The 57,671-nt window shown below is 39.5% G+C and carries 54 protein-coding genes, 2 pseudogenes and 1 riboswitch (2 of these 57 only partly in view); of the genes and pseudogenes, 45 read left to right on the top strand and 11 right to left on the bottom strand.

What is annotated here, in order from left to right; all coding sequences use genetic code 11:
- Both cax and BS1321_RS09430 read left to right on the top strand, forming a co-directional pair.
- Positions 1-360: the 3' portion of a calcium/proton exchanger gene (cax, locus tag BS1321_RS09435; RefSeq protein WP_063234847.1), read on the top strand. It extends 699 nt beyond the left edge of the window; the window shows 360 of its 1,059 coding nt (coding positions 700-1,059); the start codon falls outside the window, past its left edge; the stop codon is at positions 358-360.
- Positions 361-830: 470 nt separating this feature from the next.
- Positions 831-1,643: a YfkD famly protein gene (locus BS1321_RS09430; protein WP_063234707.1), complete on the top strand. Its 813-nt coding sequence runs from the start codon at positions 831-833 to the stop codon at positions 1,641-1,643.
- 33 nt (positions 1,644-1,676) lie between these two features.
- Here the strand turns inward: BS1321_RS09430 and yfkAB are convergent, their stop codons facing one another.
- On the bottom strand, positions 1,677-2,804 hold the full coding sequence (gene yfkAB, locus BS1321_RS09425) for a radical SAM/CxCxxxxC motif protein YfkAB (protein ID WP_063234708.1): 1,128 nt from the start codon (positions 2,802-2,804) through the stop codon (positions 1,677-1,679).
- Positions 2,805-2,954: 150 nt separating this feature from the next.
- On the opposite strand from yfkAB, the gene BS1321_RS09420 reads away from it, so the two are divergent.
- Both BS1321_RS09420 and BS1321_RS09415 read left to right on the top strand, forming a co-directional pair.
- Entirely contained in the window at positions 2,955-3,140 is a 186-nt protein-coding gene (locus tag BS1321_RS09420; protein WP_034305661.1) for an SE1561 family protein, read from the top strand.
- A 309-nt stretch (positions 3,141-3,449) separates the two neighbouring features.
- Positions 3,450-5,018 carry a fumarate hydratase gene (locus BS1321_RS09415; RefSeq protein ID WP_063234709.1) on the top strand — a complete coding sequence of 523 codons (1,569 nt, stop codon included), beginning with the start codon at positions 3,450-3,452 and terminating at the stop codon, positions 5,016-5,018.
- Positions 5,019-5,067: 49 nt separating this feature from the next.
- Here the strand turns inward: BS1321_RS09415 and BS1321_RS27835 are convergent, their stop codons facing one another.
- Complete coding sequence (locus BS1321_RS27835) at positions 5,068-5,205, bottom strand: hypothetical protein (RefSeq protein WP_169803983.1); 138 nt, start codon at positions 5,203-5,205, stop codon at positions 5,068-5,070.
- A gap of 111 nt (positions 5,206-5,316) precedes the next feature.
- On the opposite strand from BS1321_RS27835, the gene BS1321_RS09410 reads away from it, so the two are divergent.
- The 5 genes from BS1321_RS09410 to BS1321_RS09390 all read left to right on the top strand — a co-directional run bounded on the left by BS1321_RS09410 (position 5,317) and on the right by BS1321_RS09390 (position 9,511).
- Entirely contained in the window at positions 5,317-5,502 is a 186-nt protein-coding gene (locus BS1321_RS09410) for a hypothetical protein (protein ID WP_063234710.1), read from the top strand.
- A gap of 198 nt (positions 5,503-5,700) precedes the next feature.
- Positions 5,701-6,486 (top strand): delta-lactam-biosynthetic de-N-acetylase, encoded by a 786-nt coding sequence (pdaA, locus tag BS1321_RS09405; protein ID WP_063234711.1) that lies wholly within the window; start codon positions 5,701-5,703, stop codon positions 6,484-6,486.
- Between the two features lie 122 nt (positions 6,487-6,608).
- Complete coding sequence (locus BS1321_RS09400) at positions 6,609-7,493, top strand: DNA-3-methyladenine glycosylase family protein (protein ID WP_063234712.1); 885 nt, start codon at positions 6,609-6,611, stop codon at positions 7,491-7,493.
- Complete coding sequence (gene rlmD, locus BS1321_RS09395) at positions 7,490-8,875, top strand: 23S rRNA (uracil(1939)-C(5))-methyltransferase RlmD (protein WP_063234713.1); 1,386 nt, start codon at positions 7,490-7,492, stop codon at positions 8,873-8,875. Before BS1321_RS09400 ends, rlmD begins: the two co-directional genes overlap by 4 nt.
- 114 nt (positions 8,876-8,989) lie before the next feature.
- The gene (locus BS1321_RS09390) at positions 8,990-9,511 is read left to right on the top strand and encodes a YehS family protein (RefSeq protein WP_063234714.1); all 522 of its coding nucleotides are present in this window, start codon (positions 8,990-8,992) and stop codon (positions 9,509-9,511) included.
- 186 nt (positions 9,512-9,697) lie between these two features.
- On the opposite strand, the pseudogene BS1321_RS28120 reads toward BS1321_RS09390, so the two are convergent.
- Positions 9,698-9,877: pseudogene (locus BS1321_RS28120) on the bottom strand (3-hydroxyacyl-CoA dehydrogenase); the annotation flags it as partial.
- 1 nt (position 9,878) lies between these two features.
- Here BS1321_RS28120 and BS1321_RS09380 point away from each other — a divergent pair.
- Positions 9,879-10,247: a hypothetical protein gene (locus tag BS1321_RS09380; RefSeq protein ID WP_063234715.1), complete on the top strand. Its 369-nt coding sequence runs from the start codon at positions 9,879-9,881 to the stop codon at positions 10,245-10,247.
- 278 nt (positions 10,248-10,525) lie between these two features.
- Here the strand turns inward: BS1321_RS09380 and BS1321_RS28505 are convergent, their stop codons facing one another.
- Positions 10,526-10,657: a hypothetical protein gene (locus BS1321_RS28505; protein ID WP_257790335.1), complete on the bottom strand. Its 132-nt coding sequence runs from the start codon at positions 10,655-10,657 to the stop codon at positions 10,526-10,528.
- Between the two features lie 374 nt (positions 10,658-11,031).
- On the opposite strand from BS1321_RS28505, the gene BS1321_RS09375 reads away from it, so the two are divergent.
- The 7 genes from BS1321_RS09375 (at position 11,032) to BS1321_RS09345 (ending at position 19,281) form a co-directional block, all read left to right on the top strand.
- The gene (locus BS1321_RS09375; protein ID WP_063234716.1) at positions 11,032-12,222 is read left to right on the top strand and encodes a glycine C-acetyltransferase; all 1,191 of its coding nucleotides are present in this window, start codon (positions 11,032-11,034) and stop codon (positions 12,220-12,222) included.
- A 44-nt stretch (positions 12,223-12,266) separates the two neighbouring features.
- Entirely contained in the window at positions 12,267-13,226 is a 960-nt protein-coding gene (locus tag BS1321_RS09370) for an L-threonine 3-dehydrogenase (RefSeq protein WP_063234717.1), read from the top strand.
- A gap of 329 nt (positions 13,227-13,555) precedes the next feature.
- Complete coding sequence (locus tag BS1321_RS09365) at positions 13,556-14,953, top strand: amino acid permease (RefSeq protein ID WP_063234718.1); 1,398 nt, start codon at positions 13,556-13,558, stop codon at positions 14,951-14,953.
- 137 nt (positions 14,954-15,090) lie between these two features.
- Positions 15,091-15,603 carry a hypothetical protein gene (locus tag BS1321_RS09360; protein ID WP_063234719.1) on the top strand — a complete coding sequence of 171 codons (513 nt, stop codon included), beginning with the start codon at positions 15,091-15,093 and terminating at the stop codon, positions 15,601-15,603.
- Between the two features lie 160 nt (positions 15,604-15,763).
- Complete coding sequence (locus BS1321_RS09355; protein WP_063234720.1) at positions 15,764-16,057, top strand: RNA polymerase alpha subunit C-terminal domain-containing protein; 294 nt, start codon at positions 15,764-15,766, stop codon at positions 16,055-16,057.
- Positions 16,058-16,233: 176 nt separating this feature from the next.
- Positions 16,234-17,154 carry a type I pantothenate kinase gene (gene coaA, locus BS1321_RS09350; protein ID WP_063234721.1) on the top strand — a complete coding sequence of 307 codons (921 nt, stop codon included), beginning with the start codon at positions 16,234-16,236 and terminating at the stop codon, positions 17,152-17,154.
- Positions 17,155-17,775: 621 nt separating this feature from the next.
- Positions 17,776-19,281, top strand: coding sequence for a malate:quinone oxidoreductase (locus BS1321_RS09345; protein WP_063234722.1), 1,506 nt, complete (start codon positions 17,776-17,778; stop codon positions 19,279-19,281).
- 205 nt (positions 19,282-19,486) lie between these two features.
- On the opposite strand, the gene BS1321_RS09340 is transcribed toward BS1321_RS09345, so the two are convergent.
- The gene (locus BS1321_RS09340; RefSeq protein ID WP_232522780.1) at positions 19,487-20,074 is read right to left on the bottom strand and encodes an NAD-binding protein; all 588 of its coding nucleotides are present in this window, start codon (positions 20,072-20,074) and stop codon (positions 19,487-19,489) included.
- A gap of 74 nt (positions 20,075-20,148) precedes the next feature.
- Positions 20,149-20,517 carry a potassium channel family protein gene (locus BS1321_RS09335; RefSeq protein WP_063234724.1) on the bottom strand — a complete coding sequence of 123 codons (369 nt, stop codon included), beginning with the start codon at positions 20,515-20,517 and terminating at the stop codon, positions 20,149-20,151.
- A gap of 501 nt (positions 20,518-21,018) precedes the next feature.
- On the opposite strand from BS1321_RS09335, the pseudogene BS1321_RS09330 reads away from it, so the two are divergent.
- The 10 genes and pseudogenes from BS1321_RS09330 to BS1321_RS09285 form a co-directional block, all read left to right on the top strand.
- Positions 21,019-21,214: pseudogene (locus BS1321_RS09330) on the top strand (urocanate hydratase); the annotation flags it as partial.
- 71 nt (positions 21,215-21,285) lie between these two features.
- Complete coding sequence (locus BS1321_RS09325; RefSeq protein WP_063234725.1) at positions 21,286-22,623, top strand: YjiH family protein; 1,338 nt, start codon at positions 21,286-21,288, stop codon at positions 22,621-22,623.
- Positions 22,624-22,966: 343 nt separating this feature from the next.
- Positions 22,967-24,592, top strand: a complete 1,626-nt coding sequence (gene nikA, locus BS1321_RS09320; protein WP_063234726.1) for a nickel ABC transporter substrate-binding protein — start codon at positions 22,967-22,969, stop codon at positions 24,590-24,592.
- A gap of 17 nt (positions 24,593-24,609) precedes the next feature.
- On the top strand, positions 24,610-25,554 hold the full coding sequence (gene nikB, locus BS1321_RS09315; RefSeq protein ID WP_063234727.1) for a nickel ABC transporter permease subunit NikB: 945 nt from the start codon (positions 24,610-24,612) through the stop codon (positions 25,552-25,554).
- A complete protein-coding gene (gene nikC / locus BS1321_RS09310) occupies positions 25,551-26,381 on the top strand; it encodes a nickel ABC transporter permease subunit NikC (RefSeq protein ID WP_063234728.1) in 831 nt (276 codons plus the stop codon). Before nikB ends, nikC begins: the two co-directional genes overlap by 4 nt.
- An 18-nt stretch (positions 26,382-26,399) precedes the next feature.
- Positions 26,400-27,227 (top strand): nickel import ATP-binding protein NikD, encoded by an 828-nt coding sequence (gene nikD, locus BS1321_RS09305; RefSeq protein WP_063234729.1) that lies wholly within the window; start codon positions 26,400-26,402, stop codon positions 27,225-27,227.
- Between the two features lie 33 nt (positions 27,228-27,260).
- On the top strand, positions 27,261-28,076 hold the full coding sequence (gene nikE, locus BS1321_RS09300; RefSeq protein ID WP_063234730.1) for a nickel import ATP-binding protein NikE: 816 nt from the start codon (positions 27,261-27,263) through the stop codon (positions 28,074-28,076).
- A gap of 433 nt (positions 28,077-28,509) precedes the next feature.
- Positions 28,510-29,286, top strand: a complete 777-nt coding sequence (locus tag BS1321_RS09295; protein WP_063234731.1) for a transporter substrate-binding domain-containing protein — start codon at positions 28,510-28,512, stop codon at positions 29,284-29,286.
- 57 nt (positions 29,287-29,343) lie between these two features.
- A complete protein-coding gene (locus tag BS1321_RS09290; RefSeq protein ID WP_063234732.1) occupies positions 29,344-29,988 on the top strand; it encodes an amino acid ABC transporter permease in 645 nt (214 codons plus the stop codon).
- Positions 29,985-30,719, top strand: a complete 735-nt coding sequence (locus BS1321_RS09285) for an amino acid ABC transporter ATP-binding protein (protein ID WP_063234733.1) — start codon at positions 29,985-29,987, stop codon at positions 30,717-30,719. The genes BS1321_RS09290 and BS1321_RS09285 overlap by 4 nt, the downstream gene beginning before the upstream one ends.
- Before the next feature lie 278 nt (positions 30,720-30,997).
- On the opposite strand, the gene BS1321_RS09280 is transcribed toward BS1321_RS09285, so the two are convergent.
- Entirely contained in the window at positions 30,998-33,505 is a 2,508-nt protein-coding gene (locus BS1321_RS09280; RefSeq protein ID WP_063234734.1) for an NEW3 domain-containing protein, read from the bottom strand.
- 269 nt (positions 33,506-33,774) lie between these two features.
- On the opposite strand from BS1321_RS09280, the gene BS1321_RS09275 reads away from it, so the two are divergent.
- The 5 genes from BS1321_RS09275 to argH are packed head-to-tail and all read left to right on the top strand — an operon-like array spanning position 33,775 to position 40,405.
- Complete coding sequence (locus tag BS1321_RS09275; RefSeq protein ID WP_063234735.1) at positions 33,775-35,001, top strand: ROK family transcriptional regulator; 1,227 nt, start codon at positions 33,775-33,777, stop codon at positions 34,999-35,001.
- Positions 35,001-36,092, top strand: coding sequence for an extracellular solute-binding protein (locus tag BS1321_RS09270; RefSeq protein ID WP_063234736.1), 1,092 nt, complete (start codon positions 35,001-35,003; stop codon positions 36,090-36,092). The genes BS1321_RS09275 and BS1321_RS09270 overlap by 1 nt, the downstream gene beginning before the upstream one ends.
- A gap of 15 nt (positions 36,093-36,107) precedes the next feature.
- A complete protein-coding gene (locus BS1321_RS09265) occupies positions 36,108-37,220 on the top strand; it encodes an ABC transporter ATP-binding protein (RefSeq protein ID WP_063234737.1) in 1,113 nt (370 codons plus the stop codon).
- Positions 37,217-38,905: an ABC transporter permease gene (locus tag BS1321_RS09260; protein ID WP_063234738.1), complete on the top strand. Its 1,689-nt coding sequence runs from the start codon at positions 37,217-37,219 to the stop codon at positions 38,903-38,905. Before BS1321_RS09265 ends, BS1321_RS09260 begins: the two co-directional genes overlap by 4 nt.
- A gap of 15 nt (positions 38,906-38,920) precedes the next feature.
- Positions 38,921-40,405 (top strand): argininosuccinate lyase, encoded by a 1,485-nt coding sequence (gene argH / locus BS1321_RS09255; protein WP_063234739.1) that lies wholly within the window; start codon positions 38,921-38,923, stop codon positions 40,403-40,405.
- Positions 40,406-41,000: 595 nt separating this feature from the next.
- Here the strand turns inward: argH and BS1321_RS09245 are convergent.
- The 3 genes from BS1321_RS09245 to BS1321_RS09235 all read right to left on the bottom strand — a co-directional run bounded on the left by BS1321_RS09245 (position 41,001) and on the right by BS1321_RS09235 (position 44,311).
- Positions 41,001-42,479: a sodium:solute symporter family protein gene (locus tag BS1321_RS09245; RefSeq protein ID WP_063234741.1), complete on the bottom strand. Its 1,479-nt coding sequence runs from the start codon at positions 42,477-42,479 to the stop codon at positions 41,001-41,003.
- Complete coding sequence (locus tag BS1321_RS09240) at positions 42,476-42,676, bottom strand: DUF3311 domain-containing protein (protein ID WP_063234742.1); 201 nt, start codon at positions 42,674-42,676, stop codon at positions 42,476-42,478. The genes BS1321_RS09245 and BS1321_RS09240 overlap by 4 nt, the downstream gene beginning before the upstream one ends.
- 294 nt (positions 42,677-42,970) lie before the next feature.
- On the bottom strand, positions 42,971-44,311 hold the full coding sequence (locus tag BS1321_RS09235) for an amino acid permease (protein WP_063234743.1): 1,341 nt from the start codon (positions 44,309-44,311) through the stop codon (positions 42,971-42,973).
- A 205-nt stretch (positions 44,312-44,516) separates the two neighbouring features.
- Positions 44,517-44,595, bottom strand: a riboswitch (glycine riboswitch).
- Between the two features lie 525 nt (positions 44,596-45,120).
- On the opposite strand from BS1321_RS09235, the gene BS1321_RS09230 reads away from it, so the two are divergent.
- Together BS1321_RS09230 and BS1321_RS09225 are read left to right on the top strand one after the other, a co-directional pair.
- The gene (locus BS1321_RS09230; RefSeq protein WP_063234744.1) at positions 45,121-46,509 is read left to right on the top strand and encodes an amino acid permease; all 1,389 of its coding nucleotides are present in this window, start codon (positions 45,121-45,123) and stop codon (positions 46,507-46,509) included.
- Between the two features lie 272 nt (positions 46,510-46,781).
- Positions 46,782-48,125 (top strand): FAD-binding oxidoreductase, encoded by a 1,344-nt coding sequence (locus BS1321_RS09225; protein ID WP_063234848.1) that lies wholly within the window; start codon positions 46,782-46,784, stop codon positions 48,123-48,125.
- A 95-nt stretch (positions 48,126-48,220) separates the two neighbouring features.
- On the opposite strand, the gene BS1321_RS09220 is transcribed toward BS1321_RS09225, so the two are convergent.
- Complete coding sequence (locus BS1321_RS09220) at positions 48,221-48,433, bottom strand: hypothetical protein (RefSeq protein ID WP_063234745.1); 213 nt, start codon at positions 48,431-48,433, stop codon at positions 48,221-48,223.
- A gap of 495 nt (positions 48,434-48,928) precedes the next feature.
- Here BS1321_RS09220 and BS1321_RS09215 point away from each other — a divergent pair, with 495 nt between their 5' ends.
- From BS1321_RS09215 to BS1321_RS09165, 11 genes are all read left to right on the top strand, one after another.
- Positions 48,929-49,840 (top strand): LysR family transcriptional regulator, encoded by a 912-nt coding sequence (locus BS1321_RS09215; protein WP_063234849.1) that lies wholly within the window; start codon positions 48,929-48,931, stop codon positions 49,838-49,840.
- A gap of 133 nt (positions 49,841-49,973) precedes the next feature.
- Positions 49,974-50,996 carry an LLM class flavin-dependent oxidoreductase gene (locus tag BS1321_RS09210; protein ID WP_063234746.1) on the top strand — a complete coding sequence of 341 codons (1,023 nt, stop codon included), beginning with the start codon at positions 49,974-49,976 and terminating at the stop codon, positions 50,994-50,996.
- Between the two features lie 74 nt (positions 50,997-51,070).
- Positions 51,071-52,405: an LLM class flavin-dependent oxidoreductase gene (locus BS1321_RS09205; protein ID WP_063234747.1), complete on the top strand. Its 1,335-nt coding sequence runs from the start codon at positions 51,071-51,073 to the stop codon at positions 52,403-52,405.
- A 34-nt stretch (positions 52,406-52,439) separates the two neighbouring features.
- Complete coding sequence (locus BS1321_RS09200) at positions 52,440-52,700, top strand: glutaredoxin family protein (protein ID WP_063234748.1); 261 nt, start codon at positions 52,440-52,442, stop codon at positions 52,698-52,700.
- Positions 52,701-52,836: 136 nt separating this feature from the next.
- A complete protein-coding gene (locus BS1321_RS09195; RefSeq protein WP_063234749.1) occupies positions 52,837-53,370 on the top strand; it encodes a GNAT family N-acetyltransferase in 534 nt (177 codons plus the stop codon).
- Between the two features lie 20 nt (positions 53,371-53,390).
- The gene (locus BS1321_RS09190; RefSeq protein WP_063234750.1) at positions 53,391-54,215 is read left to right on the top strand and encodes an amino acid ABC transporter substrate-binding protein; all 825 of its coding nucleotides are present in this window, start codon (positions 53,391-53,393) and stop codon (positions 54,213-54,215) included.
- Between the two features lie 32 nt (positions 54,216-54,247).
- A complete protein-coding gene (locus BS1321_RS09185) occupies positions 54,248-54,955 on the top strand; it encodes an amino acid ABC transporter permease (RefSeq protein ID WP_053344404.1) in 708 nt (235 codons plus the stop codon).
- A gap of 20 nt (positions 54,956-54,975) precedes the next feature.
- Positions 54,976-55,686, top strand: coding sequence for an amino acid ABC transporter permease (locus tag BS1321_RS09180; RefSeq protein ID WP_063234751.1), 711 nt, complete (start codon positions 54,976-54,978; stop codon positions 55,684-55,686).
- Positions 55,683-56,453 (top strand): amino acid ABC transporter ATP-binding protein, encoded by a 771-nt coding sequence (locus BS1321_RS09175; RefSeq protein WP_063234752.1) that lies wholly within the window; start codon positions 55,683-55,685, stop codon positions 56,451-56,453. Before BS1321_RS09180 ends, BS1321_RS09175 begins: the two co-directional genes overlap by 4 nt.
- Positions 56,454-56,476: 23 nt before the next feature.
- Positions 56,477-56,986, top strand: coding sequence for a GNAT family N-acetyltransferase (locus BS1321_RS09170; RefSeq protein ID WP_063234753.1), 510 nt, complete (start codon positions 56,477-56,479; stop codon positions 56,984-56,986).
- A gap of 14 nt (positions 56,987-57,000) precedes the next feature.
- Positions 57,001-57,671: the 5' portion of a M20 peptidase aminoacylase family protein gene (locus BS1321_RS09165; protein WP_063234754.1), read on the top strand. The gene runs 472 nt beyond the window's last position; the window shows 671 of its 1,143 coding nt (coding positions 1-671); the start codon lies at positions 57,001-57,003; its stop codon lies off the right edge, out of view.

The raw sequence follows: 57,671 nt of genomic DNA, 5'->3' as shown, positions 1-57,671 counted from the left end.
GAAACCTTCGGATGGTCGGAGTTATTCATCGGTGTCATTATCGTTGCAATCGTAGGTAACGCGGCAGAGCATGCGTCCGCCGTCATAATGGCCTATAAAAATAAAATGGATGTCGCAGTGGAGATTGCCGTTGGTTCGACGCTTCAAGTAGCGATGTTCGTAGCTCCTGTACTCGTACTTATTTCGTTAATGTATCCAACTCATATGCCGCTTGTTTTCACAATGCCAGAACTGATATCAATGGTTACAGCAGTCTTTCTGATGATCATGATTTCAAATGACGGGGAAACGAACTGGTTTGAAGGCCTTACCTTATTGGCCGCTTACTTCATTATGGGAATTGGATTTTACTTATTATAAGAATGCAGGCCTTCCGATGTGGGAGGTCTTTCTTTTTATAAAATTAAAACATAAAAATGACTCTGCTCAGGTTAGATTTAGCAGAGTCATTTCTATATTAATAAATTACCATTCATAAGTTATTCCAAAATTTTTCATCATGCTTTTGTAAAAGTTGAGAAAATATTCTAGAGTGTCACACCATCCTTTTACATCAGATTTAAGTATAGGCGAATTCGTTTTCTGTCATCCTTTAAAAGGGTGTCATGGATTGTTCGATAAGCATACCTCCTGAAGGTTTAATAGGTATGAACGATTTCGCCTCCTTTTTATAATGTAAAATAAGTATAACCGATTTGAAAAGAAAAGTAAATATTCTGAACTTTACAAATTTATTACAAAATCGAAATCGGATTGAAATGTATAGAATGTTGGCTAAAAACAAAATCTATAAACAAAATGATTGAACCCCTCAAAAGGAGTGCGACAGCATGAGAAGAACTATTCTTATTACGATGATTGGCCTAATTGCCTTCATACAGGCGAATGTAAGTTTTGCAGCTGATATACCAGGAGACAAAGCAAGTCGGAATAAGGTGAATATCCCACCTTCCGTATTGAATATTACAAAGGAGAATACGTATCCGAACCCGACCCAGGATCTTCCGATGCTGCAGCCGAGTAAGTTTGCCGAACAATTGATCGATTCGTCGGATATCAAGATTGAAAATCCAGAACTCATCCATATGTTGAATGAATCGGCAATTGCAAAAGCTCCACTTGCTTTTGGTTACAGGGCGACCATTTACCTTGGCCATTGGGCATTGAATTATGAGTCTTCGGAATCGGCACCAAACTGGGAATACCAAAAGATCAATACGAATTACTATGATAATCGCGGGGGTGAAGTTCCATACAAGATCCGTTATGTCCAGGAAAGTCAGAAGGCAGTGAGTGGCGGTCTGACAGCGAAAATCCCTAAGGCAGAGGATGTTCAAAAGATGATGCTGTTAAAAGCCACTGAGAAAACGAATTTGCCATTGGCTTTTGAAACGATCATCGGAGCTGGTACGAAAAAAGATGAAGTATACAATGTTGCTTCAAATAGGATTGGTTACTTATCCAGTTATGCTTCCGCCGTCAATGAAAAAGGCAAGGTCACATATGGGGAAGTGTATTTGAACCTAAAAGGAAATAAAAGAACCATTACGATAAAGAATATCACTTCACAAGGCATCGGTGCGTGGATACCGGTTCAGGACCATGTTTCCTTCAGCTTTACAGTCTCGCAGCAACCCAGGTAAATTGAAAAACTCGCCGGATTGGCGAGTTTTTCTTCATATGGTTGACTTCCTGATCCTGAAGTCTTCCTTCGGGTAGTATGCATTTTTGACGAGAACATTTGGGCCTAGACATTTGACTGCCGGGCAGTGGCAATTCAATTCATTGGCCAGTTTCGAATTCATCCAAATGTCATAGGATTCGGTCAAGGGCTGGTCTTTGATATTTCCTAATGTAGGCGCGTCCCCGAAATCGGTCACGATCACTTCCCCGGTGAAAATATTGATGTTCAACCGGGAACGTCCATCAGGGTCATTTCGAACAGTCACTTTATGTGAACCATAAAGGCGTTGAAGCAGCTTTATATCCTCTTTACTATTATTGCAAGGATAAAATGGCAGGGTACCGAAAAGCATCCAAACATTTTCATCACGGATATCAAGCAAATGATGAATCGCTTCACGCATATTGTCCAATGATAAAGTTTCAAGTGCCGAAGCGAAATCGCTTGGATACATCGGATGAATTTCATGCCTTTGACATCCCATTTCATCGACGATCTGTCTGTGAATATGCTCAAGATGAGGTAATGTCCGTTTATTAAGCATCGTTTCTGCAGATACCAGCACACCAGCTTTTGTCAGGGCACGGGAATTTTCGATCATTTTATCAAATAGTTTCTTTCGCTGTTCCCGAGATGGTTTTCGGTCCATCATGGCAAAGCCGATATCAATGAATTCGTCAATCGTTCCCCAGTTATGGGAAATATGCAGAACATCCAAATAAGGAATGATTTCCTCATACCGTTCCAAGTCAAGGGTCAAATTGGAATTGATTTGTGTTCGGACCCCGCGGCTACGGGCATATTTCAATAGAGGCAAAACATAATTCCTCACTTGTTTTCTTGAAAGCATCGGTTCCCCGCCAGTGATGCTGAGCGAGCGAAGCAAAGGGATCTCATCAAGGCGCTGAATCAGTAATTCCAGCGGCAGTGCATCCGGGTCCTTGGGCTGAAGTGTGTAACCGACGGCACAATGCTCACAACGCATATTGCAAAGGGTGGTGGTGGTGAACTCCACGTTGGTGAGGCTGAGTTTTCCATATTGTTCAACGTCCATATATGCTTCCCAAGGATCATACTTGGGTGTAATTGGTGTTAAAAGATCTTGCTTGATTATTGACATATTTAAAACTCCTTACGTAATAATGCACTAACCCATTATGAACAATGGGGACAAAAATTGTCAAATGGCTGAGAGCTGTATTTATAGCTTGGCATTGCACTTTCAAGCAGATTTCGTTACGATGAAAGAAGAACGGAAGGAGAGTGCCTTATGGGAAAATCCATTACAGGTAAAAACGAACAATTAACATACTTAAAAGAACGCCTCACGATGTTCATGGAAGTTCTTGATCATATCGAACCGGAAAATACGGAGTTGGAAGATATAGACCGTTTAATCGGCATGATAGATGATTTGGAAGGCAAAGTGGAACAATTCAAAACCCGGGAAGACTAATATCTGTTTCGATAGTATGATTTTTTCAATGTTAATATTCATGAAGGGATGACGAGAAACCTGCGTCATCCCTTTTTAATATCAAATCTTCATCTTGGAAATGATTGGTGATGAAATTTGACTCATGGGCTATTTAAGGCGCTTTGATCATTTCTCTCCAAATTGCTGTTCATTAAGAAAAATAATTACTTGTTTTCGAAAGATTATGTTAGATGTATAATAAAACGGGTGTTGAATCATTCGCTATTTATAGAGAAGCAGGGAAATGATTAAATCTAATCTAGGGGAAATAAGAGGGGGAAGAGAAATTTGGATATTCAAAAATTCCAAGAAAGTATGTACAGTCTTATCGTTGAAACTTCAACGAATCTTCCAAAGGATGTTCGTCGTGCGGTCAAAAGTGCAAAAGAACGTGAAAATGCAGGTACTCGTTCTGCATTGAGCTTGGCCACCATCACGAACAATATTACAATGGCTGACGACAATGTATCACCGATTTGTCAGGATACTGGTCTGCCGACTTTCAAAATAAAAACTCCAGTTGGCGTGAACCAACTTGAAATAAAAGAAGCAATTCGAAATGCGATCATTTTAGCGACAAAAGGCGGAAAACTTCGTCCAAACGCGGTCGACTCTTTATCGGGTGAAAATAGCGGGGATAACCTTGGGGAAGGTCTTCCTGTCATTAAATTCGATCAATGGGAAAAAGACTATATTGATGTTCGTCTCATCTTAAAAGGGGGCGGCTGTGAAAATAAAAACATCCAATACAGTCTGCCTATGGAGCTTGAAGGATTGGGGAAAGCGGGCCGTGATTTGGACGGAATCCGTAAATGTGTCCTTCACTCTGTTTACCAAGCACAAGGACAAGGCTGCAGTGCCGGCTTCATCGGCGTTGGTATCGGAGGGGACCGTTCATCCGGATATGATCTGGCTAAGGCTCAACTTTTCCGCAGTAATGAAGATGTGAATCCGAATGAAGACCTTCGTAAACTTGAAGATTACATCATGAATACAGCTAATGAATTGGGAATCGGCACGATGGGCTTTGGCGGCGAAACTACACTGCTTGGATGTAAAATCGGTGTCATGCACCGTATTCCGGCAAGCTTTTTCGTATCCGTTGCTTACAACTGCTGGGCGTTCCGCCGTTTAGGAGTGAAAGTCAATCCTGAAACAGGCGAAATCAATGAGTGGTTATATCAAGAAGGCGAGAAAATCGACTTTGCTCTCGAAGCAGAAAAAGCAGCGAAGGATGAAGTGGCAGCCGCTGCAGAATCGGACGTTGAAGCTTCCCGTGAAATAACCCTGCAAGCACCAATCACGGAAGAACAAATCCGTGAATTAAAAGTTGGTGACGTAGTTCATATCAACGGCAGAATGTATACAGGCCGTGATGCCATCCACAAGCACTTATCTGAAAATCCTGCACCCATCGACCTAGATGGACAAATCATCTATCACTGTGGACCAGTTATGCTGAAGGACGAAGAAGGCAAATGGCATGTGAAGGCTGCCGGACCAACAACAAGTATTCGTGAAGAACCATACCAAGGCGATATCATGAAACGATTCGGCATCCGTGCAGTTATCGGTAAAGGCGGAATGGGACCAAAAACACTAGAAGCACTTAGTGAACACGGCGGCGTTTATCTAAATGCAATCGGCGGGGCTGCTCAATATTATGCTGACTGCATCAAATCCGTCGAAGGTGTGAACTTCACCGAATTTGGTATTCCAGAAGCGATGTGGCATCTGAATGTTGAAGGATTTACTGCCGTGGTTACCATGGATTCACATGGAAACAGCCTGCATAAAGACGTTCAGCAATCTTCATTGGAAAAATTGGCACAATTCAAAGAACCAGTATTTAAATAATTGTATGGAAAAAGACGCTCACCAAACGGTTGAGCGTCTTTTGCATATCTTACTCTTCGATTTCCGGCAGTGGATCGATCCTTGTTGCATCCTCTAAATTCAATCCACTTTTCACAAAATGAACAAACACTCCACCACTTAAACCAAGACAACCAATAAAGCCTATTGTGATAACCCATTCCAGCATTTTATTCCCCCCTTGCTAAATGTATATGAAAAAAAAGGCGAAAATTACCTCCGAAAAGTACAATCTTTTGGAATGGTCGCACATACATTAGAAGAGAAAGGGGGGATTTTCATGCAGAATAGCTACATCTTATTCTTTATCGCCGTGTTAACTGGTTTTGCTTTCATCCAACTTCCTGTGGCAAACACGATTTTCTCCGGTCTTGAAACATTCCTAGACGTAGTTGGAATTGTAATCGTTCTCATTTTCGCTATCGCCATTATTTGGAAGGCGGCACAAGCGTTATTTAAAGGATAAACAAAACATGGAGGGCCAATCCTTTTCGGAGGAAAGGCCTTTTTTTGCGTGTGATAAGGTTTGTCGGGAGAGACGTGAAATTAATTCGACCTACAGTGAGTATAATTCGACCGCAGCGAAAATTCGACCTTTTCAATATCATGCATATAAATCTCCATGTTCCAAACAATAAGAAAAAAGAACATGGGGGATATTCCAATGAAAAAAATGGTGATTTTAACCGCTTTTATATGCTTGATATGCTCTATGGCTAGCCCAGCTTTTGCAGAATCCTATAACTGGGGTTTCAATAAAGGGAAAAATGGGACACCTGCCGATGCCGGTAAAAAATTCAATGAAATGCTGCCTGAATATGAAGCGATTTATAAAGGGGATACAAAGAAAAAAGTCGTTTATTTAACATTTGATAACGGTTATGAAAATGGCTATACGGCCCAGATTTTAGATGTTCTGAAAAAACATGGTGCTCCTGGAGCTTTTTTTGTCACGGGACATTATTTAAAAACGGCACCTGAGCTTGTTGTCCGTATGGCTAATGAGGGGCATATCGTAGGAAACCATTCATGGAACCATCCGGATATGACCAGTGTGACGGACGATGTGATTCGCACGGAGCTTGAACGGGTAAAAAGAGAAACGGAAAAATTAACGGGGCAAAAGGGAATGAATTACTTAAGGCCGCCTCGTGGGGTGTTTAATGAGAGAACAATGAGGATCGCAAAAAAAGAAGGGTATTACCACATCTTCTGGTCACTGGCATATAAAGATTGGATTGTTGATCAACAAAAGGGTGCCGCGTTCGCACACGATGAAGTGCTGAAGCAGATTCATCCCGGCGCGATTTTATTACTGCATACCGTATCGAAGGATAATGCGGAAGCGTTGGACTCGATTCTGACGGATCTTGAAAAACAGGGGTACACATTCAGTAGCCTTGATGATTTAATGATTGAGAAACAGTTGCCTAACCGAATGCTTTATTAAAATGAGAAGCGGGTCCTGTAGTAATAATTCAGGTCCCGCTTTTATCCATTCTCCTCAATTTCAAGTAATATTTCAGGAAACATGCTATAATATGTGGAAAACTGCTAAAGGATGGATCGCTTGTGTGGACAGAAAAATTACAGGTTCAAGGACCCTATAATTTCGATCTAGTTCTCGAACGATTATCGTTAGACCCACTTCAGGTAGTTGATTTTACTAACAGGACGGTAAAAGTTCCGCTATATATAGAAAAAGAACCAATCGTTTTGCAGGTTCAGGCAATAGCAAATATCGATGAACCATCTTTTATCATCAAAGGTCATTCAGAGGTGTACAAGTCAAAAGCAATCGAACGGTTAAAAAAGGTTTTTCATTGGCATCAGCCATTAGAAGGCGTTTCCCGGCATTTCCGGGAATCCGATTTGCGGGAAATCTTCGAAGAGCACCGCGGTACTGCCATTGTCTTGGACTTCGATTACTACAGTTGCCTCGTCAAATGCATCATACATCAGCAATTGAATTTATCCTTTGCCCATACGCTCACGGAACGATTCGTTAAAACCTTCGGCTACCAGATGGAAGGTGCCTGGTTTTATCCGACACCGGAAACAACCGCCCAACTTCAAATCGAGCAATTAAGAGCCATACAATTCAGTGGCCGGAAAGCGGAATACGTCATTGGACTTTCCGAGCAGATCATTCAGGGCCATCTCAACCTTGATATAATGGAAAAGCTATCCGATCAAGAGGTTATGGATACACTAATAAAAATACGCGGTATCGGTAGATGGACGGCTGAAAACTTCCTGCTTTTTGGACTTGGCCGGCCGAACCTATTTCCTAAAGCCGATATTGGCATTCAAAATGCCTTGAAAATATTATATGGATTACCGCAAAAGCCAACCCAAGAAGAAATGGAGTCCTATAGTGTGAAATGGGCTCCATATCTAAGCTACGCTTCCCTCTATTTGTGGAGAAGCATTGAAAAACGGAGTGAAAAGAAATGACAAACATTCAAGATACAAAACTAGAAGTGAATCAAACCCTTCCCCTTACGATTAAACGGCTTGGCATTAACGGAGAGGGAGTCGGTTATTTCAAAAAGAAAGTCGTCTTCGTCCCAGGAGCATTGCCTGGTGAAGAAATTGTAGCTTTGGTCACAAAGGTTCAGCCAAACTTTACCGAGGCGAAAATAAAAACCATCCGTAAAGAATCACCGCATCGCATTGCAGCGCCATGTCCGGTTTACGCTGAATGCGGCGGATGTCAGTTACAGCATTTAAGTTATGCCCAGCAGCTTATTGAAAAACGTGATATCGTTATTCAAGCGATGGAACGTCATTCAAAATTCCCAGTTTCTTCATTAAATGTAAAAGAAACGATCGGTATGGAAGATCCTTGGAATTACCGCAATAAAAGTCAGTACCAAGTAGGCCAAAAAGATGGCAAATTGATTGCTGGTCTTTACGGCTTGAATTCCCATACATTGATCGATATCCCGAATTGCCTTGTACAGCATAAGGCAACAAATAAAGTAACACGTACAGTGAAAAAGATACTAAAGAACCTGAACATCTCGATTTATAACGAAAGAAAAAGAAAAGGTGTTATCCGTACAGTCATTACACGGGTAGGCTTTGAAACAGGTGAAGTGCAGGTTGTCCTTGTTACAGGGGCAGAGGAAATTCCACAAAAAGATCAGTTGCTTAAACAAATTAGGGACCAACTGCCAGAAGTGAAATCGGTCGTTCAAAATATCAACAACCAGAACACATCACTTATCTTTGGCGAAAAAACGATTCACCTGGCAGGCGAAAAAGTCATCAACGAAACATTGGGTGACCTATCATACGAACTATCAGCCCGTACATTCTTCCAGCTTAACCCGGTCCAAACTGTTCGCTTATATGATGAAGTGAAAAAAGCAGCAGCCTTAACAGGCACGGAAAAAGTGGTTGATGCTTATTGCGGTGTCGGAACCATTGGGCTATGGCTGTCTGAAAATGCCAAGGAAGTCAGAGGAATGGACGTCATTAAAGAATCCATTGAGGACGCCAAGAAAAATGCCAAAAAACATAAACGCAACAATGTATACTATGAAACAGGCAAAGCCGAGAATATCCTTCCACGCTGGACCAAAGAAGGCTGGAAACCGGACGTACTGGTCGTCGACCCACCAAGATCCGGCTGTGATCAATCTTTACTTCAGACAATCTTGAAAGTTAAACCGAAAACCATAGTGTACGTATCATGCAACCCGTCCACATTGGCGAAGGACTTACAAGAACTGGGCTCTTCTTATCGCGTGGAGGCCATGCAGCCGGTGGACATGTTCCCGCAAACGAGCCATGTTGAAGTAGTTACCTCGTTGAAGCTGATTAAAGAATAGCAGAGTGATCCGGGAATCTGTAAAAGGTTCTCGGATTTTAATCTGCGTTTATTTCCATCCATTTGTGAAATAATGAAAGTACTGTGAAAATCGAGAAATACAGGAGGTTTTTGGATGCATAATCATGATATATTAATTCGATTAAGATATGCGCTGGATATTAAAAATAAAGATATGGTAGAAATATTTAAACTCGGGGAGATTGAAGTGACAAGAGAAGAAGTCATGCAGATGCTAACCAAGCCAAAAGATGATTACTATGATGAATATGATGATGATATGGATGAAGATGAGGATGGGATAAACTGCAATAATATGATGTTAGAGTCCTTTTTAAATGGTTTGATCATTTTTAAAAGAGGGAGACAAGAGCCAAAACCTGGTCAGCCTCAAAGTCAGGCACCGGCTGTAAAAAATAAGGAAAGTGTGAATAATATCCTTCTGAAGAAACTGAAAATAGCATTGACATTAACCAGTGAGGATATGATTGATATCTTGGAACAAGCAGGAGTCATGATAACCAAAGGGGAATTAAGTGCTATATTAAGAAAAGTGGGTCATAGGAATTATAAAGAGTGCGGGGATCGATACGCCAGGAATTTCTTAAAAGGATTAGCTTTGAAATATAGGGGATAAGGGTTCATTAACGGTTTTTATCATGCACATCATGATAAGTAGGCCTTGATTTCGGGAAAAGTACTTTTCCGATTTCAAGGTCTTTTTCTATTCGTATGAACGTTATTGAAGACATTAGAAAGGGCGAAATATTAAAAAAAGCAGAAGGCATCCCTAAGACACCTTCTGCATATTCATACAGGTTCATTAACATTTTAAAAAGTCTGGTTTTGCAAAATTGGGGGTGGGATATTTATAGAAGCCTTCTCCTGCTTCCCTTCCGATTTTCCCTTTATCGATATACTCTGTTTTCAATAGATTAGCCAGCTTTTCAACATCTGGATCAACTGTCGTTTTCGCTTTTGCAATTGAAATATTACAAGCGGTAATGAAGGTTCACGAGCAGCTTAAAGCCGAACTTGACGGGGAAGATCTAGTTGGTGTCCTTATTGTTTATCAAGATAAGGAGCATTATATGTATAATACATTAAAGAATCGCGATATCTTTTCCAAATACAAGACCAATGCAACATACTTTCAAGTGGCCTGCGGTATATACACTTCATTATCGGTGCTCCTAATGGATGAAATCCCCAAAGGAGTTTACTATGTGGATGAGTTATTGTTAAATACCAATAATCATTATGGTCAATATTTGACCTTTTATATGACGAGTTTTGTAATTGGGGAAAACAATCATTCAAATGGTCCGTTACTTCACAGAATGAGAAAGGTGAATCAATATGTGAAAATTTAAGTCCGCATAACTGAAGGGAGCTGGCTTAAATTTTCAACTAAATAAGGTTGTGCACAAGGTGTGGATAAAGGAAGAAGGAAATAGGGGAAATCCTCATTCTTCAAACTTTCCTCCTGATAATGTGCATAACTTTTTTGTTTTTTTGATCTCTTTGTACGTGAACGTAACTTCAATATCAGGAGCTGATCAGCAGCTCTTTTTTTAATGTTGTAATGGACTTAAACGTCCATTAGTACAATGTAAAACAGACAAAAAAGAGGATTATTAATCCCCTTAGTTTACTTGTCTTCATTTGTTTGTTCATCAGATTTTTGGACGATTTCTTTTAATTCCCCGATGTCACCTTTTGCATTGATAATCTCAAAAATCTCATTTAGGCCTTCTGAGGTTTTTTCATCTTCTGTTTTCACTATAACCCTCCTTAGTTGTTATTATTTGTTAATGTCTCCAAAAACCAGAAGATAAAACATCATTTACCTAGAAAATTGATGATGATATTCTCTTCGTATTTTCGTTGATATAAGGGCATTTTAGGCGGATGTTTATTGTAAAACTACAAAAATTCCGATTTTTTTGTCCGTACAATATGGACAACGTTAAAATTATCTATTATTATGATTGTTATAACTCTTAGTATAAAGGGATTTGTGGTACTTCCTTATGTCTTTTTGAGGAGGACACGTGTGTTTTTAGAAAAAAGGGAAAAAATACAATTTTTTTAAATAGGGGTAAAACATATAAAAATCCTGCATTTATTCCAACCATCAATGAGGGGGTATATTAAATGTCAAGTGAAATATTAAATCAATTTTTGAAAGAAAATTTGGAAGATTTAAAAGAAAAGGGACTTTACAACGTTATAGATCCGGTGGAAGGTCCAAACGGTCCGGTAATCACCATTGCAGGCAGGGAGTTAATTAATTTATCATCAAATAACTATTTAGGTTTAGCAACAGATCGACGATTAATAGAGGCTTGCATAGAAGCGACGAAAACATATGGTGTCGGAGCCGGTGCCGTTCGTACGATTAACGGAACATTGGATATTCACGTCAAATTAGAAGAAAAGCTTGCTGAATTTAAACATACAGAAGCAGCCATTGCTTATCAATCTGGATTTAACTGTAATATGGCAGCGATTTCAGGAGTGATGGATAAACACGATGCCATTCTTTCAGATGAACTGAATCATGCTTCAATCATTGATGGATGCCGATTATCCAAGGCGAAAATTATTCCCTTTATCCATTCCGACATGGACGATTTACGGACAAAAGCACGTCAAGCAAAGGAGTCCGGATTGTATAACAAAGTCATGATCATTACCGATGGAGTTTTCTCGATGGATGGGGATATTGCCAAGCTTCCTGAAATTGTGAAGATTGCCGAAGAGTTCGATTTAATTACTTATGTTGATGATGCGCATGGTTCGGGCGTATTAGGTAATGGTGCAGGAACGGTAAAACATTTTGGGTTATCGGATAAAGTGGATTTCCAAATTGGAACATTATCCAAAGCCATTGGTGTTGTTGGAGGCTATGTAGCAGGAAAGAAAGATTTGATTGATTGGTTAAAGGTGAGAAGCCGTCCATTTTTATTTTCAACGGCTACCACACCGGGAGCAGTTGCAGCTAGTATAGAAGCCATCGATATTTTGATGAATAGCTCAGAACTTCAAAATAAGCTGTGGGAAAACAGCGATTACTTGAAAAAAGGCCTTAAAGAATTAGGGTTTGATATCGGGGAGAGCGAAACACCGATTACGCCTTGCATTATAGGTGATGAAGCAAAAACGCAGCAATTCAGTAAGAGGCTGAATGAAGAGGGTGTGTATGCTAAATCCATCGTATTCCCTACCGTTCCTAAGGGTACAGGAAGAGTGAGGAATATGCCTACTGCTGCTCATACAAAAGAGATGCTGGATCGTGCAATTGCCATTTATGAAAAAGTAGGAAAAGAGATGTCAATCATATAAGAGATTGCTTGTTTCAGAGTTTAAAACATGGGGAGGGATTTTTGATGAAAAAGGTCTTGGTAACTGGGGCTTTAGGTCAAATTGGTTCAGAACTGACGCTGAAAATGAGAGAGATTTACGGGTCTGATAATGTCATTGCAACGGATATTCGAAAAACGGAGAGCAATGTTGTCCTATCAGGTCCATTTGAGACTTTGGATGTTACCGATGAAAAAGCGATGTTTAACATTGCCAAAAAACACGAAGTGGATACGATTATTCATTTAGCTGCATTATTGTCAGCAACAGCTGAAAAGAAGCCTCTTTTAGCTTGGAATTTAAATATGGGCGGATTGGTTAATGCTTTGGAAGCGGCACGAGAACTTAATTGCCGATTATTTACACCTAGCTCTATTGGAGCGTTTGGTCCTACCACTCCTAAAAATTGGACACCGCAAGACACGATTCAACGGCCGAATACGATGTACGGAGTGAATAAAGTATCGGGTGAGTTATTATGTGATTATTATCATCATAAATTTGGCGTAGATACGAGGGGGCTTCGATTCCCGGGACTGATTTCATATGTCACACCTCCTGGCGGTGGAACAACCGACTATGCAGTAGAAATTTACTATGAAGCGATTAAAAATAAGCGATATACCTCTTACATTGATAAGGGAACGTATATGGATATGATGTATATGCCTGACGCTTTAAATGCCATCATTACATTAATGGAGGCAGATGCCTCAAAGCTAAAACATCGGAATTCTTTCAATGTATCTGCTATGAGCTTTGCCCCGGAACAAATCGCAGCCGAAATTAAAAGACATATTCCTGATTTTGTCATGAATTATGACGTCGATCCCGGAAGACAATCTATTGCAGACAGTTGGCCAAATAGCATAGATTCAACTTGTGCAAAGGAAGAATGGGGATTCAAGGCGGAATATGATTTAGAGAAAATGACGAAGGATATGTTGGTGAAGCTGGGATTAAAGTCACTTTTAATTACCGCTTAATCAGACTGAGCCGAATAAAAGGGTTGCAAGACTCTTTTATTCGAGTTATTTTATACAGAGGAATTTTAACGTTTAAGAGGTGAGCTTTTATAACCGATAAAAAGTAAGCGCTTTCTATGGTACCTTGAACAGAATTAAGAAATAACATGAAATTTGATAGTAATCTTTCAAACTGTCAGGAATGCTTAAAAGTGAAGAATGATTTTATGAGGCAGCTTTAAGAATAGTTTAAAAAAGTGAAGCCTGCTATATCATTTCTATACTAAATAGGGAGTGTATTAAGCATCTTGAATAAAATTTCGACTATTAGTAGTGTAGGGGGAAATGGAATGGCAAACAAAGATTTGAATAGGGAGTTGAAAGGTCGTCATATTCAGATGATCGCTTTGGGCGGAACTATTGGTGTCGGTTTATTTATGGGTTCAGCCAGCACGATTCAATGGACAGGTCCGTCTGTAATGTTAGCTTATGCGATTTCTGGGATTTTTATATTCTTAATCATGCGTGCCATGGGGGAAATGTTGTATTTAGAGCCAAGTACAGGTTCATTTGCAACATTTGGTTATAAGTACATTCATCCATTGGCAGGGTATATGACTGCATGGAGTAACTGGTTCCAGTGGGTTATTGTTGGGATGGCAGAAATTATTGCAGTGGGGACGTATATGCAGTATTGGTTCCCAGAGCTCCCTGCTTGGATTCCAGGTTTAATCGCAATGGTGATTCTTGGAGCAGCGAACTTAATTTCCGTTAAATCCTTTGGGGAAATTGAATTTTGGTTTGCACTGATTAAAATCGTAACGATTATTTTAATGATCGTTGCAGGATTTGGACTTGTTTTCTTTGGAATCGGTAACGGAGGGGAAGCCTTAGGATTATCGAACCTTTGGGAACATGGTGGATTTTTTACAGGTGGTTGGAAGGGCTTCTTCTTTGCTCTCTCACTGGTGGTTGCCGCTTATCAAGGTGTAGAATTAATTGGGATTACAGCTGGTGAAGCAAAAAATCCGCAAGAAACGATAACCAAAGCGATTCAAAGTACCATTTGGCGTATTTTAATCTTCTATATCGGTGCAATTTTCATTATTGTAACCGTTTACCCTTGGGATCAATTAAGCGCGATTGGCAGTCCGTTTGTTGCGACTTTTGCGAAAGTTGGTATTACAGCAGCAGCTGCAATCATTAATTTTGTCGTAATCACGGCTGCTATGTCTGGCTGCAATAGTGGTATTTACAGTGCAGGACGTATGCTTTACACATTAGGGATAAATGGACAAGCACCAAAATTCTTTGCGAAAGTATCTAATAGCGGTGTCCCTTTATTCGGTACGTTCGGAGTGATAGTCGGGTTAGCAATTGGGGTTGTTTTAAGTTATATTGCACCAGAAAATTTATTTGTGCATGTATACAGTGCGAGTGTACTACCTGGTATGATTCCGTGGTTTGTCATTCTGATCAGTCAAATTCAATTCAGGAAAATTAAAAAAGCTGAAATGCACAATCATCCATTCAAAATGCCTTTTGCACCTGTTACAAACTACCTGACCATCGCTTTCTTGGTTATGGTATTAATCGGTATGTGGTTTAATGATGACACACGTATATCACTTATGGTTGGAATAGGTTTTCTGGCTATCGTTGTAATTAGTTATTTCGCTTTTGGAATAGGCAAGCGTGTACAAGCCGATGCTCAGACAGCGGCTCAAAAGGAAGATAAAGTGGGTTAATCTATAATTCACTATGGGTTTTGAAAAGGGTTGCTGCGGCAGCCCTTTTCCAATGAAACTAAAAGGGCAGTTTAGTTTTAACAAGAGATGATAAAATGGAATAAAATGATTGCTTCATTGTGAAGGGTGAACTTTTTATGTTCGGACTTAAAAATTACAATCCTAAAATGTATACCAATCCATCCAATATCATAAAAGACCACAGAAATGCACTTGAAGAACTGATCGGTAAAAACATTGAAGAAATATGGGTGGCCTGGGAACAAGATGAAGATGAATGGTTTAATGATTGTCCCGTCGTTATCCGTTTTGAAAATTGCCAATTAGAATTATGTGCAAACAAAGCTGATGAATACGCTGTTACGTTCAATAAAATCCTCTTTACCCAGGACCTTTGTTGGTATGGGACAGATTTAAGACTTAAATGGGAAAAGAACAAGTTACAGGACCTGAATTCAGCTACTGGTAAACGGGTGGTTGGGATTGAGATTTTTGAAAGGTGCGAAACAAACGCAACGGATTATTTTTATTTATATGGCATTGGACTTTACTTGAACGATGGCTATCTCGCCATATGTAATGGATTTGATGAAAATTCACTAATCATTAAAAGAGAAGAAGGCCCAATTTACAGGCATACGCTTATCTGACAAATATCAATTTTTTCTGAGCTATGAATGGGAAACGATCAGGGCAGTCTAGTTAATGACATCAGGATACGTTTCCACCAAAGCTGTGCGTGAGATACCTGCGATGTTATTACTTCTTAAGATAGAAAGCTAAAAATCAGAAGAAAAGGAGAAGTTGACAATGACAACTCCAAAGAAAAGTTTGAGGACTTGCGACAAAGGACACAAATACTATAAATCCAGCGACTGCCCGACCTGCCCTGTATGTGAGCAAGAACGCAAACCTGACACCGGATTTCTTTCATTGCTCTCGGCACCAGCCAGACGTGCATTGGAAAACAATGGGGTAACCTCTCTACAACAGCTTTCAACATATAGTGAAAAGGAGATATTGAAATTCCACGGTATGGGACCAGCTTCTTTACCTAAACTTAGGGATGCTCTGGAGACAGGTGGGTTATCATTCAAAGATTAATCACCTAGAATGATTAATCTTGCAGGAATGCCTTTTATACCTGCTGGATCGATACATTCAATTTCTTTCTCAAGTTACGGGGTCTTTACGTAAATAAGGGGTCAGGAACATCTTTTTTATGGTCATCATCCTTGTTAAACTGATAGTAACTCTAAAAAGTGAGGTAACGAAAAATCATGAGTTCCTATACTCCCTATTTTGAATTCAATCGAGAAAAGTGGGCATCTTTGCGAAACCATACCCCTCTTCCTTTAACTGAAGAAGAATTGGATAACTTAAAAGGAATAAATGAAGAAATATCCATTCAGGAAGTAGAAGAGGTTTACTTGCCTTTGACTCGTTTAATCAATTTATATGTTGAAGCATCTCAGCAGCTTAATACAGCCACTTCTTCATTTCTAAAAACTAATGATAAAAAAGTACCTTATATCATTGGAATTGCAGGGAGTGTTGCTGTAGGAAAGAGTACGACAGCAAGGGTACTTCAGACTTTATTATCTAGATGGGATAATCACAGAAACGTAGGTCTTGTCACTACCGACGGTTTTTTGTACCCAAATGATCTTTTAGAAGAAAAAGGACTGATGAAAAGAAAAGGGTTTCCTGAAAGTTATGATACTCAAAAATTAATTAATCTTATCGGAGATGTAAAAGCAGGAAAAAATAAAGTGGAAGTTCCCATCTACTCACATTTGAAGTATGACATTTTGCCAAATGAAGTGCAGACTATCTGTAATCCGGATATTTTAATAGTGGAAGGTGTTAATGTTCTTCAAGTTGACAAGGAAAATCAAGTATTCGTCAGTGACTTTTTTGATTTCTCACTCTATGTAGATGCAGACGTAAATGACATAGAGCGGTGGTATGTTGAAAGGTTCCTTTTACTTCAAAAGACCGCATTTCAAAGTCCCGAATCCTATTTTCATCGTTATATTGACTTGTCTAAAGAACAAGCCATTAAACAAGCGACTCAAATTTGGGAAGAAATTAATTTGAAAAATTTACATGAAAATATACTGCCTACAAAAGGACGGGCAAAACTCGTTTTAAAAAAGGGATCAGATCATAAAGCTGAAAATATCTATTTTCGAAAATAATAATTTAAATGGAGATGATTATGTATTAGAAATAATGTTTTTTTGTAATAGCAATAAAGTAAGAAATTTTATTTATAAGGGACTGTATAATAAGTCATAAAATTTGGGATATTATCAATGATCGTACCTTATATTGGTTTAATTATCAGTAATTATTGGTATTGTTATAATATCTAATAATTGGGTGAAATTTATGATCCAAGTTAAAAAAGTAGGAGTTTAGCAATTTAAGGAAGGTCCTTGTTTTTTCGGGAAATGGATACAGAAACTTCTAATTTCACTTCTGATTTTGTCAATAAATGTGTATTTTCGTTACTTTTTCTGATGTGTCAATATTATTTCACTAACAGTTTCTTCCTTCAATAAGGGAAAGTTGCTGAAGAAATCTTTTTATGCGACTATAGTGGCGGATAAGTTTAAGCTAATTTCTTCACAAAATCAATATTTTAACAAAAAAAGTAATAGTAGAATATTTTAATCTATGAAATAATAATAATAGATTATGATATAGTTATAAGGAGACAGAAAAGGTGTGTTCCTAGTTCGTGCCTGGCTTTTTGTGACACCTAAGCAGGAGCGCCTACATCTTTTTTGCAAATATAGGGGATAAGGAAGGTTATAATGAGCAACATACAGAAACAAACAGACGTTATCTTAATTGGCGGCGGAGTCATGAGCGCGACTTTGGGATCATTACTGAAAGAGTTAGCACCGGAATGGGAAATCAAAGTATTTGAGAAACTTGCAAACGCAGGAGAAGAAAGCTCTAACGAATGGAATAATGCGGGTACGGGACATTCTGCACTGTGCGAGCTTAACTATACATCCGAAAAATCTGATGGATCTATAGATATTAGCAAAGCAATTAAAATTAATGAACAGTTCCAAGTTTCATTGCAGTTTTGGTCGTATCTTGTAAACTGTAAGCTGATTGATAATCCGCAAGACTTTATCATGCCATTGCCTCATATGAGTATGGTACAAGGGGATAAAAATGTAGCGTTTTTAAAGAAACGTTTTGAAGCGCTGTCAAAAAATCCTCTGTTCCAAGGTATGGAGTATTCCGATGACCCAGCAAAACTGATGGAATGGATTCCACTTATTATGCAAGACCGTCCATCGAATGATTCTATAGCGGCAACAAAAATTGATTATGGTACAGACGTTAACTTCGGTGCTCTAACACGCATGTTGTTTGACCACTTAAAGACTAAAAACGTCGATATCAAATATAAACATAGTGTTGATAATGTTAAACGGGCTAGCGATGGCTCATGGGAATTAAAAGTGCGTAATGTCGATACTGGTAGCGTAGAACGCCATAATGCTAAATTCGTCTTTATCGGAGGCGGGGGCGGAAGCTTGCATTTGCTGCAAAAATCCGGTATTCCTGAAGGGAAACATATCGGAGGATTCCCAGTAAGCGGATACTTCATGGTATGTAATAATCCGGAAGTTGTTGCGCAGCATCATGGAAAAGTATACGGAAAAGCTAAAGTTGGTGCTCCACCAATGTCTGTTCCGCATCTTGATACACGTTTTATCGACAATAAAAAATCGTTGCTATTTGGACCATTTGCGGGCTTCTCACCGAAGTTCCTAAAAACAGGTTCAATGTTCGATTTAATAACCTCCGTAAAACCGAATAATGTTTTAACTATGTTGGCGGCAGGCGCAAAAGAGATGTCATTGACAAAATACCTGATCCAGCAAGTTATGTTATCGAAAGAACAGCGCATGGAAGAGTTACGAGAGTTCATCCCGAACGCTAAGAGCGAGGATTGGGATTTAGTAGTAGCTGGCCAACGTGTACAAGTTATCAAAGATACTGCTGAAGGCGGCAAAGGTACACTTCAATTTGGTACGGAAGTTGTCAGTGCATCTGATGGCTCGATTGCAGCATTGCTAGGTGCTTCTCCAGGTGCTTCCACTGCTGTACAAGTTATGCTTGAGGTAATTAATAAATGCTTCCCGCAACGTATGAAAGAGTGGGAACCGAAAATTAAAGAAATGATTCCTTCTTATGGAGAGTCACTAATGGAAAATACAGAGCTTCTGCACGAAATTCAAACTTCAACAGCAGAGACGCTTGGTCTGAGCAAAAAAAAAGAGCTAGTTTATAGTTAATTTTTGGATATGGAAGCAACATTGAAATTAAAAACAACAGAACCTTCAATCTATCTTAGATTGAAGGTTCTTTTTTTTGTCCTAAAGCCTTATTCAATTAATGATGCTTACTTCGAAAGGGAAGGTTAGACCAAAGAGGGCAGTATAGATTAATAAGAAAAATCAATAAGGGATGCCATTATAGCATCCCTAAAGATTTCGGCTTCTAAATGTGTGTATTTGAATTTATTTGGGTAATGGTCTCTTCATCGCAAATATCGAAAAGCTGTGCATCATCAGGAATTCGTTCATCTAATTTTTGGTTTATGTTAAGATCACCACGATCTGCTACCAGTGTGGCTCCTTTGTTAAGAAGATCTATAAACGCATCACGATAGGTTCGCCATTCATCTTGTTTAGGAATCTCATACATAGTTTCTTCATACTTTGTGCTAATAAGTTCAGAATACATGTGGGTTACTCCATGAGTAAATAATGATCGTACTGCTGCGTGGGAGATCATTTCTTGTGTAGGAATAAACTCATCCGCCTTAACACGCTCGAATAAACGAATATGCTTTTGATTGATCACCTCGGCGGTGACATGAATGGACGTTATGGCAGTGGCAACCAATAATGTCATTCCATCGACAAGTAACGGATCTTTTGTAGCATAATTATCTTGTGTAATTTGGTCAGCAAAAATGATAACTCCTTTTGCTCTAGGCAGGTTTGCACGGAGTAATGTTTCTTCATCGGTAGCATCCCCGCGAACATAAAACAGACGCTCCTCCATCATAGGAGCTTTTTCCAAGTTATCAATGATTACAATATCAATGGTTTCATCAGATTTAAAAATTTCTTGGAGTGCTGATTTTGATTTATCACTCAGCCAATCAGAATGATATGATTTTTACCTGTATATTTCATTTTTCCACCAACTTTACGTTTTTCGATAAGATATACAGATTTAATGATTTTTCCAATAAAAAGACTAACAAGCCCAATACCCGTTATGTAAAGACCAATGGTAAATACTTTTCCAAGATCGGTGACCGGTGCATAGTCTCCAAAACCAACCGTAGCAAGCGTTGTAAGAATCCAGTAAACTGAGGTTAAATATGATTCGAACGTCTGTGGCTCTATAGAAAAAGCAACATACGTAGCAACTAATATGTATAAAATGGAAGATGGTATAAAGATTCGACCTCTTAATTTAATCAGGTAATATATTATTTTTTTTACCGTAATTCTCATTATACCCATCCTAGTTTTCAAGTCATCATCGATTAAATTTATATTTCCCCTTAAACGTAAGTGTAAAAACATTTTTTACCCAAGTAGGGAGCAAGAAGCATATAAAAGAGAGTTTAGTTCTTTAAGGATCTGTGACGTTCAGCTCTTTTTTTTATGCAAAAAAAGGGGCAGGATTGTTGAGAATTCCATTAAGTTTCATCTGCCCAAGTTTAATAGACTACAAAATCAGTTTAAGTTTTTTGCACCAAAACTACCCAATCTGCTATTAAATTTCGCTCTAATTTTAATATAGATTATAAAATGAACAATAGTAGATTAATTTTTGAAAATAAAATATAAAATAATCATCAAACAATAAAAATATTATTAGAATTTTCAGTATACAATGAATGTTAAATAACGAGGAGGTCTATCAAAATGAAAGCGGATACAAAAATGAAATAACGACTTTATGAAGGAACAGGATTGCATACAAAAGGCTGGAAACAAGAGGCAGTGCGCATGTTAATGAAAAATTTAGACCATGATGTAGCTGAGCACCAAGGTGGCGGTATACGGCGGGATTGTAAAAGCGGCACATAACTGGGAGTGTTTTGATTCAATTGTTCAATCATTAAAAGAGCTGGAAGAGGGTGAAGCTTTACTTGTCCAATCTGGGAAACTCGTGGTCATTTTTAAAACGCATACCGATGCACCATGAGAATTTGCTGACAATGATCATTTGTGCAACAGGATCCAGCAACCAAATATATAATAGGGGGAATAATTATGGGATCACCAAATGTGGCGACAAATACGAAACAAGAGAAGCCGCAAATTCAATCAACTACGAATATACTGAAGTTTATTATATATAGTTTAATAGGAAGTTTTATGTTTTTTATTCCTATTACCATAAATGATGTTTCAAGCATACCAATTGATCATATAGTAACATGGATCAAAGTAAACTTACCGTCTGCCGTTCCTATTTATGCGCTTATTGTCATTCTATTGGGAGCTGTTTATCCGTTTATTTCAAAAAGCTGGAATAAAGATAAGGTATCAATAGTTTTTTCTTTCTTAAAAGTAATAGGCGCTGTTGTTGCGATCTTAATATATTTCAAGATTGGACCTGAATGGTTAATGGCTCCAAGTATGGGTCCTTTCCTTTTCGAAAAACTTGTCATACCTGTTGGACTTGTCGTTCCTTTTGGTGCTATATTTTTGGCGCTTCTCATTGGATACGGGCTTCTCGAATTTTTGGGTGTACTGATGCAGCCAATCATGAGGCCGATATTTAAAACGCCAGGGCGTTCAGCGGTTGATATGGTTGCTGATTTAGCAGGTAGCTACTCTATTGGTATGCTTATTACGAATCGACTATATAAAGAAGGAAAATACACCCTTAAAGAAGCTGCTATTATTGCAACCGGTTTTTCAACCGTTTCAGCAACGTTCATGATCGTTGTAGCAAAAACTCTCGGGCTTATGGACATATGGTCCCTTTTCTTTTGGGTTTCTTTAGGGATAACGTATCTTGTCACTGCTATTACCGTACGTATTTGGCCATTAAATAAAATGAGCGACGAGTATTATTCGGATAATGCGGATCCAGAAGAAGTTATCAAAGAAGGACTTTTCCGAAATGCCTGGAACAGTGCGATGGTAGGAGCAAACAATTCCGTAAGTCTTGGCAGGAATTTATGGGAAAACTTAAAGGACGGTTTTCTTATGACAATGAGCATTCTACCGTCCATTTTATCCGTTGGTCTCATCAGCCTTGTATTAGCGGAGTATACTCCACTATTTAATTTACTTGCCTATCTTTTTTACCCATTTACCTGGGCATTACAAATACCTGAACCATTTTTGGCTGCAAAAGCTTCAGCTATAGGAATTGCAGAAATGTTCCTGCCGGCGCTTCTGGTAGTTAAAGCACCTCTGGTAACTAAGTTCATTATTGCCGTGGTATCTGTATCATCCATATTGTTCTTTTCAGCGACGATACCTTGTATCCTATCAACCGAAATCCCAATCAGCATTACGAAGTTGGTTGTAATCTGGTTTGAACGGACACTCATCACGTTAATTATTACTGCACCTATCGCAATATTGCTGCTTTAGTACAAATCAACGAATTAATAATGAGAACTTAATCGATCACAAATCGAACAGTTGCCTTACTATAAGGTCGACCAGTAAAAATTACTGGTTGACCTTTTTTACTAGAATCTTTTATATCAGTAGGCATGGTCGGACGTACGGGTGCGCGGGGCATTTGAAGGCATGATGGGACGTAGTATATATTATTTGGAGTAGCATCATCACAGAAAAGGATATTGAGTTTATATGTTTCTAACATAACATATTTATATCTTTCGAGAATTTCGACATTATATTGACAATAATATAGTTACTCATTAGAATTGAAAATGATTCTCAATATGGTACTGGAGGCACCAATGTTATGTCAAAAAGAAGATACAGCAAACAAGTGTTATTTATATCCGCAATCGTTTTAATTTTATCAACGCTTTTACTTGGATGTACAAATGAATCAAAAGAAAATTCAACTTCAAATAAAGACAGTAAAGACATGCTTACTTTTGCTTGGCCTAGGGATATAGGTGAAATGAATCCGCATGTCTATAATCCTTCTCAATTATTCGCTACATCAATGATATATGAACCTTTGGTTAGCTACCAAGATGGAGGCGAGCTGAAACCGCATTTAGCTGAATCTTGGGAAATTTCCAAGGATGGGAAGGAATATACGTTCAACCTCCGTCAAGATGTGAAATTTTCTGACGGTACAAGCTTTAATGCTGAAATTGTGAAAAAGAACTTTGATACTATATTGAAAAATGTTGATTTACATAGTTGGTTGGGCTTTATTCCGAAAGTGGATCAAACGGAAGTAATTGACCAAAACACGTTTAAACTAACATTAAAGGAGCCATATTATCCTACTATTCAAGAGTTAGCCGTCGTTCGTCCAGTCCGTTTCTTGGGTGAAGCTGGATTCCCTAAAGATGGTGACACTTCTAAAGGTGTTACAAAACCAGTCGGTACAGGCCCATGGGTTTTGGAAGAATATAAACCAGATGAATATGCTATTTTCAAACGCAATGAAAATTATTGGGGTGAACTCCCTAAAGTAAAGAAAATCAAAATCAAGATCATTCCTGATGCTGAGACCCGAGTTCTTGCTTTTGAAAAAGGTGACCTAGACCTTATTTATGGTGAAGGTGTTATCAGTCTAGATGCTTTCAAACAATTAGAAACAACAGGTACCTATGAGACTAGTATTTCTGATCCGGTTGCGACAAGACAACTAGTTATGAATACGAAGAAAGAACAACTTTCAGATTTACGTGTTCGTCAAGCGTTACAATATGGATTTAATAAAAAAGCAATGGTTGACGGAGTTACTTCTGGGTTGGAAGAGAAGGCAGATTTTATTTTACCGACAAACTTCCCTTATACTTCAGACATTGATGTAACAGCGATTGATTATAATGTCGAAAAAGCAAAAGCTTTATTAGATGAAGCAGGATGGAAGCTTCCAAAAGGAAAAAACGTTCGTGAGAAAGACGGAAAACCACTTGAAATCGAGTTAATGTACGACTCTGCAGAATCGATTCAAAAAGTAATGGCCGAAACATTACAATCTGAGTGGGCGGCACTAGGTGTTAAATTGAATATCGTAGGAGTTGAGCTTACGGTACAAATTGAAAGATTTAAAGCTAATGATTTTGAATTGAATTTCTTTAGTAACTATGGCGCACCATATGATCCACATACTTTCGTAAACATCGTTGGTTCAGAAGGATTTGGTTTTAACGAAGCCATTTCATCTTATCCGAACAGAGATAAGTTGTTAAAACAAATTGCAGATGTTCCTGGAACAACAGATGAAAAAGAACGTCAAGAACTTTACTCAACTATTTTGGAATCACTACAAGACCAAGGAGCGATTGTGCCTATTTCTTATATTAAGAAAATAGCTGTTTACCAAAAAGATGTATCTAATTTTACATTCCCTGCTAACCGGGATGAACATCCATTCACAGGAATTAGCATCGAGAAGTAAGTTACAGGAGGGTTTTCATGGGCACTTATATCTTGAAACGAATTATGGCCATTATTCCCATCTTTCTTTTGGCCACTCTTCTAACGTTTGGAATGATTCACCTTTCACCCGTGGACCCAGCTGAGGCATATTTATCTGCAGCACATATCCAATCTACAGATGAGATATTGGCTCAGAAAAGACATGAGTTTGGCTTAGATCAACCTCTCCATGTTCAATATGTAAACTCTATTATTAAGATATGCCAATTTGATTTTGGCATATCTTATCTTTCGAATAAACCTGTTTGGGACGAGGTTACATATCGAATGCCAGCGACCATTCAGTTAGCTTTAGGTAGCATCATATTAGCTATCCTGGTCAGTGTCCCTCTTGGATATTTGGCAGGCATAAAGAAAAACAGTGGTATCGACCATTTTAGTCGCCTTCTCTCTTTTTTCGGGGCATCCATCCCCTCTTTTTGGCTTGGTTATTTATTGATTTTTTTCTTTTCTGTTAAACTCGACCTGTTCCCCGTTGAAGGAATCGGGACTTGGCAACATCTGGTTCTCCCTTCCGTTACTTTAGCTTTGCCATTAATAGCCTTGTATACTCGATTGTTACGTGCTAGCGTTCTTGAAAATTTACAGGAACCTTATATCCTTTTTGCTCGCACAAGAGGGATTCATGAAAAAGTCATTATGGGAAAACATGTATTGAGAATAGCCATATCTCCTATGATTACTGGTCTAGGGATGAATTTAGGAAAGCTGCTGACTGGAACCATTATCGTCGAAGCGGTCTTTTCCTGGCCAGGATTTGGTCGTTATTTTATTGAAGCTATTTTTAATCGGGATGTTCCTGTCATTCAATGCTATGTGCTTTTAGCAGCGGGACTATTCATTTTAAGCAACTTGATTGTTGACCTTATTCAAATGTGTATCGACCCACGCATCTCCAGAAAAGGAGGGCAACGTCAATGATAACAAGTCTTCGTATTATGATGAAAAGTCAGAAAGTGATTGTCCTTTGTTCGATAATATTGAGCTTCCTATTTATCATCACCATCTTGGCTCCTTGGATTGCACCTAATGATCCTATTGCTGTAAATTTAGCTAATAAACTACAGCCCTCTTCCTTTGAGTATCCATTAGGAACTGATCATTTAGGACGATGTACGTTATCACGCATCTTATATGGAGCTCGCATTTCGTTAGGGTTTGCCACATTAATCTTTATTTCTTCTTTAGGCATCGGTTTGATTGTTGGAACCATTGCTGGTTATAAAGGTGGATGGGTGGACCAGGTGCTAATGAGACTTTGTGATGGTGTTATGGCATTTCCGAATCTTTTGCTCATTCTTGGACTTGTTGGTATATTGGGACCTGGCCTTAAACAGGTCATCTTAGCATTGATGCTTGTGCAATGGGTGTATTATGCGAGAATTTTCCGAGGAATGGTACTTAGTCTGAAAGAACAAAACTATATAGCGGCAGCTAAAATAAGCGGTTCTTCTCAATGGAAGATAATAAAGAAACATATTGTTCCAAATGTTCTTCCTCCGCTCGCTGTTATGGGTACATTAGAAATGGGTTGGGCCATCATGGATATATCAGCCATGTCGTTTCTAGGTTTAGGTGTGCAACCCCCTACACCAGAATGGGGAGCAATGATTCATGAAGGGAAATCGTATATTCGGACGAATCCAGAATTAATGCTATATCCAGGTTTGATGATTATGCTCGTTGTCGTCACCTTCAATTTATTAGGCGAAGCGCTATCAGAACGTTTTGGAGTCAAACGTCGTTAATAAAAAGGAATGAGAAGATTGGGAACAGAACGGTCGAATGTATTAAAAGTGAGCGATCTACATGTACAAGTACAAACAAAAGATGGTGCTTCCACCCTCGTTCAGGATATTAATTTTGAACTGGAAAAAGGGAAGGTACTGGGGCTTGTTGGGGAAAGTGGGAGTGGTAAAACCGTTACGAGTATGTCCATTCTACAGCTTCTTGATCGGAGAACAACGACCATTGAAGGTAGCATTACCCTCCAAGGACGAGAATTGAATGGTTTAGACGATAAAGAAATACGTGAAATTCGTGGTAAGGATATTGCCTTTATTATGCAAAATCCGATGAATGCATTTACGCCTGTTTTTACAATTGGCAATCAATTTATCGAAACGATTAGGTCTCATACCTCATTGAATAAAAAACAAGCAAAAGAGCTTGCCATCGATGCGATGCAAAATGTAAACTTGCCAAATCCCGCGAAACTATTAAAAAGCTACCCTTTTCAATTGAGTGGAGGTATGCTTCAACGCGTGATGATTGCGATGGCCGCATGTTTAAATCCTACTGTTATTATTGCTGATGAGCCGACAACTGCACTCGACGTTCATAACCAATTACAAGTACTTCGCCACTTGGATAAAATTCGTTCTGAATATGGAACATCTATTTTACTCATTTCTCATGATCTAGGAGTAATTTCTGAAATGGCAGATGATGTAGTCGTTATGCAACATGGCAGAATTGTAGAAACTGCAAATGTATTTGAATTATTTGATAATCCGCAGCATGAGTATACAAAGAAACTGCTAAATGCCCGCTTTATCTTAAACCATGAAGAACCTATCACCCATATGTTGTGATATATAGATTGCATTCTTTTGAGGGGTGAACAAATGAGTTTATTACAAGTAAAAGAAGTAACTCATAGCTATAATTCTCATACATTTTTTAAATGGAAAGAGCATTCAAAAAAAGTACTCACTGACATTTCCCTCTCTATAGACGAAGGAACATGTTTAGGACTACTTGGCACGAGTGGAGCTGGAAAAAGTACATTAGGAAAAGTGATTCTTGGCTTAGAACGTCCACAGCAAGGACAGGTTCTGTTTCAAGGGCATGATATCTATACTGCTGATAAGCTTACTCGACAAAAGATACGCCGAGATCTACAAGTCGTCTTTCAGGATTCGTATTCATCTGTCAATCCACGAATGACAGCCGAGAGTATTATAGGCGAGCCATTAGAAAACTATGAAAAACTAACCGTAGCCGAACAAAAAAGAACTGTTATTGAGTTATTGGAAAGAGTGGGCCTAAGAGAAAAGGATTTGAAAAAATACCCACACCAATTTAGCGGTGGACAATTGCAAAGAATTAATATTGCTAGAGCAATCTCTCTTAAGCCACTGCTAATCGTCTTAGACGAATCCGTAAGCAGTCTAGATATGGTTAATCAAACAATAATTTTGGAATTATTGAGTGAGTTGAAAAAAGACTTCGGCTTATCTTATCTTTTTATTACACATGATATTAAAGCGGCCTATTCAATCTCTGATACTTTGGGTGTACTGGAAAAAGGAGAATTAATCGAGCTTTACGATTCTAAAGATCAGTTTTTTTCGTCAGAACATCCTGTCATTAAACAGATGAAAGGCTCTATTCTTGCTGAGCATCCACGTTTTCGTTCTCTTCCGACGAGGACTAACTAGACTTAGTCTAGAATCTATATTTATTGATTAGAAGGCCTCGATTTCAGTTTGATAATCGAGGCTCTTGTTTATATTTCTTTTGAAGAACATATTGGAGGGCATAAAAGGGAATGGTCCCTTTTATTTGTTGCATCGATATTCAATTGTGTAAGCTTCCAATGCTCTTAAAGGGTTGTCTCCTCTTAGGGATTTCAAAACTGACCTGGTAAAAAACAACTTTAAAGGCATGATCGGCTATTTTTTTAGTGAAGGATTCCATACCCTTTTGATATTTTCCATCACTTGAACAATAATAGGAAAAACATCCATAAACATTATTTGAAGAAAATAATATTTATTCAAAAAATTCATATTATAATACTTTGTTCTTATGCTATATTATAGGGAGAATTATTTGTTATCACGTATAATCTATGAATTGGAGTGATTTGAAATGAAGAAACTTGGTTTACTTAGTATGTTTTTGATTCTAACTATCTTTATCTCGGCTTGTGGCACCAATGATGAAAAAAATGCAGGTGAAGAAAAGAAACCTGAAAAGGTATATAAAGTTGGTGTGGATACGACTTATCCTCCCTTTGAATTTAAAGAGGGGAACGACTATAAAGGTATTGATATTGAATTGATCAATGCAATAGCGAAAGACCAGGATTTTAAAATCAAATTGTCTCCAATGGATTTCGGCGGAATTATTCCAGCGATGCAAGCCAATCAGCTTGATGTGGCCATTGCGGGAATGAGCATTACAGAGGAAAGAAAAAAGGTAGTAGATTTCTCAACACCGTATTTTGACGCAGGATTAACAATAGTTGTTAAAAAAGATAATACAAGTACTAAAACTGTTAAAGACCTTAAAGGAAAAACCATAGCAGTGAAAAAAGGGACAACAGGTGCTAAATATGCACAGGATAATGCTACGAAACTAGGAATTAAAGTTGTTCAATTCAATGATAGTCCAGCGATGTTCCAGGAAGTGGCAAACGGCAACGCCGATGCTCTTATTGAAGATTATCCGGTTATCTCCTATGCAATCGCCCAAAAAGATCTTGGGTTGAAAATCGTAGGTGAGCGTTTGAATGGGGATCAGTATGGAATAGCCGTATTGAAAGGGCAAAACAAGGATTTATTGAAGAAAATAAATGATGGTCTTGCTAATCTTAAAAAAGACGGCACGTATGATGAAATAATAAAAACGTATCTTGGTGAATAGATTCATGCAAAATAGGCGCGCATAAAGCGCGCTTTCTTTTTCAAAGGGGTGAAAGGAATGGATATAATTGTTGCGGCATTGCCCATTTTATTAAAAGGACTTCAGGTGACACTTTATATCTTTGTGATTGCCATTATCCTAGGTTTTTTGATTGGTTTAGTGATTGCCTTACTGCGACTTGCCCCGATCAAGATCTTGAACTGGATTGCAAAGGTTTATGTGGATGCGATACGAGGGACACCGTTCATTGTGCAGTTGTTTTTTATATATTTCGGTGTGAATTCACTAAATTTGATTTCTTTGAACAGTACAACAGCTGGAATAATAACCGTTGCTATCAATGCAGGGGCATATTTTGCTGAAATAATAAGAGCGGGGATACAATCCATCGATAAAGGACAAACGGAAGCGGCAAGATCAATCGGGTTCACCGGTACTCAAACAATGAGATATGTCGTGCTGCCCCAAGCCTTTAGAAGGATGCTCCCTACCATTACGAACCAATCGATCATTAGCTTGAAAGACACATCTCTATTATCCGTCATCGGTATAGCGGATTTAACCCAGCAAGGCCAAATTCAAGCTTCGGCAACCTTTGAAGCATTTAAGATTTGGTTGGTTGTCGGCGTGATTTACTTTATCATCATCTATTTGTTAACCCTTATTGCTAATTTCATAGAAAGGAGGGTACAAGTTCGATGAGTATCATTACTGTAAAAAACCTGAGAAAATCATTTGGGACTGTCGAGGTTTTAAAAGATATAAATGCAGAAGTGCAAGAAAAGGAAGTAATTTGTGTAATAGGCCCTTCTGGATCTGGAAAGAGTACATTTCTGCGTTGCCTGAATCTTCTTGAGGAAGTTACGGGCGGTGAGGTGGTAATTAACGGACATAATATCACCGATCCTAAAAGGAAAATCAATATAAATAAAGTCAGGCAAGAGGTTGGAATGGTTTTTCAACATTTCAATCTGTTTCCTCATAAAACCGTTATGGAAAACATCACGCTGGGTCCTATTAAAATTCGCGCCACGGCTAAAGCGGAAGCGGAAAGATTAGCGCTTGACTTATTGGATAAGGTTGGCCTTAAGGAAAAAGCAAATAGCTATCCAGGAGAACTTTCCGGTGGACAAAAACAACGGGTTGCCATCGCAAGGGCATTAGCGATGAATCCAAAGATCATGCTATTTGACGAGCCAACTTCTGCGCTTGACCCTGAAATGGTCGGAGATGTTTTGGAAGTCATGAAACAACTTGCTAAAGAAGGCATGACAATGGTTGTAGTTACGCATGAAATGGGCTTTGCCCGGGAAGTCGGGGACCGCGTCATATTCATGGATGGAGGGTATATTGTCGAGGAAAATGAGCCGAATGCATTATTCGGTAACCCTCAGCATGAGAGAACTAAATCCTTCTTGAGTAAAGTGCTTTAGGCAGGAATAGCGAGCGTGGAAATACAAGTAATAGAGTATTATTGCTGGCATTGATGTTGGTAATGAATGAAGTTGTGCATAAAGTGTGGACAAAGGAATGCGGGAATTGAGGGGAAGCCCAAACGCATAGCCTTTCCCTTATCTTTGTGCATAACCTTTTTTTGTTTTATAGTAGAAACTTATCAGTCAGGCGATGTTTTTATTTATATCTGCTTCAATCGGGCAAACATCAAAAAAGAAACCTATGCATTCGACACATGCATAGGTTTCTTCTCTATTTACTTGGCACCGTAACTAATCAAGTTCGTCATGATCCGATATCCGCCTGGAACCTGGCCTTGAATTTGCCTGTATAGTACAAGGTTGGTATAGAGGTAGGTGCCATTACCATATTTAGTCATAAGGATTCCGCCATCAAATGGTTCTTCATTTGGATCAGCCATGGAAATGAATGTTTCAAATCGATCGTCCCATTTCATTGGGAAGTACAATCCTCTTTCTTGAACCCAATTGTTCCAGTCGTCACTTGTTATTTTATTTGGATAGTTGAAAAGCGCTGATTCTGGTTTCAATACGTTTACTGTGGCTTTTTCATCGGTAACCCTCCAGCGAATGGATGGATTTCCGAGGGTAAGCGGGTATGGAGCGGTCGTCAGGGCATCCCATCCATCACCTGGTTTGTGATATTGAACGACGAGATGACCGCCGTTTTCAACATATTCCAGTAAGCGCGCGTTGTTTGCCTTTAGATCTTCCCTCGATAGATAGGCACGTATGCCGGTAACGATCGTGTCGTATTGGCTCAAATCACCTTTTGTTAAATCAGCCTCGGTTAATTTTGTTATATTAAGGCCTGCATTGCTTAAGTAATCTGCTACTTTATCGAATCCACTCTCAATGTAACCCACTTTTAATGAAGCTGGCATCAAAAGCTCAAATGCAACGGTGTTGATAGCTGCTGGGTATTGGTAATAGAATGTTCCGATATGGTCATAGGAAATTTCCTGAATGGTCGAATCAAAGGTTTTTCCATTGACAGTAGCAACTGCCTTAACCTGATATTCACCATTTTGGATTGCCTTCGGTGGTCTGAGGGTGAACTTCACTTGTTTTTCTTCTGACTTTTCATTAAATGATACAGTGGCATTTTGGGGTTGGACTCCCCAATTTTCAGGGACTTTTAAAGCGACCTTTGCTGATGCTTTTCCTTCTGTATAGTTTTTCAAGGTTACGGTCACTGGGATTTCCTCTTTTACATCTGCTGTATTTACGACGATATCTTCAGGAGATAGGGAAAGGCCAACGTCGGGAAGGACAGCGATCGTTCCGTCCAATTCTTTCTTGATGGCGGTTTTTGTGCTGCCGTATTTATAAGAAATGCTGGCTGTAATGGTTGACTCATCATAGGCATGGTAATAGGCTGCATCTTCAGGGACTTCAACCAGGTAGGTCATTGTCGTTGATTTATTTGGTGCTAGATTGATATCTTTATATTTTGTTTTGGTCTTCCATCCTTTAGGCACGTTCAATGCGGCAGCGACTTTTTTCAATGTTTGTTTCCCGTTATTCTTTACGGTTACGGTTACGTACGTATTTTGACCTTTCGTAAGGATCTTTGAAGCTGCTTTAGCTTGAACTTCGAGTCCTGAGGAGACATAACTGACGTTTTGCAATTGCTCTTCTTTTAATGAGAGCTTATGAAGCAAGTCGTTCTTAATGGCAGGGCTTAGCTTTGCCTTTTTGACTTGCGCAGTAATTGAACGAACATTGGAGAGAGCTGTTTGGGATGTTGAAAAAACACGTTTATCATTTGGATAAGCCGCAATAACAGCGTCCAAATTCCGTTGTAGGTATTTAACTTCACCTTTTAATTTTGAAGCTGAGCGAGGGAGTTTTTCAGCCCATTCAGTAAAATTGTAAGGTACACCCGCAAAGAGGTCTGTCTGGTTTTTTGTATCAACCGAGCTTTGCTTCAAATCTAGATGGATCTGGCGAGGTGCTGCTGGGATATCAGAACCCATGCCTTGGCTTTTATGCAGATAGCGGGATTGTTCTCCAAGCTGTGGGTAAGTCATATTGTATATTGGGTCATATTTACCGATTTCAATCGAAGTGGTTGCTTGATCTGCCGAGGAAACAGGCAAATATAACTTTTTCACTTGCCATACGGATAGACCTTGTTTCAATTGTTGTGGAAACACAGTTGGGTCGGCGGCATCCTTAAAGGCGCGTTCACTTAAGATTGTCATTGTTCGATGATGTCCATGCTGGGTATCATCATTTTGAAAGGATGGCATCAATATATCCGGCTGATACGTCCGAATAAAGCGGATAAGCCGTTCATAGGTGAGTTCTTCGCCCCATTTTTCTAATGTTTCCTCTGGTGTTTTAGAGAAGCCGAAATCATAAATGGGATCTGAGGTAGTTTCACTTAGATGATAGGCCTTAACCCCGGTGATTTTTGCAGCTTCTATCATTTCCCTCGAACGGATGATTCCAAGAGCATTGTCCAGTTCATCCCCAATTTCATTTTGTCCTCCTTCACCACGGTTTGCAATAAGGCTGGATGTCTTCACCCCTAACCCTCTGGATAGATAAGCGAGAAAGTCACTGCGTTCATCATCTGGATGGGCACCGCTGTTCAAGAATGTCACAGTCGTCTCGAGCGGCTTGACCGCATTCCATAATTCAACGTTGGTTTCATCAGGATTTGCAGCGCTACCTCCAGGCGGCGATAATGCAAGAACTAACAAAAGGGAAAGCAACGATAACAAAGCTTTTTTCATTATACTTTTAACCTCCTTCAACTTTAATGAAACACCTAAGCTTTTGTGAAGAAAAAAATGTAGGTTAGTAATATTTTCTAACTAACCAGGCGGAAAATCTTATCTAATAAATAGCATTATTGGTTATAAATGTAAATGATGCGAAGTAACTATTAAAGATCTAACATTATAAATGTTCAGATAAATAACTTGTGTGAAGAATTTTTTTAAGTTATATTTTTACTTAATTAGGAAGATTTACTAACTAAATGATGTAAGGCCGTGATGTGATGAGTTTTAAAAGAACACCCAGTCATCAAAAATATGTAAATAAAAAAAGGATCATTCAATGCATCCAAGAATGTTCACCCATTTCAAGAGCTGAAATCGCCGTTAAACTTCAGCTAAGTAAACCAACTGTCTCTCTGGCTGTGGATGAACTTATACAGGAGAAATGGGTATTTGAGAAAGGAATAGGAGAATCCTCTTCTCAAGGTGGGAGGAGGCCTATCCAGCTCTTTTTTAATGAAAAGGCTGCCTATATCATTGGGGTTGATATAGGCGGGACGAAGGTGAAAATCGTTTTAAGTGATTTAAGTGGCAACATCCTTGCCGATACTAGTTTTTCAACAAACACCTATTTACAATCAGGGCTTCTTAAACAAATGGCGATTGAAACGGAACGGTTAATTGCAAAGAATCAGATTGCGAAAGGCAGGATATTAGGGATGGGAGTCGGGATCCCTGGTATAACGCAAACGGCAAGTGGATTAGTAATAGAGGCACCGAGTTTAGGTTGGGTACAATATCCGTTTATAGCCGAAGCGAAGCGGTATTTTGAGTTCCCCATTTTTCTGGACAATGATGTAAACGCGGCTGCACTAGGTGAACAGTGGCTGGGTAATGCACAAAATAAGCGGAATTTGCTGTTCATTGCGGTTGGCACGGGAATAGGAAGCGGCATTATCTTGAATAACCAGTTATACAGAGGGGCTTCCAGTGCAGCTGGGGAAATGGGATATATGGTAACGGACAAAGAGGATATGAAGAGTGAATTCAAGCCGATTTTCCATAGATACGGCTATTTGGAAAGTGTCGCAGGAGGAAAGTCGATTGGCGGTCATTTTACAAGGGAGGTTCTCAAGGATCCTCATCATTTTTTATTCGAACGGGCCAAATCTTCCGAACTATCTGGGGAGGATGCTTTTTTGTCAGCAAAAAAAGGAGACGCGACAGCTATGGCCGTCATAAATGAAGCCATCGAACATTTAGCCTGCGGAATTGTCAATGCGGCTAGTTTGCTAAATCCAGAAGTGATTATTTTAGGAGGTGGTGTATTAAATTCATCTGAATACATTTTACCTAGAATCCGGGAGATCGTTGATCGATATCTTCCAAGTTTAGTAGAATTGAAAACTTCACAATTGGGAGAAAACGCAGGAGTACTAGGAGCGGTTTCCCTATTCTTAAGGGAACATGATAGCATTTTGAATTTTCGTGATGAGGGGGATTATTAATGAAAAATAGGAAAAAGTCGCTTGTTTCAGCACTGACCTTATCGGCAGCACTATTGATTTCGGGATGTAACGGTACAGATACGAAAACGAATTCGGATGCTGGCGGTGCCAAGGGAGAAAAGGGTGAGCTGGAAGATAAAATCGTTGTTTATTCACCGCATGGCAAAGATATTTTATCAAAGTTCGAAAAGCAGTTCGAAGATAAGTATGGTATTGATGTTGAGTGGCTTGATATGGGGTCCCAGGAAATCCTTGACCGTGTTCGATCAGAGAAAAGTAATCCGCAGGCAGACGTTTGGTGGGGTGCACCTTCCACGAATTTCAATCAAGCAAAGGATGATGGGCTGCTGGCTGCTTATAAGCCTAGCTATTCCGATAGTCTCGATGAAGGATTCCACGATCCGGAATGGTATTGGACGGGAACGAGCCAGACACCGGAAGTCATCATGTATAACAGCAAAGAACTCTCAAAAGACGAGGTTCCAAAAGATTGGGATGAACTGCTTGATCCGAAGTGGAAAGACGAAATCATCATCCGCTATCCGTTAGCCTCCGGAACGATGAGGACAATTTTTTCTGCGATGATCTATCGTACGTATAAGGATACAAATGATCCAAAAGAAGGGTATGACTGGTTAAAGAAGCTCGACCAAAACACAAAGGAATATTCAGCGAACCCTGAAATGATGTATAACAAGGTAGCAAAAGGAGAGGGCTCACTTTCTGTTTGGGCAATGCCGGATGTTGTCATGCTGAAAGAAAATAAAAATTATCCGTTTGAGTTCGTCATTCCAGAAAGCGGAACGCCAGTATTGACAGAAGGTATCGCCATCGTTGAAGGTGCCAAGCATCCAAAAGCGGCAGAAGCCTTTTATGAGTTTGTGAATTCACCAGAAGCAGCAAAAAATTTGGCAGAAGAGTTTTACAGGGTTCCGACCAGAAGTGATGTGAAGGATTTACCTAAATGGATCACGGAAACAGAAATTAAAACGATGGATATTGATTGGAATGCATTCCAGGAAAAAGGTGACGAGTGGATGAAATATTGGGACGAAAATATTAAAAGCGGAGATAAAGAAATTAAAGAATAAGGAAGTGTCGTTGGGATGGCGTCAATAAAAATTGAGAATGTCCAAAAAGCCTTCGGGAAAACGATAGCTGTTGACCATTTAAATCTGGAAATCCAAGAAGGTGAGTTTTTTACCTTTCTTGGTCCAAGTGGCTGCGGTAAAACGACGACGCTTCGGATGATTGCCGGTTTTTATTATCCAACAAAAGGTGTCGTCCGATTTGGCGGCAAAGATATGACGCGTGTACCTCCGGAGAAAAGAAATACAGGCATGGTTTTTCAAAACTATGCCCTCTTTCCCCACATGACTGTTTTTGAAAATGTAGCGTTTGGCTTGCGTGTGAGAAAAGTTTCTTCCGCTGACTTGAAGAAGAGAGTGCTGGATGCCCTCCAAAAGGTCAGGCTGGAGAGCTACTCGAATCGTCAAGTGAGCCAGTTAAGCGGAGGACAGCAGCAGCGGGTGGCCCTTGCGAGAGCACTGGTCATTGAACCGGAAATATTACTGCTGGATGAACCATTAAGTAATCTGGATGCCAAGCTTCGTGATGAAATGAGAGTGGAAATCTTAAGACTGCAGCGTGATTATAAAATTACCACCATTTATGTCACACATGATCAGGCTGAGGCATTATCCATGAGTGATCGAATCGCTGTGTTCAATTATGGAGTCTGTCACCAGGTCGGGACGCCGGCAGAAATTTATAATCGGCCGGCCAATGATTTTGTGGCGAGTTTTATAGGCGAGATTAATCTTTTGCCCGTTCAAGTCGAAAAAGTTCAACAAGATAATATAGTGGTTTCCCTTAAAAATAGTGAAAAACCGATTAAATTGAATGTAGAAAATCAAGCTGGGGAAGGAATTTCAATCTTGCAGACTGATGATGACCTGGCTGTTTCCATTCGTCCTGAAGCAATCAGAATTCTGGATGTGACAGAAGAAGGAATGAATATCTTTAAAGGTAAAATAAATTCCGTCCAATTCTTTGGATCTGTTGTGAATGTCATGGTGGATGTTCAAAACGTATCACTAAGGGTGGATGTATTTAATACACATGAATTTGGATACTTTTATCAAGGGAAGGAAGTGTATGTCCAGCTTCCTGAGAAACAGCTGCGTCTTATCCCTGTCATAAGCGGTGATGCTCCATGATTAAAAATCGTGATACGAGATTGACGGTTTGGCTTCTTATACCAGTTGTATTGGTGCTCGTAGCTTATGTACTCTACCCATCGTTGAGGACCTTTATAGAAAGTCTGCAAAAAGACGAAACGATATCCCTTGGAAATTATCAGGACTTCTTCGTACAGGAATCGAAAACGAACTTAGAGGCTCTATGGAATTCTGTTTATATATCCTTATTGAGTGTATTGGTTAGTGCCTTGATTGGCATTCCGCTCGCATTCATTTTTAACCGTTACGATTTTCCCGGCAGAAGCTTCTTTTCATCAGCAGCGATTTTGCCTATTGTTCTTCCATCATTGGTAGGGGTCATGGCCTTTATGTTTTTATATGGAGAATCGGGATTAATTCCAAATGCCATCAAGGATCTGTTTGGTCTCGATAAAGTTCCATTTAAAATTGGCGGAGTATCGGGAATCCTTATCGTGCATGCCTATACGATGTATGTTTATTTTTATATGACCGTATCCGCTGCAATCAATAAAATAGATCCGTCCCTTGAAGAAGCTGCTTATAACTTAGGCGCAAACAAATTCAAGGTTTTTTGGAAGGTGACATTTCCATTATTGACACCTGCCATCGTTGCCGCTTCTTTACTTGTTTTCATGATATCAATGGCTTCTTTCAGTGCCCCGTTTTTATTAGCTGGCGGATACAGGGTGTTGAGCCTGCAAATTTATTTTTCAAAAATCAATGGTGATATGGAAATTGCCGCTACTCAATCCGTCATTCTATCCATCGTTTCGATTTCATTTCTATTATTCATGCGTTGGTACCAGAATAGGAAAGATTATCGCATGGCTTCGAAAGGAATTGGGGCGCACAGGAGTGAAGTGAAGAACCCGTTTATGAAATGGGTGATGGTCGTAACGGGTATCATCGGAGTAATCATTCTGCTTTTACCGCACTTTACGATTCTATTGCTTTCACTTGTGCCGGATGGAACCTGGACATTTCAAACGTATCCAACAGTATTTAATATAGAAAATTTCCGGCTTTTGTTTGAAGACCCTAATATCTTCAAACCGTTACGAAATAGCTTACTGATGGCGGTTATTGCAACGCTGGCGAATCTGGTGTTTGGGGTCATAGCGTCCTATGTACTTGTCAAACGGAAATTCGTCGGGAAAAGCTTTGTTGATATTCTAGTCATGATTCCTTGGGCGTTGCCTGCAACGGTAATAGGGATGAACTTGATATTCGCATTCAATGAACCTAGCGTTTTTTCTTTCGGTCAAATATTGGTAGGAACATTTTGGATATTGCCACTTGCCTATTTCATCAGGCATATCCCACTCGTTGTCCGTTCGACTAACGCCGTTCTGGAGCAGCTGGATGATTCGATTGAAGAAGCAGCCAGAAACTTGGGGGCAAAGTGGTTTTATACCTTCAGAAAGGTCATATTTCCGATTATTATGCCTGGTGTTTTATCAGGGACATTATTGGCATTTATCGAATCTGTGGGGGAATTCCCGACCTCGGTCCTGTTGTACACGATTTCAAACAGGCCCATATCCATTGAAATCATGAATCAGCTTCGGATGTTCAATATGGGGCAGGCAGCTGCCTATGGGATGATTCAAATCACGCTGATTGTAATCGTTCTCTTTATTTCGAACAAGTTTTTTGGAATCAAAGCGGAAAAAGCTTTATAAATAGGAGGTTCAAAGATGAGCAGGCTTGAAGAATTTATCAAAAATGAAGGTAGTGTCTTTCCCGGAAAAACATATGCAGAAGAGCTTCTGATGCCTGTTTTTAATGATCAAAGAGATTTCTTATTCCATGCGATGTTCGATATTCATCGGGCACATGTCATCATGCTTTCGGAACAAAAGATCATTAAAGATGAAGAGGCCAAAACCATGCTTGATGGGATTCGGAAAGTGGCCCAAACAGATTTTACCCTGCTGACCTATCAGCCTCAATTCGAAGACTTATTTTTTATGATGGAGGCTAAGATCGGTGAGGAAATCGGTCATGAACTTGCAGGAAAGATTCATATCGGGCGCAGTCGTAATGATATGGGAGTTGCGATGTACCGGCTTGTTTTGAGAGGTCATCTGCTCCAATTGATTGGCTATGCAAACCATTTGAGTGAGGCATTCTTGGTGCAGGCTGAAAAACATACAGAAACCTATATTACAGGTTACACGCATACCCAACCGGCTCAGCCGACTACGATAGGACATTACTTTTTAGCCATTTATGATGTGCTTCAAAGGGATATTGGACGGTTATGGGCAGCCTATGAAACGGTTAACCAATCCCCTTTGGGCGCGGCCGCGTTAACGACTACCGGTTTTCCGATCAGCCGGAACCGTACTGCTGAACTGCTTGGATTTGATTCGGTGATTGAGAATTCCTATGACTCGATAGGCGGGGCAGATTATTTATTGGAAACCGCAACTGCCATCATGACGTGCATGGTCAATACTGGAAGATGGATTCAAGATTTCCTGCAGCATGTGACAAGGGAGTTTGGTACATTTCATGTGGCGGATCCTTATGTTCAAGTGAGCAGCATCATGCCGCAAAAAAGAAATCCAGTCTCAATTGAACATTCCCGTTCGATTGCAAGCAGTTCTTATGGTGATGCACTTGCTGCAATGAATATGATCCACAATACACCATTTGGTGATATCGTAGATACGGAAGATGATTTACAGCCGCATTTATATCGAGCTTTTTCGAACGCAGGACGTGTCATGAAAATAATGTATGCCGTCATATCGACTTTGAAAGTAAATGAAGAACATACAAAGAAAATGGCCGCAAAATCCAGTATAACGGTTACTGAATTAGCGGATACCCTATCAAGAGATTACGACATATCATTTAGAAAAGCGCATACCATAGCCAGTCATATTGCAAAAAGGTCAATTAGTGAAGGGAAAGAGCTATATGATTGGGACACACAAGAAATCAACAAGATTATCAATGAATTCGTTTCAGTGAACTTAGCAGAAGATGAATGGGAAAAAATAATCTCTCCCGAATATTTTGTGGAGATTAGAAGCATTCAAGGCGGGCCTAGCCCGAAAGAGGTTACGAGGATGATTGTAAATAGAAAACAAAAACTGGATCAAGAGTTGCAGGAATATAAGGAAGTGGTCAAAACATTGAATGATTGCAGGAAGGCTTTAGTGGATTACTGAAGGTACGAGGTAAAAAGGAAATGAGTTTAAACGGGATGTATTTTATCTGCTAACTGCGAAAGCTCATATTTCATAATAGATAGTCATTCTTTATTAGGGTGGCTATTTATTTTGTTTTTTTGCAACTGAGATCTCCCTAATGATAATAAATGTAGATTATTCCCAAAAACGATGCTATTATTTGTAAAATCCATAATATAAGGCGGAATGTTAATGTCAAATAGATCTCAGTTCGGTTTTATCCTGATTTTAATAGCTTTCGTAATATCGATTACTTTTTGCTTAAATCCTAAATTATTAATACCTAAAGGGTATGCATTAGCTATTGATGGTCTAGTAGTAGCCAGAACCTTGATGATTATTTTTTCGTTGTATTTATTAGTTAAAATAGGGGATTTGATTATAAACAAAAAAGATTAGTAGTTTATTATGAGACATTGTTTTTTGTCTGCTATTAACTTTCTATAATCACTCTTTAGAAATAGGACATTATGACTTTGGATGTCGATAATAAGGAAGGCTCAGTCTTTTGACTGAGCCTTCCGATGTTCTTCTAATGTTTCTTTATCCAAAATAACTAGCATTAGAGATTGCTTCATATATCGTTAACGGTTTTAGGTTCCAACTGAACCGCGTGCTTTCTGAAAGCAAGACTTACTGTGATCATCACAATGAAATTGACTGCCAATGCGATGATTCCCACATTCAAATCTTTCGCTGCTTGCGGCAAGGATGGAAATAAGGTTCCTATTGTCGAATGACTGAGTGTAATGCAGATTACGATGGCCAATCCTGTGATGATGCCGGCAATTGCGCCAAATTTATTGATCGGATTATTCCTTTTCAGACTAAAGAGAAGGGACGGGAAAAGCTGTGTGATGAGACTGTATCCCATAAGAATTAATGCTGACATCGTTTCGCCGCCGCTTAGGGTGAAGTAGACGGCTATAAGGGCGATGACTGGAACAAGGAACTTTGCCAATCGTACAACGTGGCGATCGGATACTGCAGGTGCAAATTCCTTATAGACGTTTTTCGCGAGCAGTGTAGCGACGCTCATCAAAAGCATGGATCCCGGTACCAATGCGGTCAACAATCCAGCTCCGCCGATTATGCCTATAAACCATGGATCAAAGGTCTCGATCGAAAGGCGCAGCAATGAGAGGTCTGCATCTGCCCCAACAAGTCCGGGCACTTTCAATATAGCTGTAAACCCAACGAAAAAGACGAATAACAGCATGAGTGTATATAAAGGGCTGATGATGGCATTTTTTCGAAATACCTTGCCGCTGCGTGCTGAATAAACAGCACTGAAAACTTGGGGCCACATATAGAAACCGAATACGAGCAATATTACCGTGGAGATAAACCATGATACGCTAAGACCCTGATCAGGGAACTTTAGAAAACCAGGCTTGACCGCATCAATCGCTTCAAACATCGGCTGAAATCCGCCAAAGTAATGAATCGGCAGATAAATCCCTAAGAATCCTATTATGGCGACCATCATGATATCTTTAATGACCGCTGTCCAAACTGAACCGTGTATACCGGAGATCATCACATAAATGGTAAGGCTGATTGCCCCCATCCAAACTGCCTCAGACATTGAGATGGCACCATAAGATGCTTCTGAGACAATGATCCCCAATCCTTTCAGCTGCACGACGATCACTGGAATCATGGACACCACACCGACAAGCGCAGCCAAAATTCCTAAACTGGGACTCTTATATTTGCTTACAAAGAAATCGGATTGAGACATCAGTTTATTTTCTTTGGCATATCTCCATATTTCCGGTAGGAGCCAATAGGATAATACGTAAGACAAAGTAATGTAAATTAGAACATATAGAGCGGGTGCGCCCTTGCCATAAGCCCAGCCGCTGCCGCCAAGGAAGGAGAAGGTCGTATAGATTTCCCCGGCCATCAGCAGAAAGACGAAAATCGCACCAAAACCACGTCCGCCCACCGTCCATTGTTCCAAGTCCATATCTTTCCCTTTTGAAGAGCGTATGCCTAAAAATATCGATAGAAGTAAAAATGCTAAAATGATTAAGAGAGCAATATTCATTCCTGGTCACCTTCCCGATTCCTGGGATCCAGCATATACATGATGCCCAGTATGGCAGAGGTAAGGACCACCCACATAGCCATCCAGAACATATTGAAAGGCATCCCTAATACATATGGTTCTATTTTATTAACAAAAGGTAGAAATCCTAGTATGCCTATAAAAGGAACTAGAGTAAGAATATATATAATCTTCATTAAACAAACCCCTCCGTTTTAAATAAAGTGAAACGTCCACCAATGGGGGTTTATTCTTCAATGCCACTGATGGATGGGTGGACCAAACCGGGATGAAAAATTCATACATGACGGATTGACCTTCTTTAAAGAAGGACCGCTAATATATATTAGCTTACACTATTTTGATATAAAATTTAATGCAGTTGCCTGATATATTTTAGCAACAACGCGCAGACAGCCGAACCCTGAAGTGTTTCATAAGACGGATAAAGCCTTGAATTCATATTGAGTTCAAGGCTTTATTTCCATTAGCTATCTTCTTTTCCGATAGTTATATAGTATCACCAAGAGTATGAACCAGATTGGGGTCAAGAGCAGTGATAGTCGTGTAGCTTCAGCGAATAGCATAACGATTAGGATGAACAGGAATAATCCTAAAATGGCGTAATTGACAAAGGGTGTAAAAGGAGCCTTGAAAGTCGATTCGGCTCTTAAGTCCGGTCGTGTTTTCGAATATTTGATATGGGAAATCAAAATGATGCTCCATACCCAAATGAAACAGATGGCACTTATGGTCGTCACAACGGTAAATGCCTGTTCCGGTATCAATTTGCTTAACAATGCCCCTAGTGAGACAACGATCGTTGATGTCAGCAAGGCATTGCTTGGAACAGCCTGCTTATTTAATTTTGCAAGCTTAGCAGGGGCTTCGTCATTCTTGCTTAACGTATAAAGTATTCGGCTTGTTGAAAACAAACCGCTGTTGCATGCAGAAGCAGCAGATGTCAAAACAACGAAATTGATGACCCCTGCAGCGACAGGAATGCCGATTAATGCAAATACTTCAACAAATGGGCTGCTCGAGGCATCCAATTGTGTCCAAGGGTTTACGCAGAGAATGACGAATAGGGCACCTACGTAAAAAAGTGAAATCCGGACGGGGATTTTATTGATGGCCGACGGAATGTTTTTTCTCGGGTTCGCCGTCTCTGCTGCGGAAACCCCGACCAATTCGACCCCTACAAAGGAGAAGACGACCAACTGTAAAGATAACAGGAATCCGGAAATGCCATTGGGGAACATACCCCCATGACTCCATAAGTTCGTTACGGAAACTGTTCCTGTATTTGTTTTGAAGCCGATGATCAAAAGAAAGATTCCTACGATGATCAAGGCGATGATCGTGATTACTTTAATGATGGCAAACCAGAATTCCAATTCGCCAAATAACTTAACGGTCAATAGGTTCAATCCTAACAGAACGACAAGGCATATTAGAGCCGGGACCCATTGAGGGATATCGAACCAGTATTGGATATAGACACCGACAGCGATGATATCGGCCATTGCGGTCATGATCCAACAGAACCAATAGGTCCATCCGGTGACGAACCCGGCCCATGGACCGATATATTCGGTTGCGAATTCAGTGAATGACGTATACCCTGCGTTGGATAAAAGCAATTCCCCTAAAGCCCTCATGACAAAAAACAAGGAAATCCCTATGATTAGATAGGTAAAGATGATGGATGGACCCGCCAATTGTATGGCTTTTCCTGATCCTAAAAATAAACCGGTACCAATGGTTCCTCCTATTGCAATCAGTTGTACATGACGATTCTTTAAATCTCTTTTTAATTCTTGTTTAGCCAATTCGTACGCCCCCATCTTTATAGTCTTGGTAGTGAATGATTTCAAACCTGCACGGTCTTGGAGAGAGGGACGTGATTTTTCGCCCAGCTTCCTTTCCTAATGGTTTCACGAGTGTGTTATTTACGTACAAACACAAAGTGGACAATAAAAAAAGAGATTGGATAATACCAATCTCTTAAAGGGTTCAGAATAACAATTTATCATTCGTTACTCTTCTGTCCTTTTGCCTGAGATTGTGAATCCTTCGGCGCTGCATCTTGTACAGTCTCTCCAGAAGCTGCTCCTGCTATAGTGTTATCCATAGCATTCATCGCTTGCTTGTATGCGGTTGTGAAAATGTCTGTCTGTGAAAGAGATGAAAGGCTCTTTCACGCTTGAACATTCATTATGCTTATAAAATAATATTGGAATTCTATCATCTATTCTTATATAGGTCAACAAATTATTTTGGTAGTTAACAGGCGTTTAAGTTTTTTTATTTATTAACGGTTACTTGGAGGGACTCCAAGTAAATATGATTTTTTTCCACTCTTTTTGAATCATCACTATTATAAAATACTGATCATCGCTTTATTAAAATGATATTTTTAGATTGGAAAAATCGCCAAGATATATTTGGCAACTGTTTATTTGAAAAATACATTTGTATTTTTACAGAATATTTACTATTATAAGATAAGAAAATAAAATTAAAGTATTATTGATATTGTTTCGATAGAAAATTTCTAACCGCAATAATTAATAGAGAGTACAGTGGTTGGCAAGGATAGAAAAGCATGCCGCTTATATTGCATCTGGGGGAGTTAATCATGTCAAACAAGGAATTAAAGCGAGGGCTGGAAGCACGTCATATTCAAATGATAGCTTTGGGCGGAACCATCGGAGTCGGGTTATTCATGGGATCGGCGAGCACGATCAAATGGACCGGGCCCTCTGTAATGCTTGCGTATGCCATCGCAGGTATTTTTATTTTTTTCATCATGCGTTCTATGGGTGAGATGCTATATTTAGAACCGACTACAGGTTCTTTTGCAACCTTTGCGAGCAGCTATATACATCCTTTGGCAGGTTATATGACTGCTTGGAGCAATTGGTTTCAATGGGTAATCGTCGGAATGTCCGAAATTATCGCGGTTGGGTTGTATATGCAATATTGGTTCCCGGAGTTACCTGCTTGGATACCAGGTGTGGTCGCCATGATCATCTTGGGAGCGGCCAACCTCATTTCCGTTAAATCCTTCGGGGAATTTGAATTTTGGTTTGCGCTTATAAAAATAATAACGATTGTATTGATGATCATTGCCGGCCTTGGCCTTATCTTCTTTGGAATAGGGAATGGTGGAGACGCAATTGGATTATCGAATCTTTGGGCAAACGGCGGCTTCTTCACGGGGGGCTGGACAGGATTCTTCTTCGCGCTTTCCCTTGTCGTGGCTTCCTATCAAGGCGTTGAGCTTATCGGCATCACTGCCGGAGAAGCGAAAAATCCAACGAAGACCGTAACAAAAGCGATCCAATCAATCATATGGCGCATTTTAATCTTTTATATTGGCGCCATATTCGTTATCGTGACAGTCTTCCCTTGGGATCAACTGGATGACTTAGGAAGTCCATTCGTTTCAACCTTTGCTAAAATAGGTATCACAGCAGCGGCAGGAATCATTAACTTTGTCGTTATCACAGCAGCCATGTCTGGATGTAACAGTGGGATTTTCAGTGCAGGTCGTATGCTTTACACATTAGCATTGAACGGCCAAGCTCCGAAAATATTTGCAAAAGTATCTAAAAATGGAGTGCCGGCCTATTGTACGATCGCTGTACTTTTAGGCCTGGGCATTGGTGTTGTCCTGAACTACCTTGCACCGCCGCAACTATTCCTTTATGTATATAGTGCGAGTGTTTTACCTGGGATGATTCCATGGTTTGTCTTACTTATCAGTGAGCTGAAGTTCAGAAAGGTAAATGCAGCTGAAATGGAGAAACATCCGTTCAAGATGCCGTTGGCCCCTTACAGTAACTATGCGACAATTGCCTTTTTGCTGATGGTGCTGGTCGGTATGTGGTTCAATCCGAGTACCCGGATTTCCTTGGTTGTCGGAATCGTTTTCTTAGCCTTGGTCGTGGCAAGTTATTACATGCTGAAAATGGATAAACGAACACCATTGGATGTTAAATCCGATGATGAGATTTCGGGATAAGAAATTCTATTAGAAAGCCCTTCTCTTAATTCGAGAAGGGCTTTTTTTGTCATTGTGGATCAATTGTTGGAGTTCACGAGTAAAACTGTGGAATTCACGAGTAATTCTGCGAAATTCACGAGTAAAGTAGTTGAATTCACGAGTAAAGCTAATTTGCCCCCATAACAAGGGAGGGCCAGCAGGGTGAATGAATCAAAAAGCTTATGGAATGTGTCTTCCAGCCAGGTTTTTTCATAGGATGTAACATCTTAACCCGAGGAAGGGGTTATATTTTGGAAAGAACAAAGCTTACCGGGCGTATCGTTACACCAAATGATGCTGAGTATGAGCAAGCCAGGGTAAATAATAACTTAAGTTTTTCTAAATTCCCAAAGGTCATTGTGTTTTGTCAAAATTCCAATGATGTATTGAATTCACTGAAGTGGGCCCGGGAAAATCATACACCTTTCCGGGTTAGGAGCGGCAGGCATAGTTATGAAAATTTTTCATTAGTGAATGGCGGTCTAATCATTGATATTAGTGAAATGTACAATATCAAGGTCAATCGTGAAAAAATGATCGCAAAAATTGAAGCCGGAGCTGATTTAGGCCGAGTATATAATAAGCTATGGAACTATGGCACGACGATTCCGGCAGGGACCGAAAGCAGTGTTGGTCTTGTAGGTCTTACGCTCGGCGGTGGAATAGGTATGTTAACGAGGCGCTTTGGACTTACTTGTGACAATCTTCTTGAAATAGAAATGGTAAGGGCGTGTGGAAAGAGGGGCGCCAAACTCATTAAAGCAAACAGGAAAATTAATAGTGATTTATTTTGGGCAAGCTGCGGTGGAGGAGGTGGAAACTTCGGGATTATCACTTCTCTTACTTTCAGGGTACACCCCGTATCAAGGGTATCCGTTTTCTCCGTCACATGGGGGTGGGAAGATTTCGAAGCGGTGTTTGAAGCGTGGCAGGATTGGGCCCCTCAGGCTGATGAATGCTTAACTTCAGAAATAGAATTCAAGGCAAAGGAAGCAAACGAAATTATTGCTAAAGGTGAATTTGTTGGAACGTCACAAAGATTGAAGCAGCTTTTAAAGCCTTTGACAAAAACTGGTTCACCAATAAATGTCATGATAAAGGAAGTCCCATACATTGAAGCTGTGCGATTCTTTGATTATCCAAGTGGAAATCAACCGGCTCATCGAAAGAGGTCAGGATCTTTCATTGAAAAAGCTTTTCCACAGCAAGCAATCATGACCATGAAACATTTTTTAGGAAATGCTCCAAATGAAAATGCAGCCATTTGGCACCAATCTCTAGGAGGAGTGGCGGGTCTTAAAGATCCAAAGGAGACAGCTTTTTATTATCGCGATGCCATCATCGCCCAGGAGTATCAGGCTACATGGACCAATCCAGAAGAAGAACGGCAAAATATTCGGTGGATCAAGGACCTGAAACACGCTTTATCACCATTTACTACCGGTGACTACGTAAATTGGCCGGATACTCTCATTAAAGATTGGCCAACCGCCTACTATGGGGAAAATTTCAAACGGCTTCGAGAAGTGAAAACGAGGTATGATCCATACAATACGTTTAAGTTCCCTCAAAGCATACCTCCATTAAATAAGTGAGGTTGAAAAAGCTTGGATGCACGAAAAACATTCGTTATTAAAAGGCCTATTCCTCAAGTGGGATATAGGCCTCTTTTATTTTCATTTCCCCAAAATCATTCGGCTTGCGGCGTTTGCACTGCACTGTAAACCTGATTTACGGAAGATTGGGCTTGTGCGATTTCTTGAGCAGCTTGTTTAATGGCTTCTTGTGCCAAAGTTGGATCAGAGGAAGATTTTTCAATTGCTTGTGAAAGTAAGGTTTGCGTAAGGGTAACGTTTGCTTTTGCTTGATTTAATTGATTGATATCAATTTGTTGTTGAGGCATGTAGTTTCTCTCCTTATGTCATTATTGGAATTACTCCATTAGGATGACCTTTCTTTTCTTTTTTATAAGGAGAAAAAAATATAACGTAGACAGGATGGATTTTAACGGCCAAGTCCATTGGGATAAACAATTTAAATAAACTATGCAAAATTTATGGACAATACAAATTCGTAAAATAGATACACCCTTAGGACTGAAAAACAGGCAGAAAGAGAATGAAATTATTAGTTTTATTTACTTAGAATCCTTAAAATTTCATCTGCATAAATAGTATTACGTTCCTTGAATATCATGTTGTATGAAATCGTAATAAATATATCGTGACTTGTTGGTTGTTCAGTTAATTAAATTACACTTTACTTATTGGTTTTATAAGATTAAAATCGGAGAAAGAATTATTATAAGAGGATGAGCTGATTGGACAACCAAAAGCTCCTGAACGCGATAAGCGAACAGGAGCTTTTGGCGTTCATTTTGGAAAAAGGAGTTGGCAAGATGAATATTGATCATATTGAAGCTTTTATGTATGTTGTTCACCTTAATAGTTTTCATAAAGCCGCAGAGGCAATGTTTTTATCACAACCGACGGTTTCCGCAAGAATTAAGACGCTTGAGAGTGAACTCGATTCAGTACTATTTGAGAGGCAAGGGAGAGGGATTATTTTAACTGAAAAAGGGAAAGCCTTCATTCCATTTGCTGATCAAATTATTCGTACCTTTCACCAGGGGAAAAAGCAATTGAAAACAGGAAGCGAACTGGAGGAAATAACAATAGGGGCTAATATCATTACATCGCAATACTTTATTCCATATGCTCTTCCTCTATGGAAAAAGGAAAACCCCAATTTACGCTTTAAATTTATTTCAGCAACAAATGATGCATTAATGGAAAAATTGCTTCAGAAACAGGTTGATATAGCCTTTATGAAGGATGTTACACATAGTGGTCTGCAAAATTACAAAACCCTTGATAATTCAATTCGTTTAGTCGTGTATCCAGGACATCCATTTCAACTTCAAACTGAGCTAACAGTACAGGAATTAGCAATGGAGCCGTTGGTATTTTTTGAGTGCGGTGCGTTTGACTGGAACCACGTTCATAAAATTTTTGAAGTATCTAATGTAGAGCCGCGCATTGAATTTCAGGTTGATCACCTGGAAGTGGCGAAGTCGTTAATTCTTAGCAGAAGCTGTATCGGATTTTTACCGTACTTATGTATTAAAAAAGAGTTGGAACAGGGCACTCTGGTTGAAGTGGATGTGTCACATTTAATCAAGATAAAGCAGCATATCTATCTAACGCATTTAAATCACGGGTTGGAATCACCCTTACTATGGAAAGACATTCTTTTATCAATTCGGAAATTTGAGAAAAACCATCAGCAATTACAGATACAATCGAATTGATAGATATTTTCTATCAATACAATATTTTTTTCTATTAGTAAAACCATTGCCATTAGCATGTTTTAGGTGATAGGATAAGTCAAAATATAATTATTCGCATAAGTAAACTTTGAATTAAAGCGGAGGAGAGAATATGAGTTATAAGCTTGGCATTTTAGACCAGAGCCCGATATTTCCAGGAGCTTCAGCATTTGATGCACTACAGCAAACCATTAATCTGGCTAGACATGCAGAAGAGTGGGGTTATACTCGTTTCTGGGTATCGGAACATCATCATGCCGAACAGTTAGCGGGGTCCTCCCCGGAAGTATTGATTTCTTATTTATTAGCCCAAACAAAATCGATTCGGGTAGGGTCCGGAGGTGTTATGCTTCAGCATTATAGTCCATATAAAGTGGCGGAAAACTTTCACGTGTTATCAAATCTTTCGCCAGGCAGGGTAGACCTTGGCATCGGAAAGGCACCAGGTGGTCTCCCCTTATCAACGAAGGCACTACAGTTTGGAACTGTGAATGATGGAAAAGATTTCGAAGAGCGGTTATCTTTCTTGCAAAAAATAATCGAAAATTCAGTTAATGAAACTCACCCGCTTGCAGGCATTCAAGCGACACCACTCCCTTCAAAAAAGCCAAAGATGTTTCTGCTTGGTGCAAGTGCTGACAGTGCCAGGCTAGCAGCCGATCTTGGTATAGCTTATGTATTTGCCCGATTTATCAATAGTAATGAGACTGTACTCGAAGATGCTTCACGCATTTACAAAAGTATCTTTCCAACTGGGAGCTTTAAGGTATCGGTTTCAGTGATTGCTGCTCCTTCACAACAGGAAGCAGAACAGTTAACAGGTGATCAGAAGATTGTGAAAGTTCATCTTAAAAGCGGTCGTTCTGTTACGGTCCAAACACTGGTGCAAGCAGAGTTATTTGGGAAGCAATCTGGGGAGTCTTATGAAATTGAAGAACAGGATTCCAATATTATTGCTGGAACTCCCTCTTATGTAAAAGAAGTCTTATCAAATTTACAAGAAAAGTACGGGGTAGATGAGTTTATCCTACATTCGCCGATTTTAAAGGAAGCAGAAAGGTTAAGATCATTCCGATTGTTGAGTCCACTTCAATTAGCCTTATCTGAACAGAAACACGTTACGAGCCAAAATTAAAAAGTCTTCAGTAAATAGGGAAGATGCTAGATGTCAGCAAAGCTAAATACCGATTAATTAAAGGAGGAGTATTGATGTCTGAGCAGAGAAAGTTGAAATTTGGAGCGCTTATTCATGGAGTTGGAGGGAGTATATCTGGTTGGAGACATCCTGATATTCAAGCAGATGCCAGTGTTAGTCTTGAATTTTATAAGGAGCAGGCCCAGAAGGCTGAAGAGGGAAAGTTCGATTTACTTTTCATTGCTGACGGTTTGTTTATCAATGAGAAGTCAATTCCGCATTTTTTAAATCGATTTGAACCACTTACCATTTTATCCGCACTCGCTGCTTTCACATCAAGAATAGGGCTTGTCGGAACAGTTTCCACCTCATACAGTGAGCCATTTACTGTAGCCCGGCAATTTGCTTCACTTGATCACATTAGTCAAGGTCGTGGCGGATGGAACCTTGTTACTACCCCTCTTGAGAGTACGGCCTTGAACTATAACAAAACAATTGAAGAACACCCTGATCATGCCAAACGCTATCGGATAGCATCAGAATATATAAAAGTTACCAAAGGGCTTTGGGATTCATGGGAGGATGACGCGTTTACTCGGGATAAAGAGTCCGGTGAGTTTTTTGAGCCTTCTAAAATGCATCAATTAAAACATAAAGGAGAATTTTTCTCCGTGCAAGGACCACTCAACATTGCTAGATCTAAACAGGGGAGACCTGTCGTTTTTCAAGCAGGTTCATCAGAAGCTGGAAAAAATCTTGCGGCTAAAGAAGCGGATGCAATCTTTACAGGTCAACCAACTTTGGAAGATGCCAAGATTTTTTATCAAGATGTAAAAAACAGGGCTATTGCATTCGGGAGAAAACCTGCTGAAATTGTTATTCTGCCAGGTATCGCGCCAATCATTGGTGCAACTGAGGAAGAGGCTGAGCACAAATACCAAGAACTCGCTAACCTGGTTTCTATAGATAAGGCGCTTGACTATTTGGGACGATATTTCGATCATCATGATTTTACCCAATATGAACTGGATGCACCTTTCCCAGATCTCGGAGACATCGGAAAAAACAGTTTCCGAAGTACGACTGATCGAATTAAACAGGAAGCCAAGGAGAAACAGTTAACGCTTCGTCAAGTAGCACTTATAGAGGCTACACCCCGGACTTCTTTTATTGGAACTCCCGAGAAAGTGGCGAATTTGATTCAGCAATGGTTCGAAGAGAAGGGTGCGGATGGATTTATTTTTGCTTCAAGTGTTCCCAATGCTTTAAGTGACTTTGTATCTTATGTGATTCCTATCCTTCAAAAAAGGGGAATATATCGTACTGAATATGAAGCAGAAACATTAAGAGGCAACTTGGGGCTTCCATTCCCAGAAAATCGTTATACGAAAGAAAAGATTAATCATTGAAGTATTATTTTAAAAATTGAAGGAGGAATAAGAAATGGGAGAAGCGTTATCTGTCGTCGTTTGGTCAAAACAAGGTTGTCACTATTGCGAAGAAGTTAAACAATACTTAAAAGAAAAGGAAATCGCTTATCAAACGGTGGATGTTACCAATCATGATGAACGGCGAGATATTTTAGAAATCAAATATGGTGTTCGGTATGTGCCTATTATTGAAATTGGGAGAGGCAACGTATATGAGAGTGTTACGGAAATTGGCATACCTTATCTTGAAAAAGTACTCGAACGCTTACAATAACAAAATTTAACGGACTTAAAAAGATGACTAAGAACATTATGAAATAGAGCTAGAGCGAGTGATTTAATGGGGAATTGCAGATATAAATCCGACTATTCTTGTGTAAATAATATGTTATAGAAATGGGGAGTTAATCATGACACAGCTAATCCGTCTTGCTACTGTAAAGGATGCTCCAGAAGTGCTAAACGTCACACTTCGGGCTTATGAACCAATTAGAGAATTGAATATTAACTTTCTGGCTGCGACAGCTGATTTGCAGCTAGTGATGAATAATATTAGGCGGAATCTCACTTATGTTTTAGAACAGGAGGGTCAAATTGTTTCCACTGTGACAGTTCGTCATCCATGGAATGATCCTGATCATTTCAGTCCGTACCCATTCATTTGGTGGTTTGCAGTCGACCCCCTATACAAACAAAAAGGTATAGGCTCGACTTTGTTAACCTGGGTGGAAGAAAATGCACTTCGGGAACAGGTGAAAGCGCCGGCCGTCTATTTGGCGACAGCTGATCGTCATCCTTGGCTTGTTTCCATTTATGAAAGAAGAGGCTATGAGATTTTTGCTGAACGAGATCACGATGGAGAAAAAATTGTGTATCTTCGTAAAATTCTAGATGAAACGCTGTATCGCATTATTGAAAATAAAGAACCAATTGTTAGTAATTAAAAACGTCGGGGGAATTTGAGATGAAAAAAACATTATTAATTGTTATGGCACTGCTACTTACTTTTTTGGGAGCTTGCTCTTCGAAAGAAACAACGAGTACTGCTAAATCAAGTTCTGGAGATTCAAAAAATAAAAAAGTTCAGAAAATCATTGTCGGAACAGGGACGCAATTCCCGAATATTTGCTTTTTGGATAGTAATGGTAAGCTGACAGGTTATGATGTCGAGTTGGTTCGGCAAATCGATGAAAAGCTGCCTGAATATGAATTTGAATTTAAAACGATGGAATTTTCTAATCTATTATTAAGTTTAGAAACGAACAAAATAGATTTTGTTGCTCACCAAATGGAGGTGAATGATGAACGAAAAGAAAAATTTCTATTTAATAAAGAACCATATAATGTCTTTCCCCTTCAAGTTACAGTTCATCAGGACAACAATGATATTCACTCCATTAAAGATCTAAAAGGAAAAAAAGCGATAGTGAGTGCAACGAGCAATTCTGCTGTATTTCTTGAAAAGTATAATAAAGAAAATAATGCCGGTATTGAAATTGTCTATTCTGGCCAAGGCGTAGATGATACGAAGAATCAAATCAAAACTGGTCGGGCGGATGCTACCATTACTACACCATTTGCAGTCGACTTCTTAAATAAACAAGCAGATGCCCAGCAAAAGGTTGTGGGTGAGCCACTTCTTAATTCAAAAGTATACTTTTTGCTAAGAAAAGACGAAACGCCTTTACAGAAGAGAATTGATGAAGCACTTGTGGAACTGAAAAAAGATGGGGTAGTTAGCGAACTAAGTAAAAAGTGGCTGGGTGCAGACTATTCAGTAGGATTTTAATTAGATAGTAGTAAGCGCGGAGGTGCTAAAGCATGGGGAAAGCATTTGATCCTTCATTAATCGTCGATTTCATTCCGACGTTAATATATTATCTTGGAGTAACATTGCAAATTCTGGCAGCATCCGTTTTATTAGGAATGGTCATCGGGATAGCGGCAGCCATCCTGAGATTATTTCGTATCCCTGTTTTGAATCAATTTGTCATTTTGTATATTTCATTCATTCGGGGAACGCCTATTTTAATACAATTATTTCTAGTTTTTTATGGACTGCCTGCAATCCTTTTATTCATTAATATTGATATTTCAAGAATGGATGCTCTGTATTTTGTCATTATTACTTATGCATTAAGTAATGGGGCGCATTTCGCAGAAATATTCCGAGGAGCGATTAAGGCTGTCGATTATGGGCAAACGGAAGCAGCCTATTCTGTTGGTATGAATAATAGTCAAAGTTTTTTTCGAATTGTGCTTCCTCAGGCAATACGGATTGCTTTTCCGAATATCGCAAACTCTATTATCGGATCCTTGAAGGATACCTCACTTGCCTTTACCATCGGCGTAATGGATATGATGGGTAGGGGAGAGACATTAATTGCTGCAACTGCACATGCTCTCGAAGTCTATCTCTCATTAGCTGTTATCTATTATGCAGTCGTGCTATTGTTTGAGAAAATATTCAGACTTTATGAAAACCGCATTAATCGGCATCAAACTGTTGATGTGTCTGTTACTGGATAACAAAGGGAGGAGGGAAGGACTTGACGATTGATATTCTATTTATTTGGACTGCTTTTAAGGAGATTATTAAAGCACTTCCGATCACACTTATCTTAACGATGCTTCCTCTTCTTGCAGGTTTTATTATCGGTCTCGCTGTTGCCTTGATTAGGATATATAAAGTGAAATTTCTATGTAGAGTTGCAAATGGTTATGTTTCCTTCTTTAGAGGAACACCGATTATCATGCACATAATGCTCATTTATTTCGGTTTTCCATTATTAATCGATCAAATTTCTAAGAAATTTGATTTGGGTATACAATCTAATTCCATTCCGATTATTTTATTTGTCTTAACCGCCTTATCGTTGAGTGCGGGTGCTTATTTATCTGAAATATTCAGATCGGGAATTATCAGTGTCTCCAATGGCCAAATTGAGGCAGCCTATTCCGTGGGTATGAATTCGTTTCAAGCCATGACGCGAATTGTTTTGCCACAGGCCATTGCTCAGTCCATCCCGAATTTCACGAATATTTTCATTGGATTTCTGCATACGTCATCCATTGCATTCATTGTATCGCAAAAAGAAATGACTGGAGCAGCCAATATTGTTGCATCCACCAATTTGAAATTTTTGGAGTCTTTTATCGCTGCTGGTTTAATTTATTGGGGTCTCACAATCATAGCAGAGGGGCTTTCGTTTTTAATTGAGAAAAAGGCCACTGCCTATAATCGAGGAGGAGTACAATGATTTATTTAAAAGATATAAAAAAATCATTTAACCAGCAGCCAGTTTTAAAAGGAATTAATTTGAAAATAGGCAAGGGAGAAGTAGTTACCATTCTTGGACCAAGTGGATCTGGGAAAACCACCCTGCTTAGATGCTTGAATTTTCTGGAGAAACCAGATGAGGGAATCGTTCAAGTGGGAGATATACAGGTGAAGTCTAAGAAGGCGACTAAAAGGGAAATCTTGTCTCTTAGAAGACAATCGGCGATGGTTTTTCAGCATTATAACTTATTTGCTCATAAAACTGTTTTGGAAAATGTAATGGAAGGTTTAATTGTTACAAAAAAATATAAGAAAGCTGATGCAATTCGGGAAAGCAAGCTGTTATTGGAAAAAGTAGGTTTGGGAGATAAGCATAACTATTTCCCTTCGCAATTGTCAGGAGGTCAACAGCAACGTGTTGGAATTGCCAGGGCACTTGCTTTAAATCCGGAGGTCATTCTATTTGACGAGCCAACGTCGGCACTCGACCCTGAGTTGGTTGGGGAGGTGCTTTCTGTCATAAAAGCAATTGCACAGGAAGGCATCACGATGGTGATTGTAACCCATGAAATGAGTTTTGCTAAAGAGATATCGGATCGCGTTCTTTTCATGGATGGCGGGGTCATTGTAGAAGAAGGGGCACCATTAGAGATTTTCAATGCTCCAAAGGAAGAGCGAACAAGACAATTTTTAAACCGGATATCAAGAGATTTTTCCTTATCGGTTTTAGAAGAAAGGGCCAATTAAAGGAAGGGGCCAAAGGAGGACGTATGATTAATACAATCGTGGTCGATGAATTGATTGAAGAAGATAAAGAGACGGTGCGCCGCTTATTGGTAGAAAGTTATCAACAATATGAACATGAATATTCGAACCCGGAAGCTTGGGAAGGATATTTAAAAAATATTGAATCCTCGGTGGATAATCCACATGTTGATAAGGTGTTGGTTGCAAAATGCAATCAGGATATCCTTGGTACATTACAGCTTTTTCAGTCATCTGAAAAAGCATATGAAAAGCCGGAACTTGGGATCCTTTCACCAATCATTCGGTTGTTGGCCGTTCATCCCGAATCAAGGGGACGCGGTATCGCACAGGAATTATTAAAAGCTAGTGTAATTTATGCAAAATCGCAAGGTGCGTCCAGTTTGTATTTACATTCTACTGATAAGATGCATAAAGCCATAAAACTATACGAATGGTTTGGCTTTAAACGGGATCGAACGAAAGAATTTCAAAATCATGATATTTTAGTAAAATGCTATCGCTTAGATTTATAGAAGGAGGCGTCTGTATGAGTCGAGAGCTGGAAAAGCGCTTAATATCGATAAGGCGCCATTTACATCAATATCCGGAGTTATCAAATGAAGAATTTGAAACGACAAAATCAATTAAAAATTGGCTCGAGGAAGAGGGCATTGAAATACGAAATACAGGATTGAAAACAGGTGTTTTTGCAGATATAAAGGGTGGCAAACCCGGACCGACAGTAGCCATAAGGGCGGATATCGATGCTCTTCCGATTGAGGAACAAACTGGGCTTCCGTTTGCTTCGAAAGTAAAAGGAGTGATGCATGCGTGCGGCCATGATTTTCATACGGCAGCTGCAATAGGAGCTGCCTACCTTTTAAAAGAATATCAATCAGAGTTGTGCGGGACAGTGCGATTGCTTTTTCAACCCGCAGAAGAATTAGGTGGCGGAGCGGAGCATGTGATAAAAGATGGTCAAATTGACGATGTAGCGGCTGTAATTGGTCTGCACAATAAACCCAATTTGCCTGTCGGCACCATTGGGATAAAAGAAGGTCCGTTAATGGCGGCAGTGGACCGTTTTCATATTGTCCTTCAAGGGAAGGGGAGCCACGCGGCCATCCCTCAAAACGGAAAAGATCCAATAGCGGCAGCGGCTCAGCTTATTACCGCTCTTCAAACTATCGTCAGCCGGAATGTATCCCCATTAGATAG

Source organism: Peribacillus simplex NBRC 15720 = DSM 1321 (genome assembly GCF_002243645.1).
In the GTDB taxonomy this organism is placed as follows: domain Bacteria; phylum Bacillota; class Bacilli; order Bacillales; family DSM-1321; genus Peribacillus; species Peribacillus simplex.
This window is presented reverse-complemented; position numbering and strand designations above follow the sequence as displayed.

What these genes read in the sequence shown, in the direction of transcription:
- BS1321_RS09175 (WP_063234752.1), top strand. Translation starts at nt 55,683, where the DNA reads ATGATTTATTTAAAAGATATAAAAAAATCATTTAACCAGCAGCCAGTT.
- BS1321_RS09200 (WP_063234748.1), top strand. Translation starts at nt 52,440, where the DNA reads ATGGGAGAAGCGTTATCTGTCGTCGTTTGGTCAAAACAAGGTTGTCAC.
- BS1321_RS09355 (WP_063234720.1), top strand. Translation starts at nt 15,764, where the DNA reads ATGACAACTCCAAAGAAAAGTTTGAGGACTTGCGACAAAGGACACAAA.
- argH (WP_063234739.1), top strand. Translation starts at nt 38,921, where the DNA reads ATGAGCAGGCTTGAAGAATTTATCAAAAATGAAGGTAGTGTCTTTCCC.
- BS1321_RS09260 (WP_063234738.1), top strand. Translation starts at nt 37,217, where the DNA reads ATGATTAAAAATCGTGATACGAGATTGACGGTTTGGCTTCTTATACCA.
- BS1321_RS09190 (WP_063234750.1), top strand. Translation starts at nt 53,391, where the DNA reads ATGAAAAAAACATTATTAATTGTTATGGCACTGCTACTTACTTTTTTG.
- BS1321_RS09270 (WP_063234736.1), top strand. Translation starts at nt 35,001, where the DNA reads ATGAAAAATAGGAAAAAGTCGCTTGTTTCAGCACTGACCTTATCGGCA.
- BS1321_RS09345 (WP_063234722.1), top strand. Translation starts at nt 17,776, where the DNA reads ATGAGCAACATACAGAAACAAACAGACGTTATCTTAATTGGCGGCGGA.
- rlmD (WP_063234713.1), top strand. Translation starts at nt 7,490, where the DNA reads ATGACAAACATTCAAGATACAAAACTAGAAGTGAATCAAACCCTTCCC.
- BS1321_RS09280 (WP_063234734.1), bottom strand. Translation starts at nt 33,505, where the DNA reads ATGAAAAAAGCTTTGTTATCGTTGCTTTCCCTTTTGTTAGTTCTTGCA.
- BS1321_RS09245 (WP_063234741.1), bottom strand. Translation starts at nt 42,479, where the DNA reads ATGAATATTGCTCTCTTAATCATTTTAGCATTTTTACTTCTATCGATA.
- BS1321_RS09240 (WP_063234742.1), bottom strand. Translation starts at nt 42,676, where the DNA reads ATGAAGATTATATATATTCTTACTCTAGTTCCTTTTATAGGCATACTA.
- nikA (WP_063234726.1), top strand. Translation starts at nt 22,967, where the DNA reads ATGTCAAAAAGAAGATACAGCAAACAAGTGTTATTTATATCCGCAATC.
- BS1321_RS09360 (WP_063234719.1), top strand. Translation starts at nt 15,091, where the DNA reads ATGTTCGGACTTAAAAATTACAATCCTAAAATGTATACCAATCCATCC.
- BS1321_RS09230 (WP_063234744.1), top strand. Translation starts at nt 45,121, where the DNA reads ATGTCAAACAAGGAATTAAAGCGAGGGCTGGAAGCACGTCATATTCAA.
- BS1321_RS09295 (WP_063234731.1), top strand. Translation starts at nt 28,510, where the DNA reads ATGAAGAAACTTGGTTTACTTAGTATGTTTTTGATTCTAACTATCTTT.
- BS1321_RS09195 (WP_063234749.1), top strand. Translation starts at nt 52,837, where the DNA reads ATGACACAGCTAATCCGTCTTGCTACTGTAAAGGATGCTCCAGAAGTG.
- BS1321_RS09220 (WP_063234745.1), bottom strand. Translation starts at nt 48,433, where the DNA reads ATGCCTCAACAACAAATTGATATCAATCAATTAAATCAAGCAAAAGCA.
- BS1321_RS27835 (WP_169803983.1), bottom strand. Translation starts at nt 5,205, where the DNA reads ATGCTGGAATGGGTTATCACAATAGGCTTTATTGGTTGTCTTGGTTTA.
- nikB (WP_063234727.1), top strand. Translation starts at nt 24,610, where the DNA reads ATGGGCACTTATATCTTGAAACGAATTATGGCCATTATTCCCATCTTT.
- BS1321_RS09430 (WP_063234707.1), top strand. Translation starts at nt 831, where the DNA reads ATGAGAAGAACTATTCTTATTACGATGATTGGCCTAATTGCCTTCATA.
- BS1321_RS09365 (WP_063234718.1), top strand. Translation starts at nt 13,556, where the DNA reads ATGGCAAACAAAGATTTGAATAGGGAGTTGAAAGGTCGTCATATTCAG.
- BS1321_RS09370 (WP_063234717.1), top strand. Translation starts at nt 12,267, where the DNA reads ATGAAAAAGGTCTTGGTAACTGGGGCTTTAGGTCAAATTGGTTCAGAA.
- yfkAB (WP_063234708.1), bottom strand. Translation starts at nt 2,804, where the DNA reads ATGTCAATAATCAAGCAAGATCTTTTAACACCAATTACACCCAAGTAT.
- BS1321_RS09390 (WP_063234714.1), top strand. Translation starts at nt 8,990, where the DNA reads ATGCATAATCATGATATATTAATTCGATTAAGATATGCGCTGGATATT.
- BS1321_RS09375 (WP_063234716.1), top strand. Translation starts at nt 11,032, where the DNA reads ATGTCAAGTGAAATATTAAATCAATTTTTGAAAGAAAATTTGGAAGAT.
- BS1321_RS09205 (WP_063234747.1), top strand. Translation starts at nt 51,071, where the DNA reads ATGTCTGAGCAGAGAAAGTTGAAATTTGGAGCGCTTATTCATGGAGTT.
- nikC (WP_063234728.1), top strand. Translation starts at nt 25,551, where the DNA reads ATGATAACAAGTCTTCGTATTATGATGAAAAGTCAGAAAGTGATTGTC.
- BS1321_RS09210 (WP_063234746.1), top strand. Translation starts at nt 49,974, where the DNA reads ATGAGTTATAAGCTTGGCATTTTAGACCAGAGCCCGATATTTCCAGGA.
- BS1321_RS09170 (WP_063234753.1), top strand. Translation starts at nt 56,477, where the DNA reads ATGATTAATACAATCGTGGTCGATGAATTGATTGAAGAAGATAAAGAG.
- BS1321_RS09335 (WP_063234724.1), bottom strand. Translation starts at nt 20,517, where the DNA reads ATGAGAATTACGGTAAAAAAAATAATATATTACCTGATTAAATTAAGA.
- BS1321_RS09215 (WP_063234849.1), top strand. Translation starts at nt 48,929, where the DNA reads ATGAATATTGATCATATTGAAGCTTTTATGTATGTTGTTCACCTTAAT.
- pdaA (WP_063234711.1), top strand. Translation starts at nt 5,701, where the DNA reads ATGAAAAAAATGGTGATTTTAACCGCTTTTATATGCTTGATATGCTCT.
- nikE (WP_063234730.1), top strand. Translation starts at nt 27,261, where the DNA reads ATGAGTTTATTACAAGTAAAAGAAGTAACTCATAGCTATAATTCTCAT.
- BS1321_RS09275 (WP_063234735.1), top strand. Translation starts at nt 33,775, where the DNA reads ATGAGTTTTAAAAGAACACCCAGTCATCAAAAATATGTAAATAAAAAA.
- BS1321_RS09410 (WP_063234710.1), top strand. Translation starts at nt 5,317, where the DNA reads ATGCAGAATAGCTACATCTTATTCTTTATCGCCGTGTTAACTGGTTTT.
- BS1321_RS09285 (WP_063234733.1), top strand. Translation starts at nt 29,985, where the DNA reads ATGAGTATCATTACTGTAAAAAACCTGAGAAAATCATTTGGGACTGTC.
- coaA (WP_063234721.1), top strand. Translation starts at nt 16,234, where the DNA reads ATGAGTTCCTATACTCCCTATTTTGAATTCAATCGAGAAAAGTGGGCA.
- BS1321_RS09185 (WP_053344404.1), top strand. Translation starts at nt 54,248, where the DNA reads ATGGGGAAAGCATTTGATCCTTCATTAATCGTCGATTTCATTCCGACG.
- BS1321_RS09290 (WP_063234732.1), top strand. Translation starts at nt 29,344, where the DNA reads ATGGATATAATTGTTGCGGCATTGCCCATTTTATTAAAAGGACTTCAG.
- BS1321_RS09325 (WP_063234725.1), top strand. Translation starts at nt 21,286, where the DNA reads ATGGGATCACCAAATGTGGCGACAAATACGAAACAAGAGAAGCCGCAA.
- BS1321_RS09380 (WP_063234715.1), top strand. Translation starts at nt 9,879, where the DNA reads ATGAAGGTTCACGAGCAGCTTAAAGCCGAACTTGACGGGGAAGATCTA.
- BS1321_RS09420 (WP_034305661.1), top strand. Translation starts at nt 2,955, where the DNA reads ATGGGAAAATCCATTACAGGTAAAAACGAACAATTAACATACTTAAAA.
- BS1321_RS09265 (WP_063234737.1), top strand. Translation starts at nt 36,108, where the DNA reads ATGGCGTCAATAAAAATTGAGAATGTCCAAAAAGCCTTCGGGAAAACG.